General features: G+C 67.9%; 51 protein-coding genes (2 of these 51 running past the window's edge). 30 read left to right on the top strand and 21 right to left on the bottom strand.

All coding sequences use genetic code 11. The features are described 5' to 3' along the window. The 4 genes in view from RD110_RS24575 to RD110_RS24560 are tightly spaced (at most 32 nt apart) and all read left to right on the top strand, a layout consistent with a single transcriptional unit that may run on beyond the window. Positions 1-283, top strand: the 3' portion of a protein-coding gene (locus RD110_RS24575; protein WP_076203049.1) for a DUF4126 domain-containing protein. Its footprint begins 185 nt before the window's first position; the window shows 283 of its 468 coding nt (coding positions 186-468); its start codon lies beyond the left edge, outside the window; it ends in the stop codon at positions 281-283. Then, positions 280-1644: an FAD-containing oxidoreductase gene (locus RD110_RS24570; RefSeq protein ID WP_076203047.1), complete on the top strand. Its 1365-nt coding sequence runs from the start codon at positions 280-282 to the stop codon at positions 1642-1644. The genes RD110_RS24575 and RD110_RS24570 overlap by 4 nt, the downstream gene beginning before the upstream one ends. A 32-nt stretch (positions 1645-1676) precedes the next feature. Next, the gene (locus RD110_RS24565) at positions 1677-2252 is read left to right on the top strand and encodes a GFA family protein (RefSeq protein ID WP_076203044.1); all 576 of its coding nucleotides are present in this window, start codon (positions 1677-1679) and stop codon (positions 2250-2252) included. A gap of 6 nt (positions 2253-2258) precedes the next feature. Beyond that, positions 2259-3116: an alpha/beta hydrolase gene (locus RD110_RS24560; protein WP_076203041.1), complete on the top strand. Its 858-nt coding sequence runs from the start codon at positions 2259-2261 to the stop codon at positions 3114-3116. Here the strand turns inward: RD110_RS24560 and RD110_RS24555 are convergent. Beyond that, the gene (locus RD110_RS24555) at positions 3088-3483 is read right to left on the bottom strand and encodes an RcnB family protein (protein WP_076203038.1); all 396 of its coding nucleotides are present in this window, start codon (positions 3481-3483) and stop codon (positions 3088-3090) included. The two genes, RD110_RS24560 and RD110_RS24555, sit on opposite strands and share 29 nt — an antisense overlap. Positions 3484-3575: 92 nt before the next feature. Beyond that, complete coding sequence (locus tag RD110_RS24550) at positions 3576-4754, bottom strand: citrate/2-methylcitrate synthase (protein ID WP_076203035.1); 1179 nt, start codon at positions 4752-4754, stop codon at positions 3576-3578. 102 nt (positions 4755-4856) lie between these two features. Here RD110_RS24550 and RD110_RS24545 point away from each other — a divergent pair, with 102 nt between their 5' ends. From RD110_RS24545 to RD110_RS24525, 5 genes are read left to right on the top strand one after another with little or no spacing between them, the layout of a single operon-like run. After that, positions 4857-5810: a 2-hydroxyacid dehydrogenase gene (locus tag RD110_RS24545; RefSeq protein WP_076203033.1), complete on the top strand. Its 954-nt coding sequence runs from the start codon at positions 4857-4859 to the stop codon at positions 5808-5810. A 60-nt stretch (positions 5811-5870) separates the two neighbouring features. Continuing rightward, positions 5871-6866, top strand: coding sequence for a tripartite tricarboxylate transporter substrate binding protein (locus RD110_RS24540; RefSeq protein WP_083686549.1), 996 nt, complete (start codon positions 5871-5873; stop codon positions 6864-6866). Positions 6867-6874: 8 nt separating this feature from the next. Continuing rightward, positions 6875-7621: a fumarylacetoacetate hydrolase family protein gene (locus RD110_RS24535; RefSeq protein WP_076205616.1), complete on the top strand. Its 747-nt coding sequence runs from the start codon at positions 6875-6877 to the stop codon at positions 7619-7621. Positions 7622-7637: 16 nt separating this feature from the next. Next, positions 7638-8399 carry an SDR family oxidoreductase gene (locus RD110_RS24530; RefSeq protein WP_076203030.1) on the top strand — a complete coding sequence of 254 codons (762 nt, stop codon included), beginning with the start codon at positions 7638-7640 and terminating at the stop codon, positions 8397-8399. A 42-nt stretch (positions 8400-8441) separates the two neighbouring features. Beyond that, positions 8442-9416, top strand: coding sequence for a Bug family tripartite tricarboxylate transporter substrate binding protein (locus RD110_RS24525; RefSeq protein WP_076203028.1), 975 nt, complete (start codon positions 8442-8444; stop codon positions 9414-9416). 7 nt (positions 9417-9423) lie between these two features. Here RD110_RS24525 and RD110_RS24520 read toward each other — a convergent pair whose 3' ends face one another. Continuing rightward, the gene (locus RD110_RS24520) at positions 9424-10320 is read right to left on the bottom strand and encodes a LysR family transcriptional regulator (protein WP_076203025.1); all 897 of its coding nucleotides are present in this window, start codon (positions 10318-10320) and stop codon (positions 9424-9426) included. 113 nt (positions 10321-10433) lie between these two features. Here RD110_RS24520 and RD110_RS24515 point away from each other — a divergent pair, with 113 nt between their 5' ends. Next, the gene (locus tag RD110_RS24515) at positions 10434-11186 is read left to right on the top strand and encodes an SDR family oxidoreductase (protein ID WP_076203023.1); all 753 of its coding nucleotides are present in this window, start codon (positions 10434-10436) and stop codon (positions 11184-11186) included. 12 nt (positions 11187-11198) lie between these two features. Here RD110_RS24515 and RD110_RS24510 read toward each other — a convergent pair whose 3' ends face one another. From RD110_RS24510 to RD110_RS24495, 4 genes are all read right to left on the bottom strand, one after another. After that, the gene (locus RD110_RS24510; RefSeq protein WP_076203020.1) at positions 11199-12635 is read right to left on the bottom strand and encodes an efflux transporter outer membrane subunit; all 1437 of its coding nucleotides are present in this window, start codon (positions 12633-12635) and stop codon (positions 11199-11201) included. Further along, positions 12635-15802 (bottom strand): efflux RND transporter permease subunit, encoded by a 3168-nt coding sequence (locus RD110_RS24505; protein ID WP_076203018.1) that lies wholly within the window; start codon positions 15800-15802, stop codon positions 12635-12637. The genes RD110_RS24510 and RD110_RS24505 overlap by 1 nt, the downstream gene beginning before the upstream one ends. Positions 15803-15814: 12 nt before the next feature. After that, on the bottom strand, positions 15815-17137 hold the full coding sequence (locus tag RD110_RS24500; RefSeq protein WP_083686547.1) for an efflux RND transporter periplasmic adaptor subunit: 1323 nt from the start codon (positions 17135-17137) through the stop codon (positions 15815-15817). A gap of 379 nt (positions 17138-17516) precedes the next feature. Further along, complete coding sequence (locus tag RD110_RS24495) at positions 17517-19247, bottom strand: amidase (RefSeq protein ID WP_083686545.1); 1731 nt, start codon at positions 19245-19247, stop codon at positions 17517-17519. A gap of 202 nt (positions 19248-19449) precedes the next feature. Here RD110_RS24495 and RD110_RS24490 point away from each other — a divergent pair, with 202 nt between their 5' ends. Both RD110_RS24490 and RD110_RS24485 read left to right on the top strand, forming a co-directional pair. After that, on the top strand, positions 19450-19797 hold the full coding sequence (locus RD110_RS24490; protein WP_157900317.1) for an ankyrin repeat domain-containing protein: 348 nt from the start codon (positions 19450-19452) through the stop codon (positions 19795-19797). Positions 19798-19895: 98 nt separating this feature from the next. Continuing rightward, positions 19896-21116 (top strand): YXWGXW repeat-containing protein, encoded by a 1221-nt coding sequence (locus RD110_RS24485; protein ID WP_076203012.1) that lies wholly within the window; start codon positions 19896-19898, stop codon positions 21114-21116. 38 nt (positions 21117-21154) lie between these two features. On the opposite strand, the gene RD110_RS24480 is transcribed toward RD110_RS24485, so the two are convergent. Then, positions 21155-22471: an Nramp family divalent metal transporter gene (locus tag RD110_RS24480; RefSeq protein ID WP_076203010.1), complete on the bottom strand. Its 1317-nt coding sequence runs from the start codon at positions 22469-22471 to the stop codon at positions 21155-21157. 120 nt (positions 22472-22591) lie between these two features. Then, on the bottom strand, positions 22592-23497 hold the full coding sequence (locus tag RD110_RS24475; RefSeq protein ID WP_076203008.1) for an aminotransferase class IV: 906 nt from the start codon (positions 23495-23497) through the stop codon (positions 22592-22594). A 123-nt stretch (positions 23498-23620) separates the two neighbouring features. Here RD110_RS24475 and RD110_RS24470 point away from each other — a divergent pair, with 123 nt between their 5' ends. From RD110_RS24470 to RD110_RS24440, 7 genes are all read left to right on the top strand, one after another. Next, entirely contained in the window at positions 23621-24394 is a 774-nt protein-coding gene (locus RD110_RS24470) for a TetR/AcrR family transcriptional regulator (RefSeq protein ID WP_083686543.1), read from the top strand. A 211-nt stretch (positions 24395-24605) separates the two neighbouring features. Continuing rightward, on the top strand, positions 24606-25319 hold the full coding sequence (locus RD110_RS24465; RefSeq protein ID WP_076203002.1) for an HAD-IA family hydrolase: 714 nt from the start codon (positions 24606-24608) through the stop codon (positions 25317-25319). Further along, entirely contained in the window at positions 25319-26521 is a 1203-nt protein-coding gene (locus RD110_RS24460) for a M20 aminoacylase family protein (protein WP_076202999.1), read from the top strand. Before RD110_RS24465 ends, RD110_RS24460 begins: the two co-directional genes overlap by 1 nt. 176 nt (positions 26522-26697) lie before the next feature. Then, positions 26698-27363, top strand: coding sequence for a haloacid dehalogenase type II (locus RD110_RS24455; protein WP_076202996.1), 666 nt, complete (start codon positions 26698-26700; stop codon positions 27361-27363). A 38-nt stretch (positions 27364-27401) separates the two neighbouring features. Next, positions 27402-28466: a phosphotransferase gene (locus RD110_RS24450; protein WP_076202994.1), complete on the top strand. Its 1065-nt coding sequence runs from the start codon at positions 27402-27404 to the stop codon at positions 28464-28466. Continuing rightward, entirely contained in the window at positions 28463-29821 is a 1359-nt protein-coding gene (locus RD110_RS24445) for an aspartate aminotransferase family protein (RefSeq protein ID WP_076202992.1), read from the top strand. Before RD110_RS24450 ends, RD110_RS24445 begins: the two co-directional genes overlap by 4 nt. A gap of 23 nt (positions 29822-29844) precedes the next feature. After that, positions 29845-30345 (top strand): Lrp/AsnC family transcriptional regulator, encoded by a 501-nt coding sequence (locus tag RD110_RS24440; protein WP_076202989.1) that lies wholly within the window; start codon positions 29845-29847, stop codon positions 30343-30345. An 83-nt stretch (positions 30346-30428) separates the two neighbouring features. On the opposite strand, the gene RD110_RS24435 is transcribed toward RD110_RS24440, so the two are convergent. The 10 genes from RD110_RS24435 to RD110_RS24390 all read right to left on the bottom strand — a co-directional run bounded on the left by RD110_RS24435 (position 30429) and on the right by RD110_RS24390 (position 40869). After that, positions 30429-31586: an NAD(P)/FAD-dependent oxidoreductase gene (locus RD110_RS24435; RefSeq protein ID WP_076202986.1), complete on the bottom strand. Its 1158-nt coding sequence runs from the start codon at positions 31584-31586 to the stop codon at positions 30429-30431. Beyond that, complete coding sequence (locus RD110_RS24430; RefSeq protein ID WP_076202983.1) at positions 31583-32992, bottom strand: FAD/NAD(P)-dependent oxidoreductase; 1410 nt, start codon at positions 32990-32992, stop codon at positions 31583-31585. Before RD110_RS24430 ends, RD110_RS24435 begins: the two co-directional genes overlap by 4 nt. Beyond that, positions 32989-33369, bottom strand: a complete 381-nt coding sequence (locus RD110_RS24425; RefSeq protein ID WP_076202981.1) for a (2Fe-2S)-binding protein — start codon at positions 33367-33369, stop codon at positions 32989-32991. The genes RD110_RS24430 and RD110_RS24425 overlap by 4 nt, the downstream gene beginning before the upstream one ends. Before the next feature lie 17 nt (positions 33370-33386). Continuing rightward, positions 33387-33881 (bottom strand): Lrp/AsnC family transcriptional regulator, encoded by a 495-nt coding sequence (locus tag RD110_RS24420; protein WP_076202978.1) that lies wholly within the window; start codon positions 33879-33881, stop codon positions 33387-33389. Between the two features lie 53 nt (positions 33882-33934). Further along, positions 33935-35341 (bottom strand): aspartate aminotransferase family protein, encoded by a 1407-nt coding sequence (locus RD110_RS24415; RefSeq protein ID WP_076202976.1) that lies wholly within the window; start codon positions 35339-35341, stop codon positions 33935-33937. Positions 35342-35511: 170 nt separating this feature from the next. Beyond that, a complete protein-coding gene (locus RD110_RS24410) occupies positions 35512-36447 on the bottom strand; it encodes a 2-hydroxyacid dehydrogenase (RefSeq protein WP_076202973.1) in 936 nt (311 codons plus the stop codon). An 8-nt stretch (positions 36448-36455) separates the two neighbouring features. After that, positions 36456-37364 carry a GNAT family N-acetyltransferase gene (locus tag RD110_RS24405; protein WP_076202970.1) on the bottom strand — a complete coding sequence of 303 codons (909 nt, stop codon included), beginning with the start codon at positions 37362-37364 and terminating at the stop codon, positions 36456-36458. A 231-nt stretch (positions 37365-37595) separates the two neighbouring features. Then, positions 37596-38921 (bottom strand): NAD(P)/FAD-dependent oxidoreductase, encoded by a 1326-nt coding sequence (locus RD110_RS24400; RefSeq protein ID WP_076202967.1) that lies wholly within the window; start codon positions 38919-38921, stop codon positions 37596-37598. A gap of 96 nt (positions 38922-39017) precedes the next feature. Next, positions 39018-40457: an aldehyde dehydrogenase family protein gene (locus tag RD110_RS24395; RefSeq protein WP_076202964.1), complete on the bottom strand. Its 1440-nt coding sequence runs from the start codon at positions 40455-40457 to the stop codon at positions 39018-39020. A 58-nt stretch (positions 40458-40515) separates the two neighbouring features. Next, a complete protein-coding gene (locus tag RD110_RS24390) occupies positions 40516-40869 on the bottom strand; it encodes a cupin domain-containing protein (protein WP_076205611.1) in 354 nt (117 codons plus the stop codon). 484 nt (positions 40870-41353) lie between these two features. Here RD110_RS24390 and RD110_RS24385 point away from each other — a divergent pair, with 484 nt between their 5' ends. The 8 genes from RD110_RS24385 (at position 41354) to RD110_RS24350 (ending at position 51175) form a co-directional block, all read left to right on the top strand. Beyond that, positions 41354-42019 carry a haloacid dehalogenase type II gene (locus RD110_RS24385; RefSeq protein ID WP_076202961.1) on the top strand — a complete coding sequence of 222 codons (666 nt, stop codon included), beginning with the start codon at positions 41354-41356 and terminating at the stop codon, positions 42017-42019. Between the two features lie 27 nt (positions 42020-42046). Next, positions 42047-43339, top strand: a complete 1293-nt coding sequence (locus RD110_RS24380) for an NAD(P)/FAD-dependent oxidoreductase (RefSeq protein ID WP_076202958.1) — start codon at positions 42047-42049, stop codon at positions 43337-43339. Between the two features lie 72 nt (positions 43340-43411). After that, positions 43412-45031, top strand: a complete 1620-nt coding sequence (locus RD110_RS24375) for an ABC transporter substrate-binding protein (RefSeq protein WP_076202955.1) — start codon at positions 43412-43414, stop codon at positions 45029-45031. Positions 45032-45100: 69 nt separating this feature from the next. After that, positions 45101-46057, top strand: coding sequence for an ABC transporter permease (locus RD110_RS24370; protein WP_076202953.1), 957 nt, complete (start codon positions 45101-45103; stop codon positions 46055-46057). Between the two features lie 22 nt (positions 46058-46079). Continuing rightward, a complete protein-coding gene (locus tag RD110_RS24365; protein ID WP_076202950.1) occupies positions 46080-46964 on the top strand; it encodes an ABC transporter permease in 885 nt (294 codons plus the stop codon). Further along, entirely contained in the window at positions 46964-48604 is a 1641-nt protein-coding gene (locus RD110_RS24360; protein ID WP_076202947.1) for an ABC transporter ATP-binding protein, read from the top strand. Before RD110_RS24365 ends, RD110_RS24360 begins: the two co-directional genes overlap by 1 nt. Further along, positions 48601-49689 (top strand): tartrate dehydrogenase, encoded by a 1089-nt coding sequence (locus RD110_RS24355; RefSeq protein ID WP_076202944.1) that lies wholly within the window; start codon positions 48601-48603, stop codon positions 49687-49689. Before RD110_RS24360 ends, RD110_RS24355 begins: the two co-directional genes overlap by 4 nt. A 13-nt stretch (positions 49690-49702) precedes the next feature. Further along, positions 49703-51175 (top strand): NAD-dependent succinate-semialdehyde dehydrogenase, encoded by a 1473-nt coding sequence (locus tag RD110_RS24350; RefSeq protein WP_076202942.1) that lies wholly within the window; start codon positions 49703-49705, stop codon positions 51173-51175. 31 nt (positions 51176-51206) lie between these two features. Here RD110_RS24350 and RD110_RS24345 read toward each other — a convergent pair whose 3' ends face one another. After that, positions 51207-53630, bottom strand: coding sequence for a glucose/quinate/shikimate family membrane-bound PQQ-dependent dehydrogenase (locus RD110_RS24345; protein ID WP_239467314.1), 2424 nt, complete (start codon positions 53628-53630; stop codon positions 51207-51209). Between the two features lie 392 nt (positions 53631-54022). Between RD110_RS24345 and RD110_RS24340 the strand changes: the two genes are divergently transcribed. The 3 genes from RD110_RS24340 to RD110_RS24330 all read left to right on the top strand — a co-directional run bounded on the left by RD110_RS24340 (position 54023) and on the right by RD110_RS24330 (position 56192). Then, positions 54023-54439 (top strand): VOC family protein, encoded by a 417-nt coding sequence (locus tag RD110_RS24340; RefSeq protein ID WP_076202939.1) that lies wholly within the window; start codon positions 54023-54025, stop codon positions 54437-54439. Between the two features lie 144 nt (positions 54440-54583). After that, complete coding sequence (locus RD110_RS24335; protein WP_076202936.1) at positions 54584-55651, top strand: pirin family protein; 1068 nt, start codon at positions 54584-54586, stop codon at positions 55649-55651. A 64-nt stretch (positions 55652-55715) separates the two neighbouring features. After that, complete coding sequence (locus RD110_RS24330) at positions 55716-56192, top strand: FKBP-type peptidyl-prolyl cis-trans isomerase (protein ID WP_076202933.1); 477 nt, start codon at positions 55716-55718, stop codon at positions 56190-56192. A gap of 9 nt (positions 56193-56201) precedes the next feature. On the opposite strand, the gene RD110_RS24325 is transcribed toward RD110_RS24330, so the two are convergent. Then, on the bottom strand, positions 56202-56625 hold the final stretch of the coding sequence (locus RD110_RS24325; RefSeq protein WP_076205606.1) for a LysR family transcriptional regulator. Its footprint extends 491 nt past the window's final position; the window shows 424 of its 915 coding nt (coding positions 492-915); its start codon lies beyond the right edge, outside the window; it ends in the stop codon at positions 56202-56204.

The following is a 56625-nucleotide window of genomic DNA, read 5'->3' as shown; positions in this document are numbered from 1 at the left end:
CACCGACCAGTTGCCGCAGACGCCGAGTCGCAAGGTGCCGATGCAGTTCGGCGGCCGCCTCGCCAGCGGCGCCCTGTGTGGCGCGTGTTTCGGCGCGGCCGGCGGCAGTCTCGTTGGCGGGCTGGTGGCAGGTGTGGTGGGTGCGGTGATCGGCACGCTCGGCGGTGCGGCGGTGCGCGCAAAACTGGCCCAGGTCTTCGGCAAGGACTTGCCCGCGGCCCTCATCGAAGACGCGGTGGCCGTGGCCGGCGCCTTCCTCATCGTGTCGGCGGCACGCGCATGACCCGGACCTTCGACGCCATCATCGTCGGCGCCGGACAGGCCGGGCCGCCGCTCGCAGGGCGGCTCACGGCGGCCGGCCAGCGCGTGGCCATCGTCGAGCGCAAGCTGTTCGGCGGCACCTGCGTCAACACCGGCTGCATGCCCACCAAGACGCTGATCGCGAGCGCCCGCACCGCCCACGTGGTGCGGCACGCGGCCGATTTCGGGGTCGTGCCCGGCGCGGGTTTCGGCATCGACATGGCCGTGGTCAAGGCACGCAAGGACAAGGTGGCCGGCGATGCGCGCAATGGCGTGGAGCGCTGGCTCAAGGGCATGGACGGCTGCACCGTGTTCGAAGGCCATGCGCGCTTCGTCTCGCCTACCGGGATGGAGGTGGGCGGCCAGCGCATCGAAGCGAAGAACATCTTTCTCAACGTCGGCGGCCGCGCGGCGATCCCGGCGCTGCCGGGCATCGACAGCGTGCCCTACCTCACCAACGTTTCGGTGATGGAACTCACCGAATTGCCACGCCACCTGGTGATCGTCGGCGGCAGCTACATCGGCCTGGAGTTCGCGCAGATGATGCGGCGCTTCGGCAGCGAGGTCACCGTCGTCGAAAAGGGGCCGCGCCTGATCTCGCGCGAGGACGCGGACGTCTCGGCCGCGGTGCACGACATCCTTGCCGCGGAGGGCATCACCATCCACCTCGGTGCCGACCAGCTGCGCTTCGCGCCGCGCGGCCAGGACATCGCGGTGGGCGTGAAGGCCGGCGTGGAAGTGGTCGGCTCGCACCTGCTGATGGCCGTGGGCCGGCGGCCCAATACCGACGACCTGCAGCTCGACAAAGCCGGCGTGGTGCTCGATGCGCGGGGCTACATCGCGGTGGACGAAGAACTGCGCACCAACGTGCCCGGCATCTGGGCGCTCGGCGACTGCAACGGCCGCGGCGCGTTCACCCACACCTCGTACAACGACTTCGAGATCGTGGCGGCGAACCTGCTCGATGGGGCCACCCGGCGCGTCTCGGATCGCATCGACACCTATGCCCTGTTCATCGATCCGCCGCTGGCCCGCGTGGGCCTGAGCGAAGCCCAGGCGCGCCGTGCTGGCCACGACGTGCGGGTCGGCATGCGGCCGATGACCCGGGTCGGCCGCGCCGTGGAGAAGGGCGAGACCGCGGGTTTCATGAAGATCGTGGTCGATGCGAAGAGCCAGGCCGTGCTCGGCGCCACCATGCTCGGCGTGGGCGCCGACGAGGCCATCCACGGTATTCTCGATACCATGGCGGCCAAGGCGCCGTATCCGGTGCTGCAGCAGGCGATGCACATCCACCCCACGGTGGCGGAGCTGATCCCCACGCTGTTGGGCGAGTTGAAGACCTGAAGAACGATCGATCGAAATCGAACTGGAGACCCATGCAACTGGAAGGTTCCTGCCATTGCGGCAGCATCAAATTCTCTGTGGAATCGGCCGAGCCCGTGCCGTTCATGCGCTGCTATTGCAGCATCTGCCGCAAGACGGCCGGCGGCGGTGGTTATGCCATCAACCTCGGCGCCGACCACCGCACGCTCAAGATCACCGGCAAGCGGCACCTGCGCGTCTACAAGGCCACCATCGTCGAAGGCGACCATGTGCGCCACAGCAGTGGCCAGCGCCACTTCTGCGGGCTGTGCGGCAGCGCCCTGTGGCTTTACGATCCGAGCTGGCCGGACCTGGTGCATCCGCATGCGAGCGCCATCGACACCCCTTTGCCCAAGCCACCGGCCAGCGTGCACATCATGCTCGGCTCGAAGGCGCCGTGGGTGCGGGTGGAGGGCCGCAAGGGGGATGAACGCTTCGATGCCTATCCGGACTTCTCGCTGAAGGAATGGCACGTGAAGCGGGGGCTCGTGTCCAAACCGGAAAAGACCGGCAACACCGAAGCCGCCAAACCCGCGAAAACCCCGAAGGGCGCGAAAGCCCTGAAGAACGCCAAGCCGAATAAGAAGTAGGCGCCCATGTTGGACCAGTTCCAGTACGTCGAAGGGCAGGGCCGGCCCGGCTTCGCCACGCTGATCCCACGGTTCGAGGCACTCAGTGCGGCGGCCGCCACGAACGGCCGCCTCGACATCCGTTACGGCGAAGCCGCGCGCGAGTGTTTCGACTTCTTCGGCGCCGACCAGCCGCGGGCGACGCTCGTGTTCTTCCATGCGGGTTACTGGCAGTCGCGCGACAAGGCCACGTTCCGCTTCATCGCACCGGCCTTCACGCGGCACGGCGTGCAAGTGGCCTTGGTGAACTATCCGCTTTGCCCGCACGTGTCGATCGGCCATCTGGTGGAGGCAGCTCGCCGCGCGGTGACGGCGGTCAGAGCCCACGTGGCCAGCTTGGGTGGCGGTGGGCTGCCGCTGGTCGCGGCGGGCCATTCGGCAGGCGGCCACATCGCGGTGGAACTGGCCTTTACCCGCTGGGCGTCGCGCCAGCCACCGGCTCCGGCGATCGACGCCGTGGTGGCGCTCAGCGGCATCTACGATCTGGCCCCGTTGACGCGCACCACGCTCAACGCCAACCTCGGCCTCGACGCGGCGAGCGCGCTAAGGCATTCCCCCCTGTGGCGTGTGCCGCTGCTGGCGCCCCCGGCGCTGTTCGCGGTCGGCGCCAGCGAGACGCCAGCCTTCCTTTCGCAGACCAACGCGATGCACGCCGCCTGGCTGGCCGCCGGGCACACCAGCACGCAACACGTGGTGGCCGATGCCGACCACTTCACGCTGCTCAATGCCTTGGTCGATCCAGACAGCAGCCTGCAACAGGCCGTTGTGCGCCTGATCGACGGGCTGGCCCGCCCGGTCACTGACCCAGCAGGATCTGCGCGATGACGCCGGTGGCGATGGCCACCAGCACGTAGTCGCCACCGGTCTGCACCCAGTGGTAACCGCGCGGCGGTGCGCTCAGGTGATGGCCGCGCCAGTCGTTGACGACATATTGGCGGTTGCGGTATTCGCTCGGCAGGCGGCCACCCCGGCGGAAGTTGTGGTCGGGCCCGGCGCCGCGGTCGTCATGCCGCTCGGCCTGCTGGTACTGCGGCCCAGGGCGGCCCTGCGGCCCACGGTGGTCGTTGCGCTGTTGTGGACCAGATCGATGGTCTCTGCCTGGGCCACGGTCGGGGCCGTTCTGGGCAAAGACGCTGCCGCCGGTGGCCAAAGCCAGCGCGGTCAGGACGGTCGTGAGAAGTTTCTTGTGCATGGCGGCTCCGGTTTGAAAGACAGGTTGATTGTTGAGCCCCATCGATGTCATGGCTGTAGGTGAACCCGTCGTTTACGCGGGCTTTACGTCGTTCAGTTCCGGGCCCCCTGCGCCAGTTCCGGCACCGGTCCCACATACCGTCCCCGCGGCCGGATCACCTGCGCCACGCCCAGTTGCTCCAGGCTGTGCGCCAGCAGCCCGACGCTGCGCGCGGTGGCGAACAGGCCGAACGCCGCATCGGCTGGCAGCCGGTGGTGCGCCACCAGCGCGGCCAGGGCCACGTCGATGTTGGGCTGCAGGCCGGTGAGTTGCGTCGCCTGCTCGATGAAGCGCGCGATCACCTCTGGCGGTTCGAACAGCGCCAGCAGGGCCGCCGCGCGCGGGTCGCCGTCGGGGTAGAGGTGGTGTCCGAAGCCGGCCAGCGGCATGCCGGTGGACAGGTAATGGGCCAGCACCCTGTCTTCGCCGAGGCGTTCCACTTCGCTGAACAGCGCCTGCACCCGGCCGGAGGCATCGCCGTGCAGCGGTCCCGAGAGCGTGCTGAGCCCGGCCAGCAGGCAAGCCGGCAGCGAGGCGCCCGTCGAGGCCGTGATGCGAGCGACGAAGGCGGAACTCGTCAACTCATGGTCGACCAGCAGGACCATGGCCGTGCGCAGCAATTCGGCCACCTCGGGTTGCAGTTTCCAGCCTTGTGCAAAGCGCAGGTGCAGCGGTTCGCGCCCGGGCTGTGCGCCGAAGGCGTTGGCCAACTGGCCCACCAGGCCCTGCCCTTCGTTGTGCAGCACCCGGGTCAACCGGCCGCGTGTGGAATGCCCGTCGGCCGCCAGTCCGGCCAGGGCCGTGAATGCGGCGACCCGGCCCGGGCCAGGCCGGGCAGGACGCGTGGATCTGGCGGAGGGCGGGGCGGCGAAGTCGATGGGTTGACCCGCATCCCACAGCAATTGGGCCACTTCTTCCACGTTGGCCGAACGGGCCAGGCCGATGGCGTCCTGGCCGCGGTAATAAGGGCGTCCACGGAAGAACGCGCACAGCGCCGTCGGGATGCTCGGCTCCGAGCCGAACAGCGTGTTCGCAGCGAGGGTCTCGTGTTTGCGGCCAGCCTGCTTGCGCTTGGCGAGATTGGTCACGTCTTCCGCGCGGTACAGGCTGCGGCGGGTGTCGGTCGGGTCGGGCGTGACTTCGAGCTTGCCGCGGCTCACGTAGGCGTAGATCGTCTGCGGCCTCACACCCAGTTGCTCGCACGCCTCGTTCATCGAAATCCAGGAAGCCATGATGGAACTCAAAAATATATATATTGATTTTATACGTCAAGATTGACCAATTAATCAATACATTCATACCATGCGTCCATCTCCGAACGCCTCCCTTACGCCATGAAACCCCAGGTCCTCCAACTCAATCCGATCCTGATCCCCGCGGTCAACGACAAACTCGCCGAGCGCTACACCGTTCATAAATTCTTCGAGGTGGCGGACCAGGCCGCCTGGCTGCGCGAACATGGCGCCTCCATCGTGGCGGTGACCACCGGCGGGCACACCGGCATCTCGCGCGCTGTGCTCGAGCAGTTGCCCAAGCTGAAGGTCGTGGCGGTCAACGGCGTGGGCACCGACGCGGTGGACCTGGCCTATTGCCGCGAGCGCGGCCTGCCTGTCACCGCCACCTTGGGTGCGCTGACCGAAGACGTGGCCGATCTGGCCATCGGCCTGCTCATCGCGGCCTGCCGCAACCTGTGTGCCGGCGACCGCTTCGTGCGCGGCGGCCAGTGGGAGCTGTACCCGCAGCCCAGCGCCATTCCGCTGGCGCGTCGCTTCAGCGGCATGCGCATCGGCATCGTCGGCATGGGCCGCGTGGGCCGGGCCGTCGCCGTGCGCGCGGCCGCTTTCGGCTGCACGATCAGCTACACCGATCTGCGTCCGATGGAAGACGTGGCGCACCGCTTCGTGACGGATTTGCTGGACCTGGCGCGGGACGCCGATGCGCTGGTCTTGTGCGCCGCGGCCGACAAGGCCGAGGGCATCGTCAATGCGGCCGTGCTCGACGCACTCGGGCCGCGCGGCTTCCTGGTCAACGTGGCCCGTGGCCGCTTGGTCAACGAGACCGACCTGACCGCGGCGCTGGTCGCTGGCCGCATCGCCGGCGCAGGTCTGGACGTGTTCGTCGACGAGCCGCGCGTGCCGCTGGCGCTGCGCCAGTCCGATAGCGTGACCCTGCAGGCCCACCGCGCCAGCGCTACCTGGGAGACGCGCACGGCGATGGCCGAGATGGTGCTCGCAAGCATCACGCAGGCGCTCGCCGGGGAGCGCCCGGCGATGAGTCTGACCACCTGAAGCGCGGGCCGGCACCGGCCCGGTACATCGGCCACCCATCCAAAAAAAAGGAGACACACCATGTTGACGCGAGCTTTCGCCATCACCCTGGCCACCACGGCCATCAGCCTTGGCGTACTGGCCCAGGCCCCCGCCCAGGCCCAGGCCCAGGCCCAGGCTTATCCTTCCCGGCCGGTGACCCTGGTGGTGCCGTTTCCGCCAGGCGGCGGCACCGACACGGGCGGGCGGATCATTGCCGAGCAGCTGGGCCGGCGCTGGAACCAGACCGTCATCGTCGACAACAAGGGTGGCGCGGCGGGGCTGATCGGGGCGGATGTCGTCGCCAAGGCCAAGCCGGACGGCTACACCCTGCTGCTGGGCAACATTGGTACGCAGGCCATCAATCCATCGCTCTACGCCAAGCTGCCGTACGACCCGGACAAGGCCTTCACTCCGATCTCTCTGCTGGCCGAGTTGCCGTTGGCGATGATGGTCAATCCCGCGGTCCCCGCGAAGACCGCAGCCGAATTCGTCGCCCTGGCCAAGTCCGAGCCGGGCAAGCTCAGCTACAGCAGCGCGGGGGCCGGCGGAGCGCCGCACCTGGTCGCCGAGATGTTCAAGGACCAGACCGGCACCTTCGTCCTGCACGTGCCTTACCGCGGCGGCGGTCCGGCCATCGCCGACCTCATCGCCGGCCATGTGCAGTTGTCCTTCATGACGGTGCTGGAAGCGTCCGGGCACATCAAGGCCGGCAAGCTGCGCGCCCTGGCTGTGACCGGCGACAAACGCGTGCCGGCCTTCCCCGACGTGCCCACGCTCTCGGAGACCGTGCTTCCGGGCTTCAACGCGATCTCATGGCTGGGCTTGCTGGCGCCGGCAGGCACGCCGCAGGACATCGTGGACAAGATCGCCGCCGACGTGCGTGCCGTGCTGGCCGATGAAGCGGTCAAGGCGCGGATCGCATCCTTGGGCGGCGTGCCCCGCGCAACCTCGCCGCAGGAGTTCACCAGGCTGATCGCGGACGACCGTCGACGTTACGCCCAGATCATCCGCAGCCGCAAGATCAGCGCCGAATGAGCACGGCCATGTGCGAGCGCCCCGCCGAAGCCATCCCAGCCAGGGCGAACTTCATCTTTCCCGCGCTTGAGCCAACCGCCTTGGCCATCGCTGGCGCCACTGCGTCATTCCCCGTCGGCCGCGTGTATTGCATCGGCCGCAATTACCGCTGGAGCCCGGACGAGCCGGCGCCCGCCGAGATGCCGGCCTGGTTCATGAAGCCTGCCAATGCGGTGGTGCCGGCGCACGGCGTGTTGCCATATCCGCCGGGCACGGGGGAGTTCTGCCACGAGATCGAGCTGGTCGTGGCCGTTGGCCTGGGGGGCCGTGACATCGATCCGGCCCAAGTGGAGGCGCATCACATCTGGGGCTATGCGGCAGGCCTGGACCTCACGCGTCGCGACCTGCAGCAGCGGGCCAAACGGGCCGGCGGCCCATGGGAGCCCGCCAAGGCCTTCGACCACTCGGCCCCGTGCACGCCGCTGGTGCCGGCGACGGCCTGCGGCCATCCGCGGCGCGGCGCCGTGTGGCTCAGCGTCAATGGCATCGCGCGCCAGCGCGCCGATGTGGCCGAACTGCTGTGGCCGGTACCGGCGCTGGTGGCGATGCTGTCGCGCTCCGTCACGCTGATGCCCGGCGACCTGGTGTACACCGGCACCCCCGTTGGTGTCGGGGTGCTGCACCCCGGCGACTCCGTCGAAGGTGGCGTCGCCGGCATCGGCCAGTTTTCCATGACCGTGGGTGGCCGGCCCGCCGCGGTCTCCAGCCCACCATGACAGGAGACTTACCCTGATGACAAACCACCCCCCCAAGATCGCGCTGGTCACCGGCGCCGGCAGCGGCATCGGCCGGGCCGCGACCCTCGGCTTGCTGGAAGACGGCTTCAGCGTCGTGCTGGCCGGCCGTCGCGCCGAACCCCTGCAAGCCCTTGCGGCCGAAGCCGAGGCGCGCGGCCAGACCGCGCTCGCGGTGCCCACCGACGTGACCGACCCGGCCAGCGTGGAAGCGCTGTTCGCCGCCATCGAACAACGCTTCGGCCGGCTCGACGTGTTGTTCAACAATGCCGGCGTGAACGCCCCGGCGCTGCCGATGGACGAGTTGCCGCTGGAGAAATGGTTCGGTGTCCTGAACACCAATGTGTCGGGCGTCTTCCTGTGCGCGCGCGCGGCGTTCGGGCTGATGCGCCGGCAGACCCCGCAGGGCGGGCGCATCATCAACAACGGCTCGATCTCGGCGCATGTGCCGCGACCCTTCACCGCGCCCTACACCATGAGCAAACACGCGGTGACGGGGCTGACCAAGGCACTCGCGCTCGACGGTCGTGCCTTCGGCATCGTCGCCAGCCAGATCGACATCGGCAATGCGCTGACCGAACTGTCCGAACGCATGACGCGCGGCGTGCTGCAGGCCAACGGTACGACCGCGCCCGAACCCATGATGGACGCACGCCACGTGGCCGACGCCGTGCGCCACATCGCCGCCATGCCGCTTTCGGCCAACGTGTTGAACATGACGGTCATGGCCAGTGCCATGCCCTTCGTCGGGCGTGGATGACCGCGCCGCCCATTCATCAAAACCACCTGAAGGAGACAAGACATGCAACTGAGATCCCTGTTCAAGGCCCTGGCCGTTTCTGCGGCCTGCGCCATGGTGCCGGCCCTGGCATCGGCCCAGGCCTACCCCACGCACCCCATCAAGATCATCGTGCCTGCCCCGCCGGGCGGTGCGATCGACATCATCGCGCGCATCGTCGGCGACAAGATCGGCGCGGCCATGGGGCAGCCCGTGATCGTTGACAACCGCCCCGGTGCGTCCAACAACCTCGGCACCGCGGTGCTCGCCAAGTCGGAGCCGGATGGCTACACCATCGGCATCGTCGGCGGCAGTCACAACATCAATAAGTTCCTGTTCAAGAACCTGGGCTGGGACCCGGAAAAAAGCTTCGAGCCGATCGTCTACACCCACGAGGTGCCGCTGGTCTTCGCCATCGCGCCGCAGATTCCCGCCAAGACACTGCCCGAGTTCATCGCCTGGATGAAGGCCAATCCGAACGATGCCAAGGTGGCTACCTCAGGCCGTGGCAGCGCCCAGGAGATGGCGGCCGAGATGTTCCGCATGGCCAGCGGCGTGCCGATGCTGCTCGTGCCCTACAAAGGCTCGTCCGCCGCGCATCCCGACCTGCTGGCCGGGCGCACCGCACTCTACATCGATACCATCAGCGCCATCCAGTCGCAGGTGAAGGCCGGCAACGTGCGCGCTGTCGCCGTGACGACCAGGAAGCGGGCCCTGTCGCTGCCCGACGTGCCGACCGCGGACGAACAAGGCCTCAAGGGTTACGACGCCAACACCAACGGCGGCTTCCTCGCGCCGGCCGGCACGCCCAAGGCCATCATCGCCAAGCTGAATGCCGAGATCAATGCCGCCCTGAAGCTGCCCGATGTGCGGACCAAGCTGGAAGCGGCCGGCATCGAGATCCAGGGCGGCACGCCGCAGGAATACGCCGCGCTGATCAAGTCCGACCTGGTCAAGTGGGGCAAGGTGGTCAAGGAGGCGGGTATCCAGCCGGATTGACAGCCACCTAGCTCGCCCGTTCCATCACCTCGGCCAGCCAATCCACGAAGACCCGCACACGCGGCGAGAGTTGCCGGTTGTGGGGGTATAGGACCGAGACCGTCATCGGCTCGGGCCGGAAGTCGGCCAGCACTTCGCACAGCCGGCCATCGGCGAGCATCGGTGCGATGTGGTACCTCGGCAACTGGATGAGTCCCAGGTGCGCCGCGCAGCAAGCGTGGTAGGCGTCGGCGTCGCTGACCGCCACCACGCCCCTGAGCTGAACGCTTTTGGTGGCACCCTCGACGATGAAATCGAACGGCATCGGCTTGCCGGTGCGCTGCGACAGGAAGCTCACCGCCCGGTGGCCGCGCAGCGCCTCTACCGTGTCGGGCGTGCCGTGCCGGGCGAGGTATTCACGGCTGGCGCAGGTGACCTGCTGCAGCGATGCCACGCGCCGCGCCACCAGGCTGGAGTCGCGCAGCTGGCCGGCACGCAGCACACAGTCCACCGCCTCGCGCACCAGGTCCACATCGCGGTCGCCCAGGCCGATCTCGAGTTCGATCGCGGGGTAGCGCGCGAAGAAGTCGCCGATCACCGGCAGCACGAAATGTTTGGCCAGCGTGCCCTGCAGGTTCACGCGCAGCTTGCCGCGCGGTGGACCGCCGGCCTTGTCGAAGACAGCCTCGGTTTCCTCCAGGTCGCTCAGCAGGCGTTGACACCGCTCGTAGTAAGCCTCGCCATCGGGCGTGGTGCTGACATGGCGGGTGGTGCGATGCAGCAGCCGCGTGCCCAGACGTCGTTCGAGTTCCTGCATGCCCAGCGTGACGGTCGCGCGTGGCAATTGCAGATCGTCGGCGGCCTTGGTGAAGCTGCCGAGTTCGACGATGCGGGTGAACAGCCGCATGGCCTGGAAACGCTCCATGACAGTCGGTTATTGTTTAGATTAATTGAATAGTACAGCCAATTACACGTATTTATTTCTGTCTGAATAACCAGAACAATTCATCCCATCGACGCATCAACTGGAGTTTCAACATGCACAAGGTCACTTCTTCCAATCAAGTCGCCATCGTCACCGGCGCCTCGCGCGGCATCGGCGCGGCCATCGCGCAGCGCCTGGCACGCGACGGCTTCCACGTGGTCGTGAACTATGCGGGCAAGGCCGAAGAAGCCGCCGCGGTGGTTCGAACGATCGAAGCCACCGGTCGCAAGGCCGTGGCCGTGCAGGCGGATGTGGCCGACGCGGACGCCGTCAAGCGCCTGTTCGACAGCGCCGTGCAGGCCTTTGGCCGCATCGACGTGCTGGTCAACAACGCGGGCATCATGCCCTCCACGCTGCCGATGCTCGCCGACACCGACGACGCCACCTTCGACCGGCTGTTCGCCGTGAACGTGAAGGGCACGTTCAACACGTTGCGCGAAGCCGCCGGCCGGCTGGAACAAGGTGGCCGCATCGTCAACTTCTCAAGCAGCCTGGTCGGGACGGCCTTGCCCGGTTACGCGGTCTATGCCGCGACCAAGAGTGCGGTCGAGACCTTGACCAACATCATGGCCAAGGAGTTGCGCGGCAGGAACATCACCGTCAACGCCGTGGCGCCTGGCCCGACGGCCACGGCCTTGTTCCTCGACGGCAAGACGCCCGAGCTCATCGAGCGCCTGTCCAAGGCCAATCCGATGGAACGCCTGGGCACGCCGGACGACATTGCGAATGCGGTGTCGTTCCTGGCGGGCCAGGATGGGGCCTGGGTCAATGGCCAGACGCTGCGCGCCAATGGCGGAATGGTCTGAAGGCCCGGGGGCTCAGCCGTCGATGCTCGCTTCGCTCCAGCCGCCACCGAGCACCTTGTACAGCGTCAACCGGTTCGACTGCTCGGTGAGCAGCAGACCGATCAGCGACTGTTGCGAGGTGTACAACGAACGCTGCGCATCCAGCACGTCGAGGTAGCTGCCGCCGCCGCTGCGGAAGAGCGCCTGCGACAGTTCGTAGCTGCGCGTGGTGGCGGCCACCAGCGCCTGCTGCGCGGCCAGCCGCTCGGCCAGGGTGCGGCGCTCGGCCAGGACGTCGGCCACCTCGCGGAACGCGGTCTGCAGTGTCTTTTCGTAGGTGGCGATCTGGATGTCGCGCTGCACCTCGGCCACGCGCAGGTTGGCGCGGTTCACACCGCCGTCGAACAGCGGGATGCTGATCGATGGCGCGAAGTTCCAGGCCTTGTTTGTGCCCTCGAAGAGCGTGGACAGCGAACTGCTCGAGAAGCCCGCCGCCGCCGTCAGCGTGATGCGTGGATAGAAGGCCGCACGTGCCGCGCCGATGTTCACGTTGCTGGCCTGCAGCGCATGTTCGGCGGCCAGCACGTCGGGCCGCTGCTGCAGCACGCTGGAGGGCAGATCGGCTGGCGGTGCGAGCAATTGCGCCGAGGGCTGGGCGGACATCAGCGTCTCGGTCGACGGCAGCAGTTCGGGCGGCGGCATGGCGCCGACCAGCAAGGCCAGCGCATTGCGGTTCTGCTCGACCACGCTGTCGAAGTTGGCGGCGTCGGCCCGCGCCGTCTCCACCGTGCTGCGGGCCTGGGCCAGCGCCAGGCCGGACTGGGCCCCGAGCGCATGGGCTTTCTCCACCAGGTCGTAGGAGCTTTGCTGGCTGGCCAGCGTGCCGCGCGCGAGTTGCAGGCGCTGCATGTTCGCCGCCAGTTGCAGCCAGGCGCCGGCCACCGAGGCCACCAGGCTGATCTGCGTGCTGCGCTGGGTTTCCTGGGTGGCGAAAAAAGTCTGCAGCGCGGCGTCGCTCAGGTTGCGCACCCGGCCGAACAGGTCGATCTCGTAGCTGGTGAGCGCCAAGTTGGCGTTGTATTGCGTGGCGATGCGCGACTGTCCGCTGGCCGCCGTGCTGCCCGGTGTGCGGGTGCGGCTGCCGCCCACGCCCCCGTTGACGGTCGGCAACCAGGCCGACTGCGCGATGCCGTACTGCGCCTGTGCGCGGTCGATGTTGAGCGCGGCCACGCGCAGGTCGCGGTTGTTGGCCAGCGCCAGCGCCACCACGCCGCGCAGCCGTTCGTCGATGAAGAAATCGCGCCAGCCGGTCTGCAGCGGCGAAGCGGTGCCGGTCGGCGGGAGAGGCGAAGTCCAGGCCGCGGGCACGGGTGCCGCGGGCTGCTGGTAGCTCGGCGCGAGGTTCATGCAGCCGGACAGCATGGCCAGCGGCATGGCCGCCAGGGCAAAGGATCGTGTCAGGCGGAGCATCAATGCGCTCCCTGTTCCGCAAGCGTCGCCGGACTCGCTGGACTGGCCTTGCGTTTTTCGAGGAAGCCGCGGATCAGCGCGAAGAACAGCGGCACGAAGAAGATGCCGAGCGCCGTGCCGACCACCATGCCGCCCAGCACCGCGGTGCCGATGGACTGTCGGCCACCAGCGCCCGCGCCGGTGCCGATAGCCAGCGGCAGCACGCCGAAGCCGAAGGCCAGCGAGGTCATCAGGATCGGCCGCAGCCGCAGCCGCACCGCCATGAGCGTGGCGTCGAGCACACTCCTGCCCTGTTCCTGCAGCTGCTTGGCGAACTCCACGATCAGGATCGCGTTCTTCGATGACAGCCCCACCGTGGTCAGGAGGCCGACCTGGAAGTAGACGTCGTTGGACAGCCCGCGCAGCCCGGTGAACAGCAGCGCGCCCACCACCCCCAGCGGCACCACCAGGATCACCGAGAACGGCACCGACCAGCTTTCGTACAGCGCGGCCAGGCACAGGAAGACGAACAGGATCGAGATCGCGTAGAGGGCCGGGGCTTGCGCACCGGACAGCCGCTCCTGGAACGAGGCGCCGGTCCATTCGTAGCCGATGCCCGGCGGCATCTGTTTCATGACGTCATCCACCGCGGCCATCGCCACGCCCGAGCTCACGCCGGCCGCCGCGTCGCCCACGAACTCATAGGCCGGGCTGCCGTTGTAACGCTGCAGTTGCGGCGAGCCGTAGCTCCATCGCGTGCTGGAGAAGGCCGAGAACGGCACCATCTGGCCCAGCGTATTGCGCACGCTCCAGCGGTCGATGTCCGAGGGCAGCATGCGGAACTCGGTGTCGCCCTGCATGTACACGCGTTTCACCCGGCCCTGGTTCAGGAAGTCGTTCACGTAGGTGCCGCCCATGGCCGTGGACAGGGTGGTGTCGATGGCATTGGTCGTCAGGCTCAGCGCGCCGGCGCGTGCGTCGTCGATGTTGACCGCGAATTCGGGCGTGTCCTCCAGGTTGTTGCTGCGCACGCCCGTCACTTCCTTGCGTTCGGCGAGCAGCTTGATGGCCTGGTCGCGCGCCTGCACCAGCGCTGCGTGGCCGAGGCCGTTGATGTCCTTCAGGAAGAAGTTGAAGCCAGCGTTCGCGCCCAGGCCACGCACGGCAGGCGGTAACTGCACGAAGACACGCGCATCGCGGATGGCGGCCAGGTCCTTGCTGGAGCGCCGCGCGATGGCGGCGGCCGAATGCTCCTTGCCGGGGCGCTCTTCCCAGGGTTTGAGCTTGACGAAGGCCCGCGCGGAGCTCTGGTCGCCGTTCTGGCCGGTGAGCACGTTGATGGCGATCACCTCGGACTGCTTGGCGAAGTAGTCCTGCACCTGGCTCACCACAGGCTGCAGCCGTGCGTTCGACGAGCCTGGCGGCAGCGTGATCTGCACCGAGACGAAGCCCTGGTCTTCGTCCGGCAGGAACGAGGTCGGCAGGCGCAGGAACATCACCGCCATCGCCACGCACACCGCTGCGTAGACCAGCAGGCTGCGCTTGCCGCGATGGATGATGCCGCGTACCGCACCCTGGTAGCGGTCGGCGCTGCGGTCGAAGCCGCGGTTGAACTTCACGAAGAAGCGGTCCACGTAACCGAACAGGCCGCGGCGTGGCGTATGGTGCGGCGAGTGGTCGCCCTTGGCCACGGGCTTGAGCAAGGTGGCGCACAGCGCGGGGGTGAGCGTCAGCGCCACGAACACCGACAGCACCATGGCCGAGACGATGGTGATCGAGAACTGGCGGTAAATCACGCCGGTCGAGCCGCCGAAGAACGCCATCGGAATGAACACCGCCGACAGCACCAGCGCGATGCCGACCAGCGCGGGGGTGATCTCGGCCATCGACTTCTGCGTGGCCTCCTTGGGCGACAGGCCTTCCTCGCTCATCACGCGTTCCACGTTTTCCACCACCACGATGGCGTCGTCCACCAGCAGGCCGATGGCCAGCACCATGCCGAACATGGTGAGGGTGTTGATCGAGTAACCGGCCGCCGACAACACGCCGAAGGTGCCCAGCAGCACCACCGGCACGGCGATGGCCGGGATCAGCGTGGCGCGCAGGTTTTGCAGGAAGATGTACATCACCAGCACCACCAGCAGCATGGCCTCGACCAGCGCCTTCACCACTTCCTCGATAGAGGCGCTCACGAAGGGCGTGGTGTCGTAGCTCACGAAGGTTTGCAGTTGGTTGGGGAAGAACGGCCGCAGCTCGTCGAGCTTGGCGTTCACGGCCTCGGCCACTGCCACGGCATTGGCGCCGTCGGCCGGGACGATGCCCATGCCGGCCCCGGGCTTGCCGCTGAGGATGGAGCGCACGGTCAGGTTTTCGGCGCCGAGCTCGACGCGCGCCACGTCGCGCAGCCGCACCACCGCGCCCTCGGGCGTGGCCTTGAGCACCACGTTTTCAAACTGTTCCACCGTCTGTAGCTTGCTGCGCGCGGTGATGGTGGCGTTGAGTTGCTGGCCGCTGGTGGCCGGCAGGGCGCCGAGCTGGCCGGCAGAGACCTGGGCGTTCTGCGCGGTGAGCGCGGTGTTCACGTCATTCGGGATCAGCGCGTACTTGCGCAGCTTGTCCGGGTCGAGCCAGATGCGCATGGCATAGCCGGTGCCCAGGGTCTGCACCTCGCCCACGCCGTCGATGCGGCTGATCACGTCCACCAGGTTGCTGGTGATGTAGTCGCCCACGTCCACCGCCGAGGCACTGCCGTCGGCCGAGAACATCGACACCACCATCAGGAAGTCGTTGCCGCCTTTGGTCACGGTGACGCCGCGGCTCTGCACCGCCTGCGGCAGCCGCGACATCGCCTGCTGCAGCTTGTTCTGCACCTGCATCTGCGCCACGTCGATGTTGGTGCCGGCGTTGAAGGTGATGGAGATGCGCGAGATGCCCGAGGAATTGCTCGTGCCCTGCATGTAGAGCAGGTTGTCCAGGCCCTTCAACTGCTGCTCGATGACCTGCGTGACGGAGTCTTCCACCGTCTGCGCCGAGGCGCCGGTATAGGTGGCGTTGATGGACACGCGCGGCGGCGCGATGTTGGGGTACTGCTCCAGCGGCAGCTTGAAGATCGACGCCAGCCCGGCCAGCATGACGATGATGGACAGCACCCACGCGAAGATGGGTCGGTTGATGAAGAACTGGGCCATGGCGCGGCTCCTTCAACGCACGGTCTTGGCGGTCGCGTCGGCCGGATCGAGCGGCCCCGCGCTGGCCACCGGGCCGGGCGAGCCGAACTGCACCTTGGCGTCGCTCGGGCTGCCATTGCTTCCCTTGCCGCCCCCGTTTCCGTTGGTTCCGCCCTTGCCGCCCGAGGCGGGTGGCGCCACTTCGGAGGCCTTCACCGTGTCGCCCACGCGGGCGCGCTGCGAACCTTCGACCATCACGCGGTCGCCCGCGGCCAATCCGCTCAGCACCTGCCAGCGGTTGCCCACCGCACGGCCCACGGTGATGGCGCGCTTGGCCAGCTTGTTGTCCTCTCCGACCACGATGGTCGAGGCGCTGCCGTCGGGCGCGCGCGTCACCGCCTGCTGCGGCACGAGCAAGGCGTCGTCGTTTTCGCCGACCTGGAGCACGGCACGCACATACATGCCGGGCATCAGCATGCGGTCGGGGTTGGGCACCACGGCGCGCAGTGTCACGCTGCCGGTGCCGGCGTCCACCGTCACACCGCTGACGGTGAGCTTGCCCGGATGCGGGTAACTGGTTCCGTCCTCCAGCAGCAGCTTGATCGGTGCCTCGTTGGCGTTGCCGCGCTGAAGCCGGCCGCTGGCCAGTTCACGCTTGAGCCGCAGCAACTCGCTGCTGGACTGGGTCACGTGCACGTACACCGGGTCGAGCTGCTGTACGGTGGTCAGCGGCGTGGCCTGGTCGGCCGTGACCAGCGCCCCCTCGGTAACGCTGGAGAGTTCGGCCCAGCCGGAGATCGGCGAGACGATGCGGGTGCGGTCCAGGTTGATGCGCGCGGTCTGCTCCGCGGCCTTGGCCACGGCCACGTCGGCTTCGGCCTGGGCCGCGGCGGCCTGGGTCTGGTCGTTCACCTGCTGGCTGATGGCGTCGATCTTCACCAGTTCGGCATTGCGCTTGGCCACGGTGCGCGCCGTGGCCGCGTTCGATTCGGCCTTGCGCACGCCGGCCTGTGCGCTTGCATGGGTGGCCTGGAAACTCGCGGGGTCGATCTGGTAGAGCACCTGGCCCGCCTTGACCATGGAGCCTTCGGTAAACAGCCGCTTTTGCAGGATGCCGCCGACCTGCGGCCGGATCTGCGCCACCACCGGCGCCACGGTGCGGCCCGACAGCTCGGTGCTGAAGCCCACGCGCTCGGCTTTCAGCGTGACCACGCCGATCTCCTTGACGGCGGGCGCCGCCGGCTTGGCGTCGGCCTTGTCGCTGCGCGAGCAGCCGGCCAGAAAGAGGCTGGCCACCAGGCCGATGCCCCACAAGGCGGCAGATGCTGAATAGCGGGAACGTTCGAAGTCAGGCATGGCGTCGTGGTTTCAAGGCGAAAGGGCAGGATGGCCAGTTCTTCGCGCGTTGTAGCAGACAGATGGAGCGACCGGGTCGCCGTAGGTTCCTGCGCCGAGCCGAAATAACGCGCCACGCACACGCAATCGCCAAAACACAATCTGTTTCACTAGCAAACAACGCGCCAGACACAAGATTCAGACCGCGAATCTAACCTGATTCGTTGGTTTTTTGTGCAGTTGCTTAGAAGGATTTGCTTCTTCTTTACCTGGCATCGTTGTCAAAGTTGACATCGGCGTGGTTTGTCGGGCGGTTGGTGGCCAAGAAAACCGTGCTGCCGAACTAGAAAAACCACCCCGCTGGGTCAAGGCGGCGGGGTGGCTTGCGACGTCGGCCGGTCTACTTTGCCAATTCCGGCGCAAGCGGACTGGGCACGCGGGCGGTGGTCACCGATTGCCAGCCATAGCCGAGCTTGAACAGCGTGGGCTCGGCGAAGGCACGGCCGATCATCTCCAGCGTGACCGGCTCCACCGACGGCGACGCGTTCGTGGCCTTGACGAAGCCGGCCGGGAACGCCAACGCTGGAAAACCGGTGAAGGGGCTCAGGCGGTTGTTGCTGCCCGAATTCACGCTGGTGCTGTTGAAGCCCTGCAGCACCGGGTAGACCAGCACGTCGTAGGCTGCGCCCTTGCTGGTGCCGGTGGTGAAGTCCTTGTTGTCCAGCGCCGCCTGCACCCGCGGGATCACGTATTCGTCGCGTGGCTTCAGGTTGTTCTGGTAGATCGGATTGGCTTCCTTGTTGGTGCCCAGCGTCACATAGGTGTTGAAGTTGGCCACGCGCGTGGGCTCGAGCGTGATCAGCGCCGCCGCCACCTCCTCCGTGGTGCGCAGATGGCCGTCGCCGCTGGACGCCCAACTGCCGAGGTAGGCGGTAAGGTCGTCGCGGAACTCGTAACTCGACAGGCTGGCGTAGCCGGTGAGGATGGTCGTGCGGTTGGCGATGTCCACGTCTTCCACCGTGGCGCCGGCGGCGCGCATCTTGTCCAGCGCGGCGTTCAGTGTGTCGATGAACAGCTGGTTGGCCGCGGTGGCGGTGGGGAACATGCCGCGCACCACGCCGATGCGGGCGCCCTTGAGACCGTCCGCCGACAGCGTGGTCGTGTAGGACGCGGGGCGTGAGGTCTGGGCGTCGTAGGCGGCGGCGCTGGCGACGAGCGGCGCGTCCCAGGCCTTGGCCGTGCGTTGGCCGCTGTATTTGCTGGTGTCGAAGCCGACCATGGCGTCCATGGTGAGGGCGCAGTCGGGCAGCGAGCGGCAAAGGGGGCCGCCCGTGTCCTGGCCGTGGGCCAGCGGCACGATGCCGTCCTGGCTGACCAGTCGCAGCGTGGGCCGCAGGCCATACAGCCCTTCCACCGCGGCCGGCACGCGCACCGAGCCACCGGTGTCCGTGCCCAGGCCGACCATGGCCAGGCTGGCCGCGATCGAGGTGCCGGTGCCGGAAGAGGAGCCGCCTGCGCTGTTGGTCGGCACATAGGCGTTCTTGGTCTTGCCGCCGACCGAGGAACTGCCGGTGAAGCCGAAGGCGAACTCGTCCATGTTGGCCTTGCCGATGATGATGCCGCCGGCCGCGCGGATCTTCTGCACGGTGTAGGCGTCGTCCGGTGGCTGGTTGTTCTGCAGCGCCAGCGAACCGGCGGTGGTCTTCATGTCGAAGGTGTCGTAGTTGTCCTTGGCCAGCACGGTCACGCAATGCATCGGGCCGACCATCGTGCCGGTGGCGAAGAAGCTGCGATCGAGTTCGTCGGCGCGGGCCAGCGCGGCCGAATTCACCGTGATCACGCTGTGCAGGCCCGGGCTGTTCGGGAAGGCCGCGGTGGCGTCGGCGTCGTAGGCGGCGATGCGGTCCAGATAACCTTGCACCACGTCGCGGCAGGACACGTCGCCATTGCGCATGGCGGCATGAAAGCCGCTCACAGTGGCCTCGACCAGAGGGAAGGGCTTGCGGTCCGGCTTGAGCGTGATGCTGCCATCACCGCCGCCGCAGGCGACGAGCACCGCGCTGGCGATGACGGTGGCGGAGATGTGCAGAACGCGGCGGCGCGACGCGAGGAAGGCGTGTGGAGACGGCATGAAGAAGTGTGTCCGGTGGCTGTAGAGATGTGTGCAAAAGCAAATCCCGCGCCATGAAAAAATGCGCCGCGCAGCGCCGCCTTGGTGCGTGCCTGCTTGATGTGTAAAGCTTCTGGCTGGGATCGTTCTTGCGGCGTTTTGGTATGTGTCTTGCTTCGTTCGCTGCACCATGAATCCAGTCCTCGCCACCCAAGGAAATACCGTGAAAAAACTGCTTCTCCGTACCGCGCTGAGCCTGGCCTGTGTCTTTTCGGTGGCGGCCGTCGCCCAGGGCGCGAACACCGCCCCCCTCATGCAGGCCGCGGGGGCGGGCGAAGCCGACAAGGTCAGCGCGCTGCTGGCCAAGGGGGCGGATCCCGATGCGCGAGACGCCAACGGCCAGACCGCGTTGATGCTGGCCGCCAGTGCCGGGCATTACGAAACCGTGCGCCGCCTGCTCATCGGCGGCGCCAACAAGCAGCTGCAAGACCCCAGCGGCAAGACCGCGCTCGACCTCGCCACGGAACACCACCATGTCGACCTGATCGCGCTGATGCGCGAGGCTTCCTGAGTGCGGGCGCCAACGTAAAGCTCACTGTTACACGCCCGCCATGTCGGCGTGCCCTGATCGGGCTGCGTTGTCCACGCAAGCCGGAACAGGAAGCCCTCATGAAAAGACTCACCCTCGCGCCCAGGACGGCGCTGTTGCTCGTGCTGGTCGCGATGGTCGGTTGCACCAAGCAGCCGACCCAGCAGGTCGGTGCCCCGGTCGCCGCCCCGGTGCCAGCACCAGCGCCTACACCCTCACCGGCGCGCGTGGCCGCGCCTGCCATCGCGCCGGCACCCATGCCCGCACCTGCGGTGAGTTACGCGGCACCACCTGTGGCGCATGCCGTGTCCGTCTATATCGACCCGCCGCTGCGTCAGCCGCCGCCGGTGGTCGTGGGCTGGGCGCCGCCGCCGATGCGGGTCGAAGCGCCCCCGCCCAGGCCTTTCGACGACGCCGTCTGGACCGGCGGCTACTGGGCCTGGCAGGGCGACTGGGTGTGGGCCGCAGGGCGCTGGGCAGCGCCGCCGAAGCCCCAGTACCGCTGGGTCCATCCCTACTATGAAAACCGCGCGGGCGTGGTGGTGTTCATCGCCGGCCATTGGTCCCCGCCGGGTGCGGTGTTCGTGCCACCTCCGCCGGGCCTTCGCCTGGGCTTGGCCACCGTGCTGCCCGGCGTCGTCCCTGGTCCGCGGCCGCTGGGTCCATCGGGGGTGTTCGTGCCGGCGCCACCCGGGTCTCGCGCCGGGCTGATCGTTCCCGCGCCCATTGGCACGCCGCCGGCGGTGGTGATCGGTGCGCCGCCAGTCACCAACATCGGCATGCACATCCAGAACCGGGTGGAAAACAACAGCGGCAACCGCACGACGGTCAACAACACGGTCAACAACACACGCGTCACCGAGGTCACGAATGTCACCAACGTGAAAAACGTGACCATCGTCGCCCCCGCCGCGGCCACCACCTCGGGCCGTGCCTTCGCATCGAAGGCGCCCGCCCAGGCGCACCTGGCGGCGGCGCAAACGCCGGTGACCCACGTGCCCGCGCCCGTGGCGGAGAAACCGCCGACGCCCACGCCTCCGCCCCTTCCGCCTCATGCGGCAAACACCGCCAAGCCGGCGCCACAGGCACAGGCACAGGCACGCGCGCTGCAACATCAGCACGCGGAAGCCCAGGTTCAAGCGGAAAAGGCCGAGGCCGCCGAAAAGGCCAAGGCTGCGCAGCCAATGACCAGGCACCTGCCCGAAGCGGAGAAACACGCGGAACCGCCACCCGCCAAAGCCGCCGTCAAGGAAGACGGGAGAGAGAAAAGACCGCCCGAGGCCGGAAGGAAAGTGGAGTAGGTGGAGTCGCTGGCCTAAGGGTGTCGCAGGGCCGGGCCTCAGGAGAACACCGAGGCCACCAGCCACACATTGGCCGCGCTGATCACCACGAACAGCAGCCAGGCCAGCGCCTTCAGCACCGGCCCGTTGGCGAATTCGCCCATCATCTGCCGGTTGCTGGTGAAGCGGATCAGCGGCCACATCGCGAACGGCAACTGGAAACTCAGCACCACCTGGCTCAGCACCAGCATCCTGCCGATGGCGTCGTCGCCGAACCACCACACGCCGATGAAGGCCGGCACCAGGGCCAGAGCCCGCGTGAGCAGCCGGCGTTGCCAGCAGGGGATCTTCAAGTCGAGAAAACCTTCCATCACGATCTGGCCGGCAATGGTGCCAGTGAAGGTCGAGCTTTGGCCGGAGGCCAGCAGCGCAATCGCAAACAGGCTGGCCGCGAGTGCGCTGCCGACCACCGGCTCTATCAGCCGGTAGGCGTCGCCGATGTCGGTGACTTCACGATGGCCGCTGCTGTTGAAGGCGCTGGCCGCGAGGATCATGATCGCGGCATTCACCAGCAGCGCCAGCGACAGCGACACCAGCGCGTCGAACGTGCCGAAGCGCAGCGCCTCGCGCCGGCCGGCCGGCGTGGGCACCACCTGCCGCGTCTGCACGACGCTCGAATGCAGGTAGAGGTTGTGCGGCATCACTGTGGCGCCGACGATGCCGATGGCCAGGTACAAGGCGCCGGGCTGCTGCAGCCGCTCCAGGCTGGGCACGAAGCCCATGGCCACGCCGAACCAGTTGGGTTGGCTCATGGCCAGCTCGACGATGAAACAGCCCGCGATCGTCATCACCAGGCCGAGCACGATGGCCTCGACGCGGCGGAAACCCGCGCCCTGCAGGCCCAGCACGAGCAAGGTGTCGAAAGCCGTGATGGCGATGCCCACCGGCACCGAGACGCCGAACAGCAGGTGCAGCGCCAGCGCGCTGCCCAGCACCTCGGCCAGGTCGCAGGCCACGATGGCGAGTTCGGCGCCGAGCCACAGGAAGCGGTTGACCGCCGGCGAATAGTGTTCGCGGCAGGCGCGCGCCAGATCCTTCTGTGCGATCAGGCCCAGGCGCACGCACAGCGTCTGCAGCAGCATCGCCGCCAGGCTGGCCAGCAGCACCACGAACAGCAGGCCGTAGCCGAAACGCGAGCCCGATTCGATGTCGGTCGCCCAGTTGCCGGGGTCCATGTAGCCGACGGAGACCAGCAGCCCCGGGCCCGCAAAACGCAGCAGCTTCTTGTGCAGCGGCATCTCGGCCGGAACGGCGACGCTGCCTTTGACTTCGGACGGACAGAACGGCGCGGTGGCGATGCGGGGCAGTGAATACATGCGCCGAGTATAGAAATCCCAGGGGCCGGCGAGCGTAGAAAATTGCTATTCTTGTGATAGCTAATGCCGCAGATTTCGCCTGCGGAAAATGCCAATCTGGCTTGAAATTTCTTGCAAACGTCAGTAGGCCACCGGGTCGCGGTACTGCGCTTCTTCGTGGATCGCCCAATAGGCGTCGTACAGCCTGCCAGCGACCGGGCCGGGGAAATCCGGCAGTGCCACGCCGTCGAGCCTTGCGATGGGCAGGATGCCGCCGCCGGACGAAGTCAGGAACACCTCGTCGGCAGCGCGCAGCGCGGCCGACGGCACAGGCGCGATGTGCACGGGAATCTGCAGCCGTTCGCACAGTTCGATGGCGGTGCGGCGCGAGATGCCCTCCAGCACGCCGCTGTCGGCGGTGTGGACCACGCCGTTCTTCACCATGAACACGTTGAAGCCCGGGCCTTCGGTGATGTTACCGGCGGCGTCCACCACGCAGCTCGTGTCGCGGCCCTGGTCGTAGGCGTCGTAGAGCGACTGCACCAGGTCCATCCAGTGGTAGTTCTTGACCGTCGGGTCCACCGAGGTGGCGGGAATGCGCTGGCGTTCGCTGATGTGCAGGTCCAGGCCGGCGAGTTGCTTCTCGCGCGAGGCGATCCACACGTAGGGCAGGGCGTAGGCATAGAAGCGGTTCTGCGCCAGGCGCGGATCGCGGGCGCCGCGCGGCGGCACGCCGCGGGTGCAGACCATGGCCACATACGCATCCTGCAGGCCACCGGCGCGCACCACGCCGTGCAGGATCTCGCGCAGCTCGGCACGGCTGTACGGAATCGCCAGGCGCATCTTCTGCAGGCTGGCGAAGAAACGGTCCATGTGGGCGTCGAGCCGGAAGAACGCGCCCTGCCAGGTGGTGGCCACGTCGTAGGTGACGTCGGAGCGGGTGAAGCCCCAGTCGAACATCGAAATCTTGGCTTCGGACAAGGGGACGAATTCGCCATCGACGAAGGCCGAGCCGCCTTCGAATTGACCGGTTTGGACTGCACGCATCTGAAAGCTCCTGAAGAGGCTGGGAAGTTCTTGAATAATTGTACGGCGTTCAATTAAAATTGAACAGCGGTCAATTATCGCGGCGACGCCCTAGAATCGGCGTTCCGCTCCCACGAGGACGCCGTGTCCAGAAAACCGAACCCTGTCCGCTCCAGCCGTCCCGGCCGCCCGCGCAAGCAGCCCGCGGCGCGTGGCCTACCCGCCGCGCCGGTGCTCGGGCGCGAACGCATCCTCGAAGCCGCGCTGGCGCTCATCGACACCCACGGCCCGCAGGCCTTCAACATCCGTGAACTCGCGCGTGTCCTGGGCGTGGCGCCGGCCGCGATCTACTGGCATGTGCCCAGCCGCAACGAACTGGTGTCGGGAGCCGCGGCCCTGGTGCTGCACGGTGTGGCCGACGACATCGCCCCCGGACGCTGGCAAGACCGGCTGCGCACCCTGTTGCAGCGCTACCGCGAGGTGCTGCAGCGCCATCCCAGGCTGGCGCCGCTGGTGGCCAGCGAGATGCTGTGCAACGCGGCCTTCGACGCGGTGTTGCTCGACCACGTGGTGCATCTGCTCGAGGACGCCGGTTTCGGCGGCGCCGATCTGGTCGACGCCTACAACGTGGTCATCGCCGCGATGTGCGGATTCGCCACGCTGGAGTTGTCGGCCGCGCCGGACGAAGACATCGAGGGCTGGGAGGCGGCCTGCCGTTCGCAGATCGCCGGTGTGGACGCGCTGCGCCAGCCTGCGCTGGCGCGCCACCTCGTTGCCCTGGAAGACCGCGCCTTCATCCTGCGCTGGTCAAGCGGCACCGACCGGCCGCTGGCCAGCGGCTTCGCGGCCTGGACCGATGTGATCGTGCGCGGGCTGGAGTCGCGCGCGCGGGCGTTGCGCCGGGCCGCTGCGCCATAGCCGGGCCGCACTGCGCCATGGCCAACGCGATGCGGCTTTCGCCGGCAGGCAAGGCATGGCAGCAGCGCTGCGAAAAGTCCGACCGAAGAATCTGCGCAGGCTGGCCGTAAAACACAATTTGCTGTCGGCCGTGGGCACCGAATCGGCCACATCGACGGTCGGATCTCCGTAAGCTTGAAGGCATCGTTCCTTCCATCTTCCAGGAGTCTCCATGAACCTCAAGGCCTACAAAGTCCTGACCTTCGACGTCGTCGGCACGCTGATCGATTTCGAGAGCGGCATGCTCGCCTACCTGCGCCGGGTCGCGCCAGACGCCAGGCTGTCCGACGAGGATTTCCTCGCCGCCTACCGCAAGGAGCGCAAGAGCCCGGACGTGAGCTGGTACCCCGACGACCTGGAACGTGTGTGGCACGCGCTCGCACCCGTGCTCGGCCTGCCCGACAGCGACGCCATCGCCAAGGGCTTTCGCGATTCGGTGTCCGAGTGGCCGGCCTTCCCGGATTCGGTGGAAGCGCTCAAGCGCCTGCGCCGGCATTTCAAGCTGGTGACCATGACCAATGCCCAGGCCTGGGCGTTGAAGCACTTCGCCGGGACGCTCGACCACCCTTTCGACCTGGAACTGAGTTGCGACGACGCCTTGTGCGAGAAGCCCGACGCGCGTTACTTCGCCTATGCGCGCGGCCGTTTCGAAGGCGCATGGGGCTACAAGCAGGCCGACAACCTGCACGTCGCGCAAAGCCAGTACCACGACATCGGCATCTCCAAACAACTCGGCATCGCCACCTGCTGGATCGAACGCCGGCACGGCCTGGCGGGCTCGGGCGGCACCATCGAATCGGCACGGACCACGCCCGACTACCACTTCCACACGCTGGCCGAACTGGCCGATGCCGTCGAGGCCGCGCAGGCCGGGCAAAGCCTGTGATGCTCGCGGACATCGCGGCGCCGGTGGCCGACCTGCTGCCCGAACTCGTGGCCCTGCGCCGCGACCTGCATGCCCATCCCGAGCTGGCCTTCGCGGAGCGCCGCACGGCCGGCATCGTGGCGCAAAGCCTGCGGCTCCTCGGCCTGGAGGTGCACGAAGGCCTGGGCGGCACCGGCGTGGTCGGCTCGCTGCGCTGCGGCGATGGGGCGCGTAGCGTGGGCCTGCGCGCCGACATGGATGCGCTGCCGATGGTCGAGCTGGGCTGTACCGCCTACGCGAGCCGCACGCCCGGCGTGCACCATGGCTGCGGCCATGACGGCCATACCAGCATGCTGATCGGCGCGGCGCGCCAACTGAGCCGTACGGCCCGCGCGAAGGGCTTCGACGGCACGGTGCACTTCATCTTCCAGCCGGCCGAGGAGGGCAAGGGCGGCGCGCGGGCGATGATCGAAAACGGCCTGTTCGAACGCTTCCCCTGCGACAGCGTCTACGCGCTGCACAACTGGCCCGACCTGCCGCTGGTCCAGGCCCAGACGCGGCCCGGGCCGATCATGGCCGCGGCCGACCGCTTCGACATCGTGCTGCGCGGCCGTGGCGGCCATGCCGCGCAGCCGCAGCACACGCCGGACGCCATCCTCGCCGCGAGCCAGTTGGTCACCCAGCTCAACACCATCGTCTCGCGCCGCATCGACCCCGGCGAGTCGGCGGTGTTGTCGGTCACGCGCATCGAGGGTGGCCACAGCCACAACGTGCTGCCGGCCGAGGTGTCGATCACCGGCACCGTGCGCAGCTTCGACCCTGCCACACAGGACCGCATCGAGGCCGCGCTGCGCGCCTGCGTCGAGGGCGTGGCCCTGGCCAGCGGCGTGCAGGCCGAGCTGAACTACCTGCGTTATTACCCCGCGACCATCAATACCCCGGCCGAGGCATTGCTCGCGCTCGAGGCGGCCAATGCCATCGGCCTGCAGGCAACCGTGGCGCCGCGTGCGGCCTTCACCTCGGAAGACTTCGCCTTCATGCTGCAGCGCAACCCCGGCGCGTACCTCTGGCTCGGCCAGGGCCGCGCGGATACCGGACCCGATGGCGAGCGCGCGCTGCACCATCCCTGCTACGACTTCAACGACGACGCGCTGCCGCTGGGCGTGCGCTGGTTCTGCGAGGTGGCCGAACGCGCACTCGCGCAGCGGGCTTCTCCGGCCTGATTCACCGCTTCACCGGGTCGGCCGCCAAGGGCGTTCAGCACCCGCGGACGCCGCCGCCGGAAATGCCAGGGCTCCCCGGGATTGACAAAGAAACTGCTTGGTTGCGCTGCGATATGGCATCTCCTGCAAAGGGGTTAACCCTAGACTTGTTTCCATCTCAACGCAGCGAGCCCACCATGATATTCAAGCCCAAATTCATCAGCTTCGATTGCTACGGCACCCTCATCAACTTCGAGATGGGTCCGACGGCAAAAGTACTGTTCAACGACCGCGTGCCGGCCGACCGGATGCCGGCGTTCCTGGACAGTTTCCGGGCCTATCGGCTCGACGAGGTGCTCGGTGACTGGAAGCCATTTTTCGACGTCGTGGAGAACGCCATCCGGCGCGCCTGCAAGGCGCATGGCGTCGAATGCCTGGCCTCGGATGCGCTGGCCCTGTATGAAGCGGTGCCGACCTGGCAGCCGCATCCGAACGTGGTCGAGGTGCTGGAGGCCATCGCGCCGCACGTGCCGCTGGTGATCCTGTCGAATTCGATGGTGGACCTCATCCCGCACAGCGTGGCGCACTTGAAGGCCCCTTTCCACGCGGTCTACACCGCCGAGGCAGCGCGCGCCTACAAGCCGCGCATGCAGGCCTTCGAATACATGTTCGACCAGCTCGGCTGCGGGCCCGGTCAGATGATGCACGTCTCGTCGAGCTTCCGCTACGACCTGATGACGGCGTCCGACCTTGGCTTCATGGCCAAGGCCTTCATCGACCGTGGCCATGAGCCCACGTCGATTGAATACGGCGTGAGCCGCCTGACCGACGTCCGCCAACTTCCCGCATTGCTCGGACTCTGATGCACGGCCCGGATCCCCACCCCTGGGCGCAGGGGGCGATGCCCGAAGGGCGTCCGACCGAGGCTGCGGCGCTGAGCACCGCGGCGCCCGAGCTGACGGCAGCCGAGGTGCGGGCGCTGGTGGCGCGCCTGTACGGCATCGACGGCAGCGTGAAGCCGCTGGCCGGCGAGCGCGACCAGAACTGCGCCGTGGAATGCGTGGACGGCACGCGCTACGTGTTCAAGATCAGCAACCCCTCCGAGCCGGTTTCGCTGGTCGATTTCCAGATTGCCGCGCTGGAGCACATCGCCCGCGCATCGCCCGGCCAGCCCGTGCCCCGCGTCGTGCGAACGCTGGACGGCCGCACGCGTGACGTCGTGGCGTTGGCCGATGGCAGCCGGACCACCGTGCGCATGCTCACCTACCTGGATGGCATCCAGATCCGGGAGACACCGCGGACCAATGCGCAGCGTCTGGCCATGGGCAAGGGGCTGGCCGGACTGAACCTTGCGCTGCAAGGCTTCACGCATCCCGCGGCCAAGCACGACCTGCTGTGGAACGTGTCGGCGGCCCACCGGCTCACTGCCCAGCTCCACAGCCTGGTCGAAGGCCCCCGCCGTGCACTGGCCGAATCGTTCATGGCGCGTTTCACCGAGCATGTGCTGCCCCGCCTCGCCTCGTTGAGGGCGCAGGTGATCCACAACGACTACCACCTCTACAACGTGTTGGTCGCGCCGGACGACCAGGCGCGCATCACCGGCATCATCGACTTCGGCGACATGCTGCATGCGCCACTGGTCGGCGAGGTGGCGACGGCGGCCGCCTTTCACATGACCGGCAATGCGGACCCGTTCGAAGCCGCGGCGCAATTCGTCGGCGCCTACCAGGCCGTCCTGCCACTGACCGAGCCGGAGAAGGAGATCGTCGCCGACCTGATGGCGACGCGCCACCTCGTCACCGTGCTGATCTCGGAGTGGCGCGCTCTGCGCTACCCCGAAAACCGCGCCTACATCATGCGCCACAACCCCGCGGGCTGGGAGGCGCTGTCGCAGATGGCGGACATCTCGCGTCACGAAGCACGCGACCGCTTACTGAACCCAACGCAAAACGGAGCCTCCTCATGAAAACCACCGCCGACTTCAACATGGTCAACGCCTACATCCCCGGCCGCGCCAATGTCGGGCCTGCCACCGAGGCGATGATCGAACGGCGCAATGCCCTGCTCGGCCCGGCGTACCGGCTGATGTACGAGCATCCGCTGCATATCGTGCGCGGCGAAGGTGCCTGGCTGATGGACCCGCAAGGCCGCCGCTACCTTGACGCCTACAACAACGTCACCTCGCTCGGCCACTGCCATCCCGCGGTCACCGAGGCGATCTGCCGCCAGGTGCAGACGCTGGCGACCAACACACGCTATCTGCACGACACCATCCTGGAGCTGGCCGAGCGGCTGCTCGCCAGCGTGCCCGACACCGAGCTGGCCCACCTGATGCTGACCTGCACCGGCAGCGAGGCCAACGATCTGGCGTACCGCATTGCCAAGGTGCGCACGGGCGGCACGGGCATCATCGTCACCGACACGGCCTACCACGGCATCACCGACGCCGTGTCGCAGTTCTCGCCGTCGCTGGGCGTGACCGTCGACCTCGGCCCGCACGTGCGCCTGGTGCCGGCACCGCGCCTGTACCATGCCGAAGGCGCCGACCTGGGCGAGCGCTTCACGCGCGACGTCGAGGCGGCCATCGCCGACCTGCAGCGGCACGGCATCAAGCCGGCAGCCCTGATCGTTGATTCGCTCTTCACCAGCGACGGCATCCTGCCCGGGCCCGTGGGCTTCCTCAAGGGCGCGGTCGAGGCCATCAAGCGTGCTGGCGGCCTGTTCATCGCCGACGAGGTGCAGCCCGGCTTCGGCCGCACCGGCGAGCATCTGTGGGGCTTCCAGCGCCACGGCCTCGTTCCCGACATCGTCACCATCGGCAAGCCGATGGGCAATGGCCAGCCCATTGCCGGCCTGCTTGCGACAGCCGATGCCCTGGCGGACTTCGGCAAATACTCCCGCTACTTCAACACCTTCGCCGGCAATACCGTTTCGTGCGCGGCGGCCCTGGCGGTGCTGGAGACCATCGAGCGGGAGGGGCTGGTGCCGCACGCCGCCAAGGTCGGCAAGCTGCTGCTCGACGGCATTGCCGGGCTCGCCGCGAAGCATGAGGGCATTGGTGACGTGCGCGGGGCGGGACTCTTCGTCGGCGTCGAACTCGTGTCGGACCGAAGGACGCGGGCGCCGGACCGCAGCCTCACCAGCCAGGTGGTCAACCGCATGCGCGACAAGGGCGTGCTGCTCAGCGCCTGCGCCCAGGGACACAACGTGCTGAAGATCCGGCCGCCGCTGGTGTTGTCCGCGGAGCAGGCCGGCATGGTCATCGAGGCCCTCGACGCATCGCTCTCCGAGGTGCAGCGCAAGTCGCCGGGAGCGACCTGAGCGCCCGGCGGTACGATCGCGCCATGAGATCAACAGTTTCGCTGGACCGGTTCGATTTCAAGATACTCGTGCATCTCCAGCGCGACGGACGATGCTCGAACGTCGACCTGGCCGAGTCGGTGGGCCTCAGCCCCAGCCCGTGCCTGCTGCGTACCAAGCGGCTGCAGGAGCTCGGGTTGATCCGGGGCTACGGCGCGGACATTGCCCTGGAAAAGCTGGGGGAGCACGTGATCGTTTTCTCGGAGGTCACCATCAGCAGCCACCGGCCACATGATTTCCGCAAGTTCGAGCAGGGCGCCAGCAAGTACAAGGAGATCGTCGAGTGCTACAACGTCAGCGGTGGCTACGACTACCTGCTGAAGATCGTGGCGCCCGGCGTCGGCTATTTTCAGGCGCTGATGGAAAAGATGCTGGAAGACGACATCGGCATCGAGCGCTTCGCCAGCCGGATCGTCCTGCGCCAGCCGCTGGACCGGCGCGAGTATCCGCTGGGCATCATCGCGACGCAGAAAAGGTGGGGGTGATCCCCGCAGGATTCAGCCTGCCATAGGGCCCATGAACGCTCTGCGGCATTGACGCTTCGCGCCATGGCGGCCGCGCGACGCCCTCATGCGGCCTTCTGCGCATCCTGCCGTGCCGCGAACCGCCCGATGCCATAGGGCGCGAGCGGGATCGATGTGCTGCCCGTGGCCATCAGCTCGGCCATCGTTTCGCCCACCCCCGGGCTGATGGCGAAGCCTTCGCCGTTGAAGCCGAAGGCATAGTGCAGGCCCGGCACCTTGGCGCTCGGGCCGATCACGGGCTGCCAGTCGGCGGTGTAACCCTCGATGCCGCTCCACACGCGGATCAACTGCACGTTCGCGAAGGCCGGCACGAAGCGGCGCAGTTCGTGCAGTTGGCGCAGCACGTTGTCGGGCTTCACGTAGGCGCGGATCACATCGGTATGCGCGGGGCCCTTGAGCCCGCCGCCGAAGACAATGTTGCCGCGTGAGATCTGGCGGAAGTAAAGGCCTTCGGTCTCGATGGGGGACGACAGGCCGATCGATGGCCCGAGCGCATAGGGCAGCGGCTCCGTCACGCCCATCTGCGGGCCGCGCGCGTCCATGGGCACGCGCTCGCCGAACTGCTCGGCCATGCGGTTCGACCAGGCGCCGCAGGCCACCAGCATCTGCGGCGCACGGAAGCGCCGGCCGTCGGCGGTGTGGGCGGTGAAGCCCGCACCGTCGTGCTCGACCTGCATCACCTCGGCATGTTCGACGATGTTGGCGCCGGCGCGCTGCGCCGCGCGGGCGAAGGCCGGGCCGGCCAGGCGCGGGTTGGCGTGGCCGTCCCGCGGCGAGTACGAGCCCGCCACCACGCCGGGCGCGAAGATGCCCCAGCGCTGGCGCAGCTGCTCGGCGGTGAAGAGCTGCAGGTCCAGGCCCAGCGGCTTCACGTCGTGCGCGTGTTTTTCAAGCACCGCGGCCTGCTTCTCGGTGTAGCAGACGCGCAGGTGGCCATAGGGCACGAACTCGGCGTCTTCACCGAGCAGCGACTTCACGCGGCCCCAGACGGCGCGCGCGCGGTTGGCCAGCGGCATCTGGTGCAGTTCACGGCCCTGCCGCCGCACGTTGCCGAAGTTGGTGCCGCTGGCCTGGCGGCCCACCAGCTCGCGTTCGAGCAGCGTGACCGACTTGCCATGCTGGCGCAGGAAGAAGGCCGTGGTGGTGCCCATCAGGCCACCGCCCAGCACCAGCACATCGGTGTCGTAGGTTGTGGCGCTCATTGCCCGGCCTCCATCGTATTCATGACCAGCGGCTTCACCGGTGCCTGCGAGCGCAGCCGTCCCACCTGTTCCACCGGAACGGCGCAGGCATGCGCCACGATTTCCGCTGCGGCATGGCCGCAGAAGCGGCCCTGGCAACGGCCCATGCCGACGCGGCTGAAAGCCTTGGCGCGGTTGACTTCCTGGCTGCCGAGTTCGTTCACCGAGCGGCGTAGTTCGCCGGCCGTGACGGCTTCGCAGCGGCAGACCACCGTTTCGTCGGATACGGCCGCAGCCTGCTTGTGCGGCCAGGGAAAGGCGCGGGCCAGGCCCAGCCGGAAACGGTCCATCTGCGCCAGCGTACGGTGCAGCGTGGCCGATTCCTTCTCGTAGAGGGTACGGCCCGGGGTGTGACCGAGATCCCGCAATGCGGCCAGCGCGGCCAGGCGGCCGGCGGCCTCGGCGCCGTCGGCACCGAGGATGCGCACGCCGTCGCCCGCGAGGTACACGCCCGGCGTGCTGCTGCGGCCATCGGCATCGATGCGCGGCAGCCACTGGCGGCTCACGGGCTCGAAAACGAATTCGCAACGTGCGAGGTCGGCGAGCTGGGTCTCGGCGCGCAGGTGCCAGCCGAGGCCGACCGCATCACATTCGAAGCGCTGGGTACGGCCCTGTGTGTCGCGCACCTGCACCGCTTGCACACCGAGGCGGTCGTCGCCTTCGATGAGCAGCGGCTGCACACCTTGCAGCACCGGTACGCCCGCATGGCGCAGCCCGCGGATCAGGCCGAGCCCGCGCAGCGCCAGCCTGGGCCGGGCCAGCAGGCCGGTGACGGCGCCCCAGGACTTGGCCGCGGGCGCGGTGTCGAGCACCGCTGCCACCTGGGCGCCCGCCTGCAGGTATTGCGAGGCGACCAGGTACAGCAATGGGCCGCTGCCCATGAAGACCACGCGCTGGCCAATGGCACAGGCCTGGGCCTTCAAGGCGATCTGCGAAGCGCCCAGGCTGTAGCAGCCGGCGCGGTGCCAGCCATCCACCGGCATCAGCCGGTCGGTGGCGCCCGCGCACACCAGCAGCGCGTCGAACGGCTGGGTCTGTGCCTGGCCCCCATGGACGAGGTGCAGCGTCCCTTCGCTGAGGTTCCACGCCAGGGTGTCGCCGCGGTAGTCGATGTGGGGGCGCAACGCGTCGAAGTCGCGGTGCAGGGCCTGGGCCTTGTCGGCTTCCGTGCCGTAGAGCTTGGTGTAGGAGCGCTTGAAGCCTTCGGGCTGGCGCCGGTAGATCTGGCCGCCATCGCGCCGGCCTTCGTCGACCACGATGGGCCGCAGGCCGGCCTCGACCAGGGCCTGCGCGGCACGCACGCCGGCCGGGCCGGTGCCGACGACCACGATACGAGGGGCCGGCGGATGGGAAGCGGTGGCGTTCAACGGTTTAGCTCCCCGGCGTGGCGTGCCAGCGATTGCTGCAGATCGGGTGTGGAGGGCCAGTACTGCGGTGGCGGACGGGTCAACACCGCCATGCCAGCCTCGGCAGGTGTGCTGCAGGCGCGCAGGCGTTCGCCCGCGGGCGTCCACACCCAGCAATCCTGGCAGGCGCCCATCAGGCAGAAGCCCGCGCGCGGGCCGTCGCCGAATTCGCTGTCGCGCACGCGGCGGCCGTGGCTCAGCAGGGCGACGAGCAGCGTGTCGCCGGCCAGCGCGGTCGCCGGTTCGCCATCGATCGACATCGACAGGGTGGGACGGTCGGTCTCGGCCAGCCGGACGAAACGTCCGGGCTGGCGAGGGCGGGAGGGTGTGACGGGCATGGGCAGGCGCGCGCGGTTCAGCGCTGATGGGGAAACAATTTCTCGACGGGGCAGTGCGTCTTGATGAACGGCGACTTGATGACGATGTAGCTGAAGTACTTCACGATGCCGATGTTGCGTTCGAGCAGTTCCTCGACCACTTCCTGGTAGTGGTTCACGCCGCGGGTCAGGAAGCGCAGCAGATAGTCGTAGCCGCCGCTGACCAGGTGGCATTCGAGCACTTCGTCGACTTCGCGGATGGCCGCCTCGAAGCGGGCGAAGTCTTCGCGGCGGTGATCGGAGAGCGTGACCTCGGTGAAGACGGTCAGCGTGTCGCCGAGCTTTTCCAGCCGCAGTTGCGCGCCGTAGCCGGCGATGTAGCCGGACTGCTCCAGCCGCTTCACACGGATCAGGCAGGGGCTGGGCGACAGGCCCACCGCGTCGGCCAGATCCACATTGGTCATGCGCCCGTTTTTCTGCAACTGGGCCAGGATGCGCAGGTCGAGTCGATCGATCTTGAAGGCTTCGTTCATGGCGGGCTCTGTGGCTTGTAAAACTCCGATTCTGCTACCTCGGTGGAACGGTCTCAGCCGACGAGTGCGGCGCGCACGTCGGGCGCTGCCAGCACCTCGTCCAGGGTCTTCTTCACCCGTGCGAACAGTTCCACGAATTCGCCTTCACTGAAAATCAGCGCCGGTGCAAAGCCGAGGATGTTGTCGGCGAAGGCGCGGAACACCACGCCGTTGCGGTAGGCGGCGGCGGCGATGCGGTCGGCCAGGCCCAGCGCCGGATCGAAACCGGCCTTGCTCGCCTTGTCGCTGACCAGCTCCAGCGCGCCGAGCAGGCCGCGGTGGCGCGCGTCGCCCACCAGCGGATGGCTGCGCAGGGCGTCCAGCCCGGCGGCGAAATGCAGCGCACCGCGTTGGCCCTGGGCCAGCACGCCGCCTTCCTGGTAGAGCCGCAGCACTTCGAGTGCCACGGCCGCGCCGACCGGGTGCGCCGAGTAGGTGGCGCCGTGGCCGACCGATACGCCGGGCGGGGCGCCGTCGGCGATGCCGGCGTAGACCTTCTCGCTCAGCATCGTCGCGCCCATGGGCACGTAGCCCGAGGTCAGGCCCTTGGCCATGGTCATCAGGTCGGGCTCCACGCCTTCGGCCTCGCAGGCGAACATCGGGCCGGTGCGGCCGAAACCGGTGATGACTTCGTCGACGACGAACAGGATGTCGAGTTCGCGCGCGGCCTCGCGCATGGCCTTGAGCCAGCCCTTGGGCGGCACGATGACGCCGCCCGAACCCTGGATCGGCTCGCAGAAGAAGGCCGCCACCGAGTCCGCGCCGAGCTCGGCCACCTTGGCGCGCAGTGCGGCCACCGACGCATCGATGACGGCCTGCGGATTCGTGGCGCCTTCGGCATGGCGGTAGGGGTTGGGCGAAGGGATGTAGTGCTGCGTGGGCAACGGCAGGTCGAAGCCGCGGTGGAAGGCGGGCAGGGCGGTCAGGCCCGCGCCGGTGGACGACGAGCCGTGGTAGCCGCGCTCCAGCGCGATGAAGTGCTTCTTGGCCGGCTTGCCGATGGCGTTGTAATACTGGACGATGAAGCGCACGGCCGCGTCCACGGCCTCGGAGCCGCCCAGCGTGAGGTATACGCGCGTCAGCGAGGCCGGGGTGATCTGCACCAGCTTCTCGGCCAGGCGGATCGCCGGCTCGCTGCTGTAGTGGAAGTAACCGGTGGCATAGGGTAACTGGCGCATCTGTTCGGCGGCGGCCTGCACCACGCTCTCCTGGCCGTAGCCCACGTTTACGCACCACAGGCCGGCAAAGCCGTCCAGCAGTTCGCGGCCTTCGCCATCGGTCAGCCAGGCGCCGCGGCCCGAAGACAGCACGGTCGGCCCGCGCTGCTCGTGCGTGCGCCAGGCCGAGACAGGGTGGATCAGGTGAGCCCGGTCGATCGCGCCGAGCGCGGCGATGTTGGGCAGGTCGGAGATTGGGTTCATGGCGGTGTCCGTTGGTGCTGAAACGATGGGCCGTTTCGATGCCGAAAGCTTAGGCCGTGCGGGCTCTCATCGGGTGCTGCATTGAGGGGCTTGCATGGTGCAGGCTGCGGTTGTGCGCGGCTTTGCAGCAGATCGTGCGGCGCGGGCCGTGCGTCGATTCCAGCAGCCTGTCAGTAACCGCGTTGGCGGTCCACCAGCCCGGTCATCGGCTCGCCGGCGTGGAAGCGACGCAGGTTGTCGATCACCACTTCGGCAGCGCTCTTCGGCTGCGTCATGCTGGCGATGTGCGGCGTGAGGCGGATGCGCGGATGGCGCCAGAAGGCATGCTGCGCGGGCAGTGGCTCGGGGTCGGTCACGTCGAGCGCGGCGTCGGCGAGCTGGCCCGTCGACAGGGCATCGAGCAGATCGGCCTCGACCAGATGCGGGCCGCGGCCCACGTGCACCAGGCTGGCACCGTGGGGCAGGTGGGCGAAGAGCTCGCGGTTTAGCACGCCGCGGGTTTCGTCGGTCAGCGGCAGCAGGCAGACCAGGATGTCGGTGCGTGCGAGGAAGGCGGCCAGTCCGTCGCTGCCCCCATGGCAGTGCACGCCGTCGATCCGGTGCTGCGACCGGCTCCAGCCCGCCAGGTCGAAGCCGAAGCCGGCCAGCTGCGCCAGCACGGCCTGGCCCAGCGAGCCCAGGCCGAGCACGCCGATGCGCCGTTCTCCGGCAGGGCGGACCGGCAGCGCACGCCATTCGCCGAGTTGCTGCTGGCGGCGGTACTGTGGCATGTCGCGGTGCAGGTCGAGCACGGCATGGGTCACGTATTCGACCATGCCGCGCACGATGCCCGGCTCCACCATGCGCACCACCGGCAGCCCGGGCGGCAGCGCGTCGAAGTCGAACTGGTCCACCCCGGCACCGGAGGAGAACAGCACTTCGAGATGGGGGAAACGCGTGGCCAGGTCGTCCGGCGGAACCCAGGCCGCGAGGAAGCGTACCTCGGCCGGATCGCCGATGTCGGGCCAGATGCGAAAGTCGACCTCGGGCGCGGCGCGCCTGAAGACCTCGGCCCATTGGCGCCCACGCAGCGGGTCGGATTTGTAGAGGAAGGCGGTCTTGGTCATGGCGCGCCTCAGCACAGGGCCTGGGTGGTGATGGCGAACAGCCGTGGCCCGTTCGGCGCGCCGGGTCCATCGGCCAGCGGCGCGCCGCGCAGCATGGTGGTCGGCGCATCCACCGACGGCAGGCCGATGCCTTCCAGCCAGTCGCTGAGGCCGCTGGCGAAGTCGATGTCAATGCGGGTGAAGCGGCCGGCGTTCTGGCCCGCGAGATGGGCGATCAGCACCTTGGCGCTTTCGGCGTCGGGCGCCACCACCGGCCCGATGATGTGGCCGCGGCCGAAGCGGCGCAGCATGGCGAAGCCGCGCGGCGCGGAGTCGTGGTCGACGAGCACCACGCAACTGTCGGCGATGGCCAGCAGGTCCTCGATCAGCGCGTCGCGCGGCATGCCCCGGGCGGCGGTGTCCAGCCGCTTCAGCGCGGCGGCCTCGTTGGCCCCGGCCGGGCGCAGGCGCCAGCCCGGCGGCAGGCCGATCAAGGCCGTCGGCTTGGCCATGCCCTGGTGTTGCCGCAGCTCGCCGGTCTGCACGAAACCCAGGCGCTCGTACAGGCCCCGGCCCTCGGCGGTGGCCTGCAGCAGCACGCTGCGCCCGTCCAGCCCTTCGAGCATGGTGTTCATCAGGCGGCGGCCGAGGCCGTGGCCCTGGCTCGCCGGCGAGACGATCACCAGCCCGATGGTGGCGTGGCGATCGCCCCAGCACCAACGCTGCGCGGTGGCAATGATGCGCCCGTCCTGCTCGGCGACCACGCCCTCTGCATGGGCGAAGACCTGCTCCCAATCGGCAGGACGGTGCGGCCAGCGCAGGTCTTCCGAAAGCGCCTGGCAGCCAGGCAGATCGAGGGCGGTCATGGGCCGGAAAACGATGCCGCCGTCGGCTGGCGTGGACGGGTTCGGCGGCGTGGAGGAGGGGGATTCGGACATCAGGGAAATCTCGCTTGCAAAAGGCATATGGCGTGCATCTTGGCCCACAACCGGGTGGAGCGCCATAGCGCATCGTCGTCAGTCGGCAACTCGCAAGCTTCCGCTGTATGGCCACCGAATTTTGAAATTCGCTGCGGCGACGTGCCGGCTGACGGACACAAATGCTGCGCGCTGTTGCTGGCCATCCAGTGCGATTTCCCGTCTCGGGTCCTGCTCTGAGACGGCATGCGCTTAGAACTCTGCAACCTTGCCCCAGGCCGACGACTGGAAGCGGTCGGGGTGGTAGGGTCTGGCATCGACAAGCGGTGTCGCACCGCTGACGATGTCGGCAATCAGATGACCGGCGCCGGGACCGATGCCGAACCCGTGTCCGCTGAAGCCTGCGGCCAGGACCAGGCCCGGCACGCTGGCCATCTCGCCGATGCCCGGCACCCCGTCAGGCGTGCTGTCGACATAGCCGGCCCATGCGGCCGTGACCTCGCGGTCTTTCAGTGCGGGGACCAGGTCCAATGCGCGGCGGTACGTCAAGCGAACGGCCGTCTTGTCAACCGCTGGATCGAGGATGCGCATGCGCTCCATCGGTGTCGGCTGGTCCAGCCGCCAGCGCGACATTCCTTCGTGGCCCGACCGTATGCCTTCCAGGCCGCCCGGAGCCAGGTTGCGCCAGCGGCGCTGGAACATGGGCAGAAACTGGGCGGAGAAGCGCAGCAACTGCGGCGTGGGATCGACCCGCCCGCGACCGCTGATGGCCACCGTGTAGCCGCCATTGCTGCGCCGGGTCATGGACACGGCGGCGGTATGGAGCGCGGGCGGCAGTTCACTGGCCCCCGGCGACACCGCCAGCACCGTCTGTCGTATGGCCGCCTGCGGAAACCGGATGCCGTACTGCCGGCAGAAAGAGGAAGCCCATGCGCCGCCCGCCAGCACGGCGATCTTGGTGCGCACCGTGCCTTTCTCCGTGACGACGCCGGATAGGCTGCCGCCTTCCATCTCGACGCCGCGCGCAGCGCATGCCTGGTGCACGCTGCCGCCGAGCTTCATGATGGCGCGAGCCACAGCCGGGGCCGCACGTGAAGGGTCGGCCGTGCCGTCGGTGGGCGAGAAGACGCCGCCTTTCCACGGCCTGCCGGTGATGCGTCCGCGCTGGGCAGCCTCTTCGGCCGTCAACATCTGTGTTTTCACGTTGACGGTGCGGGCGAATTCGCCCCAGCGTGCCCAGCCGGCCAGTTCCGCCTCGCTGTTGCTGAGGTAGAGCAGCCCACAGCGCTTGAAGCCCGTGTCTTCGCCGGATTCGGCGCTGAACAGCTCCCACAGGTCCAGGCTCTTGGTGGCCATGGGCAATTCACGGGCATCGCGATTCTGCTGGCGGCACCAGCCCCAGTTGCGGCTCGACTGTTCCGCGCCAATGCGGCCCTTCTCGACCAGCGCAACCTTGAGTCCGCGTCTGCTCAGGTAATAGGCGGTGAAGCACCCGATGATGCCGCCACCGATGACGACCACGTCGGCGTGGGTCGGCAGGTCTGGCGTGGTGTCTATGGCGGTCAGAGGTGCTGGCATGGTCTGGAGGTCGGGTCAGAGTGAATGAAGATCAAAAGAAGGAATTCGCGATCACCAGCCGCCGAACCTTGGCCACCCGGTTCGTCGGCGGCGCCATCAGTAACCAATGATGGCCTTGGTCTCCAGGTATTCCTCCAGACCGTGGACGCCATATTCGCGTCCGTTGCCAGAGCGCTTGTAACCCCCGAAAGGCGCGTGCCCGTTCCATGTGGGGTAGTTGATGTTCACCTGCCCGGCACGGATGCGGCCGGCCACGCGCCGTGCGCGATCGAGGTCGCTCGACTGCAGGTGGGCACCCAGGCCGTAGACCGTGTCGTTGGCCATGGCGATCGCTTCTGCCTCGTCCCTGTACGGCATGATCACCAGTACCGGGCCGAAAATTTCCTCCTGTGCGATCCGCATTCCGGGCGTCACATTCGAGAACACCGTTGGCTGAGCGAAGAAGCCGTGCGTCAGTCCGGCCGGTCGGCCCAGCCCGCCACACAGCAGCTTGGCGCCTTCTTCCATGCCGGCCGCAATCATGGCCTGCACCCGGGCGAATTGCGCGGCGTTGGCGATCGGGCCCATGGCGGTCTTTTCGTCGCTCGGGTCGCCCACTGCGATGCTGGCCGCGGCTGCCAGTGCCAAGGCTTCCACCTCGGCCAGGCGCGACGCTGGCACCAGCATCCGGGTCGGGGCGCTGCACGACTGGCCCACGTTGCGCATGCCTGCCAGCACACCCTTGGCAACGCCGTTCTCGAAGTCGGCATCGTCAAGAAACACATTGGGCGACTTGCCGCCGAGTTCCTGCACCACCCGTTTGACCGTCACGGCGGCCGCCTGGGCCACCAGCACACCCGCGCGCGTCGACCCGGTGATGGAAATCATGTCGACATCCGGGTGCGACGCCAGCGCCGCACCGACGACTTCACCGGTGCCACCGACCAGGTTGAACACGCCGGCCGGCACGCCGGCGTCGTGCATCACCTGCGCGAACAGCTGCGCGCTGTAGGGCGAAAGTTCGCTGGGCTTGAGCACCACGGTGCAGCCGGCGGCGATGGCGGGTGCCACCTTGGCGGTGATCTGGTAGAGCGGCCAATTCCAGGGCGTGATGAGTGCACAGACGCCGATCGGCTCCTTGGCCAAGGCAGTGCCGTCCTCGTTGTTGAGAAAGGTGTAGCGCTGCAGCACCTCCATCTGCACGCGCACATGGGCGATGGCATAAGGCACGTGGGACGCCCGGGCGAAGCTGACGGCCGCGCCCATTTCGGTCACGATGGCCTGTGCGAACAGTTCCGCGCGTTCCTCCAGCAGCGCCAGGATGCGGCCCAGCAGGGCCAGTCGCTCCTCGACCGTGCTGTTGGAGAAAGTCTCGAACGCGCGGCGGGCCGCGGCCACGGCGAGATCGACATCGGCCGATGAGCCGGCGGCGACATGCCCCGCGACCTGTTCCGTGGATGGGTTGACGACGGCGATCTGCGCAGCGCTGGAGCGGTCGAGCCACTGGCCATCGATGTAGAGCCGCGCGTCGTCGAGGGTGAGTTTGGAATCTGCCATGATCTGGTTTTATGTGCTGGTGGGGTGGTCCATGCTGTCCGGGCGCTGCATCCTTGTTTCAGGCCATGACCCATACCTTGCGCACGGTTTCAATCGTGCGCCAGGTGCCGACGTAGCCAGGCTTCATGATGAAACAGTCGCCGGCCTTGTAGGTCACCGGCGCCTGACCGGCTTCGGTGATCTCCACCACGCCGGAAAGGATCAGGCAAAACTCCCAGGTCTCGCCCTTCATGGAGTGATTCAAACCGACCGTCGATTCGAACACGCCGGCACGCACCTGGCCATCCTTGGCAGTGTCGATGTCCCAATTGCGGCAGACGATGTCGCCCTCGATGACGCGCTCCGCCGGTGGCCGGTATTCGCGTGGTTCGCCGAGCTGGTCGAGGTTGAAGGAGACGAGAAGTTTTGACATGAAGTTGGCCTTGTCCAAGGTGTGTTGCTGGATGCTTCTATGCTAGGGAACCCGTGTCCGCGCGGGTGCCGAAGCAGGTGCCGGCAACGGCGAAAAATGTGCGATTTGCGGCCTGTCACAGTGCAATCTGCCGGGCGTGTGAAGGACAGCGTCCAGGTGCTGCCACGCAGGGCAACAACACTGGCATGGCTGCTTCCCCGGGGCGACTGAAGCCGGTGACGACAGCCGGACAGGCGGCACTTGGAAGGCGCACGAAAGGGCGGAACCTCGAACACGGCGGTGCACGTTGCACGTATATGGTGCGAACCGCACGCCATGCCGCGCCCCCCATTTCAAACAGCAGCCAGGGGCCAAAACGCCGATCATTTCCATACAACCATTCTGAGGACGCGTGATTCAATCACCTCACATCAGAACGTCGCGAAAACCAGTTATATCGCCACCCGCTCCCGGTCGGAAACCGGTACATCAAGGATCAGAAACCATGGCCTTTCGTCCCAAGTACATCACCTTCGACTGCTACGGCACGCTCACCCGTTTCCGCATGGGCGAGATGACCAAGGTGATCTTTGCCGATCGCATTCCGGCTGACCGCATGGATGCCTTCATCACCGACTACACCGCCTACCGCTTCGACGAGGTGCTGGGTGATTGGCAGCCTTACGAAGTGGTGCTGAAGAACGCCGTGCGGCGGCTGTGCAAGAAGTGGAAGATCCAGTACCTCGACAGTGACGCCCAGCAGTATTACGACGCGGTGCCGACCTGGGGCCCGCACGAAGATGTGGCCGCCGGCCTGTCCAAGATCGCCCACGAGATTCCCCTGGTGATCCTGTCGAACGCCGCCGATGCGCAGATCCAGAAGAACGTGGCCATGCTCGGCGCGCCCTTCCACCGCGTCTACACCGCCCAGCAGGCCCAGGCCTACAAGCCACGCCTGAAGGCATTCGAATACATGATCGACTCGCTGGGCTGCAACCCCGAAGATGTGCTGCACGTCTCGTCGAGCCTGCGCTATGACCTGATGTCGGCCGACGACATGGGCATCGTCAACAAGGTCTTCGTCAACCGCGGCCACGGCCCGGGCAACCCCGCCTACCGCTACACCGAGATCCAGGACATCGGCGGCTTGCCGGCCGTGGTCGGCCTCTGATCTGTACCGGACGATCCCATCCACGCCATGAAGCTCGACTCCTACTGGACCCATTCGGCACCGGCCTTCACGCCGGCCCGGCGCGATCTGCCGGCACGGGTGGACGTGGCCATCGTCGGCGGCGGCTTCACCGGGCTGTCGGCGGCGCTGGCGTTGGCCAAGCGCGGCGCCTCGGTAGCCGTATTCGAAGCCGGTGACCGCGTGGCCGCGGAAGCCTCCGGCCGCAATGGCGGCCATGTCAACAACGGCCTGGCCGTGGACTATGCGGAGGTGGCGGCCAAGGTCGGCGTGCCCACGGCGCGCGCCTGGTACCAGGCCTACGATGCCTCTGTGGACACGGTGGCCCGCCTGGTGCGCGAGGAGGCCATCGACTGCGACTTCCTGCGCCACGGCAAGCTCAAGCTCGCCACCCGGGCGAACCAGATGGACGCACTGCAGCGCAGCGCCGATCGGCTGATCGCCGACGGTGTGGACACGGACGTCGAGATCCTCGACGCCGCGCGGGTGAATGCCGAGGTCCAAAGCGAACGTTTCCACGGCGGCTTGCTCTACAAGCGCAGCGGCCAGATGCACATGGGTCGTTTCGCGGCCGGCCTGGCCGGCGCCGCCGAACGCCAGGGCGCGCAGATCCACACCGGCGCCAGCGTTCAGCGCCTGCAACGCGTCGGCCGAGGCCAGGCCCACGTGCTGCAGACGGCGCGCGGCAGCGTGGCGGCAGACCAGGTGCTGCTGGCCACGGGCGCCTCGCGCCATGGCGGCTACGGCAGCTTCGGCTGGCTGCGCCGGCGCATCGTGCCGATCGGCAGTTTCATCGTGGTGACGCAGCCCCTGGGCGAAGAACGGGCCCGGGCGCTGCTGGCGGAGCGCCGCACCTACACCACCGTGGCCAACATCCACCACTACTTCAGGCTCACGCCCGACCACCGGCTGGTGTTCGGCGGCCGCGCGCGCTTCGCCATCTCGAGCCCGCAGTCGGATGCGGCCAGCGGCGAGATCCTGCGTGCGGGCATGGCCGAAACCTTCCCTCAGCTCGGCCAGGTGCGCATCGACTACTGCTGGGGCGGGCTGGTCGACATGACGCAGGACCGGCTGCCGCACGCGGGTGAACGCGACGGCCTGTTCTATGCCATGGGCTACAGCGGGCACGGCACGCAGATGTCGGTGCACATGGGCGAACGCATGGCGGCCGTGATGGCCGGCGACGCGAGCGCCAATCCCTGGCGCGGCCGCGACTGGCCGGCGATTCCGGGGCACTTCGGGCCGCCCTGGTTCCTGCCGGCCGTGGGACTTTATTACCGCCTCAAGGACCGGCTGGCCTGAAGGCTGCCAGCGTTTCCCTTCAATCGTTTTTCGAGTCAGTTTTTCAACTTTGGTCAACAGGAGCACCCCACCATGAGCGACAGCAAAAACAAGTTCGACAGCTTCGTCGGTCCCGCCGAGAGCACCCGTGTGATGGATTCGCTGCGACGCGGCGCCACGCGGCGGGATATCCTGTCGATGCTGCTGGCCGGCGGCATGCAGGCCACGCTCGCGGGTGGGCTGGCCACGGCGGCCATCTCGGCGCATGCCGACACACCGCGCAAAGGAGGCCGCATTCGCGTGGCCGGTGCCACGGCCGCGGCGAATGACACACTCGATCCGGCCAAGCAGTCGAACCAGACCGACTACTCGCGCGGCACCATGCTCTACAACGGCCTGACCTCGCTCGACAGCAGCCTCACGCCGCAGCCGGCGCTGGCCGAGTCCTTCAGCACCACCGACGCGAAGACCTGGGTGTTCACCCTGCGCAAGGGCGTGGTCTTCCATGACGGGAAGGCGCTGGCGCCGGCCGACGTGGTGTATTCGCTGATGCGCCACAAGGACCCGGCGACCGCCTCCAAGGCCAAGGTGCTGGCCGACCAGATCGACAGCGTGAAGGCCACCGGCCCGAACGAGGTCACCGTGGTGCTCAGCGCGCCCAACGCCGACCTGCCGGTCATCGTCGGCACCTTCCATTTCCACATCGTCAAGGACGGCACCACGGATTTCAACGCCGGCATCGGCACCGGCCCCTACAAGCTCAAGGAGTTCAAGCCCGGCGTGCGTTCTCTGGTGGTGCGCAACGAGGCCTACTGGAAGCCGGGCAAGCCCTATCTCGACGAGATCGAGTTCGTGGGCATCGGTGACGAAAGCGCACGTGTCAACGCCCTGCTGTCGGGCGGCATGGACCTGGTGGCCTCGGTCAACCCGCGCTCGGTGGCGCGTGTCAAGGGCACGCCGGGTTATGCGATCTTCACCACGCAATCGGGCCAGTATTCGGACCTGATCATGCGCCGCGACGTCGGCCCTGGCATGAACCCCGACTTTGCGATGGCGATGAAGTACCTGTTCGACCGGGAACAGATGAAGAAGACCATCGCGCTCGACTACGCCGTCATTGCCAACGATCAGCCGATCGACCCGACCAACCGCTTCTACTTTGCCGGCCTGCCCCAGCGCACCATGGACCTGGACAAGGCCAAGTTCCACCTGCAGAAATCGGGCGTGACCGGCAAGGTGCCGATGGTGACCTCGCCCGCCGCGATGTATTCCGTGGAGATCGCGCTGCTGCTGCAGCAGACCGGCCAGCGCATCGGCCTGGACATCGACTTGAAGCGCATGCCGGCCGACGGCTACTGGTCCAACCACTGGCTCAACAGCCCGGTGGGCTTCGGCAACGTGAACCCGCGCCCCAGCGCCGACACGCTGCTCACCCAGTTCTTCCAGTCCGATGCCGCCTGGAACGAGTCGCGCTGGAAGAACCCGAAGTTCGACCAGTTGCTGCTCGCCTCCCGCGCCGAGACCGACCAGGCCAAGCGCAAGCAGCAGTATGCCGACATGCAGACCATGATCCACCAGGAAGCCGGTATCGGCATCCCGATGTTCCTGGCCAGCATCGACGGACACAGCAGCAAGCTCAAGGGCCTGTCGCCGATTCCACTGGGCGGGCTGATGGGGTACTCGTTCGCCGAAAACGTCTGGCTGGACGCATGAATTCCTCCCACTCCCTGAAGTGCAGGGCCGGGCAGGGCGTGCGAGAAACCTTGCCGCGGGGCCGCTGAGATGAACCGCCTGATCCTTGGCCTGCTGGTCCGCCGCGTGGCGATTTCGCTGCTGTCGCTGCTGGCGGTGTCGGTGTTGGTGTTCGCCATCACCGCGGTGCTGCCCGGCGATGCGGCGGAGGAGCAACTCGGCCAGGATGCCACGCCGACGGCGCTGGCCGCGCTGCGCGCGCAGATGGGGCTGGACGTGCCCGCGCCGCTGCGCTACCTGAAGTGGCTCGGCGGCATCGCGCGTGGCGATCTCGGTACTTCGGCCACCACGCAGTTGCCGGTGGGCGAGCTCGTGGCCAGCCGGCTGCCGAACTCGCTGCTGCTGGCCGCGGTGACCGCGTTGTTCTCCGTGCCGATCGCGCTCACGCTGGGCATTGCTTCCGCGGTGTGGCGCGGCTCGTGGTTCGACCGCGTGGCCTCCACCGGTGCGGTGGCCGTGGTGTCCGTGCCCGAGTTCCTGGTGGCCACGCTGGCCGTGCTGGTCTTCGCCGTCAAGCTGCGCTGGCTGCCGGCGCTCTCCTATGTGAGCGACATCGAGTCCGTCGGCCAGGTGCTGCGGGCCTTCGCCATGCCGGTGCTGAGCCTGTGCTGCGTGATCATCGCCCAGATGATGCGCATGACCCGCGCCGCGGTGATTGACCAGCTCGAAGCGCCCTACATCGAGATGGTCCGGCTCAAAGGGGCTTCGCCGTTGCGCATGGTGATGTTCCATGCGCTGCCCAACGCCATCGGCCCGATCGCCAACGCCGTGGCGCTGAGCCTGTCGTACCTGCTGGGCGGCGTGATCATCGTCGAGACCATCTTCAACTACCCGGGCATCGCCAAGCTGATGGTCGACGGCGTCTCGCAGCGCGACATGCCGCTGGTGCAGACCTGCGCCATGATCTTCTGCGCCGGCTACCTGATCCTGGTGACCGTGGCCGATGTCTGCGGCATCGTGGCCAACCCGCGTCTGCGCCACCGTTGAACAAAAAGAGAGAGACTGTCCCATGAAAAACACTGTTCAGCCCCTAGACGCGGGGACTGCGCCCGCAGCGCGGGGGCGGCTCTTTCGACGTTTCTCGGGCTTCGGCCTGTCCGGCATCGTCGGCCTGCTGCTGCTGGCCTTCTGGCTGCTGGCCGCACTGCTCGGCCCGGCGATGCTGTCGCGTGAATTGGCCGGTTCGGCGGCCGGCGAGGTGTTCGGGCCAATGAGCGCCGCGCACTGGCTCGGTACCGATTACCTTGGCCGCGACATGCTGGTGCGCGTGATCGATGGCGCGCGCTACACCGTCGGCGTGGCGTTGCTGGCCACGGTGCTCGCCAGTGGCACCGGAACGACACTCGCGCTTTTCGCCGTGGCCAGCAGCCCCGCGGTGGACGCCACGCTGAGCCGCCTGCTGGACACGCTCACGGCGATTCCGAGCAAGATGTTCGCGCTGATCATGGTGGCCGGCTTCGGCTCTTCGGTGGCGATGCTGGTGGCCACCGCGGCCGTGATCTACGTGCCCGGCGCCTTCCGCATCGCGCGCTCGCTGGCGGTGAACATCAACGCGCTGGACTACGTGACCGTGGCCCGCACGCGTGGCGAGGGCACGCTCTACATCATGCTGCGCGAAATCCTGCCCAACATCCTCGGCCCGATGCTGTCCGACCTCGGGCTGCGCTTTGTCTACGTGGTGCTGCTGCTGGCCGGCCTGAGCTTCCTCGGCCTCGGCATCCAGCCGCCGGCGGCCGACTGGGGTTCGCTGGTGCGCGAGAACATCGGTGCTTTGCCCGAGGCGGGTGCCTCGGTGATCGTGCCGTCGCTGGCGATTGCCAGCCTGACCATTGCCGTCAACCTCGTCATCGACAACCTGCCCGGCCGCGCCGCGCGGGAAAAGGGAGCACGCTGATGGGCGCTTCCGTCGTGGTTCAAGGCCTGCGCATCCAGGCCGGCGGGCAGACCCTGGTCGATGACCTGAGCTTTTCCATTGCACCCGGCGAGGTGCTGGCGCTGATCGGCGAATCCGGCTCGGGAAAGACCACCACCGCGCTGGCGCTGATGGGTTATGCGCGCGACGGCTGCCGCATCACCGCGGGCAGCGTGCGCATCGGAGAGGTCGACGTGTTGAACCTCTCATCCGTGCAGCAGCGTGCGCTGCGCGGGCGCAAGGTGGCCTACATCGCGCAGAGTGCGGCGGCTTCGTTCAACCCATCGCGGACCATCATGGACCAGGTGGTCGAGCCGGCGGCCATCCACCGGTTGATGACGCGTGCCGAGGCCGAGGCCAAGGCGGTGGACCTGTTCCGCGAACTGGCGCTACCCGAACCGGAAACCATCGGCTCGCGCTATCCGCACCAGGTCTCCGGCGGCCAGTTGCAGCGGCTGATGGCGGCGATGGCCTTGATTGCCGACCCCGACCTGGTGATCCTCGACGAGCCCACCACCGCGCTCGACGTGACGACGCAGATCGAGGTGTTGCGCGCCTTCCGCCGCGTGGTGCGCGAACGCCGCGCCACGGCCGTCTACGTGAGCCACGACCTTGCCGTGGTGGCCCAGATGGCCGACCACATCCTGGTGCTGCGCGGCGGCCAGATGCGGGAGATCAATCCCACGCCGCAGATCCTGGCCGCACCAAGCGACGACTACACCAAGAGCCTGCTGGCCGCAGCACGTCCCGTGCCGCGGGTGTCGCCGCCCACCGTGCGCGACAGCCAGTTGCTGCTCGACATCCACGACCTCAGTGCCGGCTACGGCCCGGTCGATGCCAAGGGCCAACCGGCCAAGATGGTGCTGGAGAACATCGACCTCCGGTTGTACCGGGGGCAGGCCATCGGGGTGATCGGCGAATCGGGGTCGGGCAAGACCACGCTGGCCCGCGCGGTGGCCGGGTTGATCAAGCCCTGCCACGGCACGATCCTGTTCAACAACCGCGAACTGAAGCCGCAACTGGCGCAGCGCAGCAAGGAAGAGCTGCGTCAGATCCAGATCGTGTTCCAGATGGCGGACACGGCGCTGAATCCGTCGCAGACCATCGAGTCCATCCTGGCGCGGCCCCTGGTGTTCTACAAGGGCCTGCGCGGCGAGCCGCTGCAGCGCCGCATTCGGCAACTGCTGGACCTGGTGAAGCTGCCCGCCACCGTGGCCGGGCGCCTGCCCGGCGGCCTGTCGGGCGGACAGAAGCAGCGCGTGAACCTGGCGCGCGCGCTGGCTGCGGAGCCCGACCTGATCCTGTGCGACGAGGTCACCTCGGCACTGGACACCGTGGTCGGCGCGGCCGTGCTCGACCTGATCGCCGAATTGCGGCGCGAGCTCGGCGTGTCCTACCTGTTCATCAGCCACGACCTGCACACCGTGCGCGCCGTGTGCGACGAGATCGTGGTGATGCAGCACGGCCGCAAGCTGGCCCAGGTGGCGCGGGCCGACTACGACCGCGGCCCGCACCATCCCTATTACGAACTGCTGGCACGTTCGGTGCCCGAACTCCGCTGCGGCTGGCTCGACGAAATGGACAGCGCCCGGCACACCACTCCACTGGAACCACAGACATGACACCTACATTCCGCATCGCATTGATCGCCGGCGACGGCATTGGCAAGGAAGTGCTGCCCGAGGGCCTGCGCGTGGTGCAGGCCGCGGCGGAGCGCTTCGGCTTCGAACTCGAATGCCGCACCATGGACTGGGCCAGCTGCGACTACTACCTGGCCCACGGCCAGATGATGCCCGACGACTGGAAGGAACAGCTCAAGGGTGTCGACGCGATCTACTTCGGCGCGGTGGGCTGGCCGGCCACCGTGCCCGACCACGTGTCGCTCTGGGGTTCGCTGCTGAAGTTTCGCCGCGAGTTCGACCAGTACATCAACCTGCGCCCCGTGCGCCTGTTCGAAGGCGTGCCTTGCCCGCTGGCCGGCCGCAAGCCCGGCGACATCGACTACTACGTGGTGCGCGAGAACACGGAGGGCGAATACACCTCGCTCGGCGGCATCATGTACGAGGGCACCGAGCGCGAGATCGTGATCCAGGAGTCGGTGTATTCGCGCCGCGGCACCGACCGCCTGCTACGTTTCGCCTTTGACCTGGCCCAGAGCCGGCCGCGCAAGCACGTCACGCTGGCCACCAAGTCCAATGGTATCGCCATCAGCATGCCCTGGTGGGACCAGCGCGCCGAAGCCGTGGCCAAGGACTACCCGGACGTGGCGCTGGACAAGCAGCACATCGACATCCTCACCGCGCGCTTCGTGTTGCAGCCCACGCGCTTCGACGTGGTGGCCGCCACGAACCTGTTCGGCGACATCCTGTCCGACCTGGGCCCGGCCACCACCGGCACGATCGGCCTGGCGCCATCGGCCAACCTCAACCCCGAGCGCTGCTTTCCCTCGCTGTTCGAGCCTGTGCACGGCTCGGCACCCGATATCTACGGCAAGAACATCGCCAATCCGATCGCCATGATCTGGTCCGGTGCGCTCATGCTCGACTTCATGACCCGCGGCGAAGGCCTGGGCCGCGCCGCGCACGACGCCATCGTGCGGGCCATCGAAGACGTGCTGCGCGAAGGCCCGCGCACGCCCGACCTCGGCGGCACGGCCTCGACCACCGAAGTCGGCGCGGCCATTGCCAAACTCGTTGCCGCAGCCTGAAACAGAACCGACCATGCCACTTTCTCTTCAACGCCAAGACCTCCTGCCCGGCCGCCATTTCATCGGTGGCGAATGGTGCGAGGCCAGCGACGCCCGCCGCCTGGACGTGAGCGACCCCGCCAACAACCTCGTCTTCGCCAGCGTGCCCAACGGCACGGCCGCCGACGCCCGCGCCGCGGTGGATGCGGCCCATGCCGCCTTCGCCGGCTGGCGCAAGGTGCCGGCCAAGCAGCGCGCCCAGATCATCAAGCGCTGGAACGACCTGATCGTCGCGCACCAGGAAGACCTGGGGCGGCTGATCTCGCGCGAGCAAGGCAAGCCGCTGGCCGAAGGCAAGGGCGAAGTGCTCTACGCCGCCAGCTACGTGGAATGGTTCGCCGAGGAGGCCACGCGCGCCGGTGGCGACATCATTCCCGCGCCGGTGCCGGGTCGGCGCATGTTCGCCCTGAAGGAACCGGTGGGCGTGATCGCCGCCATCACGCCCTGGAATTTCCCGGCCGCCATGATCGCGCGCAAGATCGCGCCGGCACTGGCCGCCGGCTGTACCGTGGTCTGCAAGCCTGCGGAAGACACGCCGCTGACCTCTCTGGCGCTGGTCAAGCTGGCACAGGAGGCCGGCGTGCCCCCGGGCGTGCTCAACATCGTCACGGCCTCACGCGAGCGCACGCCCGAAGTGGTGGATGTGTGGCTCGACGATCCACGCGTGCGCAAGATCACCTTCACGGGGTCCACGCCGGTGGGCAAACACCTGGCCCGACGTTCGGCCGACACGCTGAAGAAGCTCTCGCTCGAACTCGGCGGCAACGCGCCCTTCATCGTGTTCGACGATGCCGACGTGGACGCGGCGGTCGAAGGCCTGATGGTGTCCAAGTTCAGGAACGGGGGGCAGACCTGCGTCTGCCCGAACCGCATCTACGTGCAGGCCGGCGTGCATGGTGCTTTCGTGGAAAAGCTGGCCGCGCGCGTGGCCGCGCTGGTGGTCGGCCCGGCCACCGATCCGGCCTCGCAGATCGGCCCGATGATCAACGCCCGCGCCATCGAGAAAATCGAGCGCCACGTGCAGGACGCAGTGGCCGGCGGTGCCCGCGTGGTGGCCGGCGGTCTTCGCCTGCCCGCGCTGGGGGCGAACTACTTCGCACCGACGGTACTGGTCGATGCCACGGCCAGCATGGCCTGCTCCTGCGAGGAGACCTTCGGCCCGGTGGCACCCATCACCCGCTTCGAGACCGAGGCCGAAGTCGTCGCGGCCGCGAACGCCACGCCTTTCGGGCTGGCCGCGTATTTCTACTCGAACGACGTGCGCCGCATCTGGCGGCTGGCCGATGCGCTCGAATGCGGCATAGTCGGCATCAACGAAGGTGCCCTGGCGGCCGAAGCCGCACCATTCGGCGGCGTGAAGGATTCGGGCTACGGGCGCGAAGGCTCGGTGCACGGCATCGACGAGTACATGCACACCAAGTACCTCTGCCAAGGCACGCTGGACTGACGGCTGCCGGGCCTGGCTGGGCCGTGCCCGATCACTTCGGCAGCGCGTAGGCGATCACATAGTCCCCGGCCTTCGTGCCGAGCGAGCCATGGCCGCCGGCCACCACCAGCACATACTGGCGTCCGTCTGCTCCCAGATAGCTCATCGGTGTCGCCTGCCCGCCTGCGGGCAATCGGCTCTGCCACAGCTGCTGGCCCGTGCTCACGTCGTAGGCGCGCACGTAGTAGTCGATCGTGCCCGACAGGAACGCCACGCCGCCGGCCGTGACCACCGGCCCGCCGAGGTTGGGCACGCCCATCCTGAAAGGCAGGGGCAGCGGCGCCTGGTCGCGCACCGTGCCGTTCCTGTGCATCCACGCGACCTGGCCCGTGCGCAGGTCGGCACCGGCCACGTAGCCCCAGGGCGGCTGCTGGCAGGGCACACCGAGCGGCGACAGGAACGGCGCCAGCTTCACGGCGAAGGGTGCGCCGAAATTCTCGTTGAGCGCGGGCAGGTCGCCCTTGGGATCGCCGGGCGACTGCACCATCAGCTTCTTCGCGTCGGGCCGCGGCACGAGCCGCGAGGTGAACGCCAGGTAGGTGGGCGTGGCGAACACCATCTGGCGTTGCGGATCGATGGCCACACCGCCCCAGTTGAACACGCCGAAGTTGCCCGGGTAGATCAGCGAGCCCTGGGTCGAGGGCGGCGTGAAGCGGCCGTCGTAGCGCAGCCGGTGGAATGCGATGCGGCAGGCCAGCTGGTCGAACATCGTGGCGCCCCACATGGCGGCGCCGGTCAGCGGCGGCGGGTCGAACGACAGCGTGGAACGCGGCTGGGTCGGCGCGCTCCTGTCGCCCGCGGCCGCGCCTTGGGGTGCAGGGTGTTCGGCCACGGGCAGCACCGGCGCACCGGTGCGGCGGTCGAGCACGAACAGTTCGCCCTGCTTGGTCGGTTGCACGAGTGCGGGCACCATCGTCCCGTTGACGTTCAGGTCCACGAGGCTCGGCTGGGCCGGCACGTCGTAGTCCCACAGGTCGTGGTGCACGGTCTGGAAGTGCCAGCGCACCTTGCCGGTGGCCAGGTCGAGCGCCACGATCGCGCTGGAGAATTTCTCCACCGAGGCACTGCGGTCGCCGCCCCACTGGTCGGGCGGCTGGTTGCCCAGCGGCACGTAGACCAGGCCGAGCGCCTCGTCCACACTCGAGATCGACCAGCTGTTGGGCGAGTTCGGCGTGTAGCGCTGGCCCGGCGCGATGGGTTCGGTGGCGTCGGGGTTGCCCGAATCCCAGTTCCACACCAGTGCGCCGGTCTCGATGTCGTAGGCACGGATCACGCCCGACTGCTCGGTGGTCGACACGTTGTCGAGTACCGTGCCGCCGACGATGATGAGCTTCGCCGTCACCACCACCGGAGACGTCGAGTAGTAGGCGCCGGGCTTGAGGTTGGGCATGTGCGCCCACAGGTCGATCTGGCCGCGGCCGCCGCCGAAGTTGCTGCACACCGCGCCGGTGTCGGGGTTGAGCGCGATCACGCGGCCGTCCGCCGTCGGCATGAACAGCTTGGCCGGGCAACTCGCGGTGCTGCGTGCGGTGGAGGCGGCTTCGGGCAGCGTGGCCTGGTTGGAGACCGCCAGGCGCGCCGGTGCAGGGGCGGTCGGCTGGACGGCGATGGATGGTGCCGATGGCGCGGCCTGGTACGACAGGCCACGGCAGGTGAGATGCTGCAGCGCCAGCGGGCTCTGGATCTGAGGGTCGTAGCGCCAGAGTTCGGCGCCGGTGGTGGCGTTCAGCGCAATCACCGACTGATGCGGCGTGCAGAGGAACAGGCTGTTGCCGATCTTCAGCGGCGTGACCTGGAAGGTCGTCTCCACCGGATCGCCCGGCCGGCCGCGCATGTCGCCGGTGCGGTATTGCCACGCGGGCCGCAACTGGTCGACGTTCTGCGGTGTGATCTGCGAAATCGCCGCATAACGCTGGCCACCGGGCGCGCCGCCATAGGCGCGCCATTCCCCGGCGGGTTCCGAGGCGCCTGCGGTGGCTGCGCCGGGCGCCGAGGCGATCGGCGCCGGCAAGGTGCCGGTCACCTCGTGGGCGTCATGAAACCAGGAGGCGACCGATACCACCGCACACAGGCCCAATGCCGCGCCGAGCGCGCCCCGCCCGCCGCCCATGCCGAGTCTTTCCTGGGCCAGCGGGCGTGTCACCCAGGGCGTGAGCAGCAGCAGGCCGAGCACGAACAGCACGTCGTTGCGCGCAGCCAGCGGCCACCAGTCGAGCCCGGACTCCCACAGCGACCATGCCAGCGTGAGTGTGACCAACAGCGCGTAGATCCACAGGGCCGTACGCCGGCGCTGGGCCAGCAGCACGCCGCTGGCCACGAAGCCCAGCGCGGCGAGCACGTAGTACCAGGAGCCGCCCAACGCGAGCAACCACGCACCGGCCGCCCCAAGGCCGATGCCGATGGCGACCAGCAGCACGCCGAACCCGACCGGTGCGCGTGATTTGCGCGGCGGCTTGGCGATGCGCTGGATGGGCACGGGCCGCGAAGGACGCGACGTACCCTGGCGCAGGCTGCCTGGCGAAGAGGCGGGGCGCGACAGGCTGGGCTGGCTGGAGGCGCGAGGATCGCGGTCATGGATCGGCACAAAATCTCCCGAAGATCAAATGCTGCATCGGCGGCGGGACCGCCGCCGTGCCAAAAGTGCACGCTAACCGCCCTGGCCGGGCCTGTCTGTAGGACCAGTTCCCTGCACGCCCTCACGCCCGCGTGGCCGACCGGCGGCAACGTCCGTCACATCCGGTCACAACGGGGCACCGCAACCGACGCATCATCGGCATCCCATCCATCCAGGCCCCAAGGAGGAGCACCATGCCTGTCCAACCCTATCTGTTCTTCGAAGGTCGCACCGAAGAGGCGCTGCAGTTCTACACCCAGGCGGTCGGCGCCGAGATCACCATGCTGTTGCGCTACACCGAAAGCCCCGATCCCGCGAGCTGCCCGCCGGGCTCGGCCCACAAGGTGATGCATGCCAACCTGCGCATCGGCGAGGGCATGGTGATGGCCTCCGACGGGCGCTGCTCGGGCCAGTCCAATTTCCAGGGCTTTGCACTGTCGCTGCCGACCCGGGACCCGGCCGAGGCGGAGAAGTTCTTCAACGCGCTGTCCGAGGGCGGCCGTGTCGAGATGCCGCTGGCGAAGACCTTCTTTTCCGAAAGCTTCGGCATGCTGGTCGACCGCTTCGGCGTCATGTGGATGGTGATGGTCGAGCCAGCGCCTGCCGTGTGAAGTGGCCGCATTGGCCACGCTGGCGAGACGCACCGTCCCGCCGGCGCCGTGCCGCGGTCGCTTGATCGACGGGCTTTCACCCCGATATGCTTGGCTCATGCCGCCGGTGCCAGCTTGCCGGCCCCACGCACAGAAAGCCAAACCATGTCCAACCCAGCGAACCCAGCCATTCTTCAGATCAAAGCCCTCGGTTTCCCGTGGGCCACGATCGACCCCTTCCTGTTCTGCGCCTACCACGACGACGCCTATCCCGTGGCCAATGCCGAGCTGGGCCCGGCCGCCTCGCTCGCCGGGCGCGACATCGGCCAGGACTTCAGCCGCAAGGACGGTTGGAGCATGTACCACGGCGAACAGGTGCCGGGCTTCCCGCCGCATCCGCACCGCGGCTTCGAAACCGTGACCATCGTGCGCAAGGGGCTGATCGACCACGCCGATTCGCTGGGTGCGACGGCGCGATTCGGCCAGGGCGATGTGCAGTGGCTCACCGCCGGCCGGGGCGTGGTCCATTCCGAGATGTTCCCGTTGCTCGACCAGACGGCGCCGAACCCGCTGGAGCTGTTCCAGATCTGGCTGAACCTGCCCGCGCGCAACAAGATGGCCGACCCGCACTTCACCATGTTCTGGTCGCACGACATCCCGCGCCATGTCGCCGTGGACGCCGCCGGTCGGCGCACCGAGGTGGCGGTCATCGCCGGGCGGCTGCAGGCTTCGGTCGAGGCGGTGCAGCCGCTCGCGCCGCCGCCCGATTCCTGGGCCGCGCAGGCCGAATCCGACGTCGCCATCTGGACGCTGCGCCTCGAGCCCGGCGCACGCTGGACGCTGCCCGCCGCCGCGGGCGAGGCCACGCGCCGCAACCTGTATTTCTTCAAGGGAGATGCGGTCAGCGTTGCCGGTGAAGCCGTGGACCGGCATGCCGCCATCGAGGTTCGCGCGCAGGTGGACGTCGGCATCGTCAACACCGGTGCCGAAGTCGCCGAGTTCCTGATGCTGCAGGGGCGGCCGATCGCCGAGCCGGTGGCGCAGTACGGCCCGTTCGTCATGAACACCCAGGCCGAGATCGCGCAGACCATGGCCGATTACCGCCGCACGCAGTTCGGCGGCTGGTCCTTCGACGAGGCCGCCCCGGTGCACGGCCGCGACCCGGCGCGGTTCGCGCGGCACCCGGGCGGGCGCGAGGAGCGGCCCGAGGCCGCGCCCGCCCTCCCGGTGTGATGCGCAAGCTGGGCGACAATCGCGCCCAGCCCGGCGGTGGCGCCGGAGAAAACCGAACCTCAACATGAAAATCACCAAAGACACCGTCGTCACCTTGCGCTACAAGGTGGCCAATGCCCAGGGCCAACTCGTCGAGGAAAGCAAGGCGCCGATGGTCTACCTGCACGGTGGCTACGACAACACCTTCCCCAAGATCGAAGCGGCGCTCGACGGCCAGGAGCCGGGCTTCTCGACCACGGTGCTGCTGCAGCCCGCCGACGCCTTCGGCCAACGCGACGAAAGCCTGACCACCACCATTCCGCGCAGCCAGTTCCCCGCCGGTGTCAAGGTCGGCGGGACGCTGCGCGGCACCGGCGACGACGGCCAGGAACGCGCGTTCCGCGTGGTCAAGATCAAGGGCCCGGTGGTGCTGCTCGACGCCAACCATCCTTATGCCGGCCAGGCGTTGAAGTTCTCATTGACCGTGACGGACGTGCGCGAAGCCTCGGCGGAAGAGATCACGCACCGTCACGTGCATGGCGAGCACGGGCATCACCACTGACGAGGTCTTTCACACCGACTGCGTGGCTGGTGCGTCTGCCGCGCAGGCCTCGCGCACGCAGCCGCGCAGCCATCGATGCGCGGGATCGGCGTCCAGCCGCGGGTGCCACAGCATCGATACGGTGATTTCCGGCATGTCGAAGGGCAGGGCAAAACTGTGCAGGCCGGTGCGCAGGCTGCCGGTGTGCCTCTCTGGCACGCTGGCGACGAGATCGGAGGCGCGCACGAGTGCCAGCGCGGTGGCGAAGCCGCCGACGAGCGTGACGACGTCGCGTGCCAGGCCCAGCGGCAGCAGGGCTTGATCGACCGGCCCCTTGTCCAATCCACGCCGCGTGATCCCGATGTGCCGCCCGGCCGCATAACGCGCGGGCGTGAGCTCGCCTTCGACGAGCGGGTGGCCCGCACGAACCACGCCGATGAAGCGGTCGCGGAAC

The sequence above is a fragment of the Rhodoferax koreense genome (assembly GCF_001955695.1).
GTDB classification, from domain to species: Bacteria; Pseudomonadota; Gammaproteobacteria; order Burkholderiales; family Burkholderiaceae_C; genus Rhodoferax_B; species Rhodoferax_B koreensis.
Note: the sequence above shows the minus strand (reverse complement) of the source record. Positions and strands in the feature narration are given on the sequence as shown.

What these genes read in the sequence shown, in the direction of transcription:
- RD110_RS24335 (WP_076202936.1), top strand. Translation starts at nt 54,584, where the DNA reads ATGTCCAACCCAGCGAACCCAGCCATTCTTCAGATCAAAGCCCTCGGT.
- RD110_RS24450 (WP_076202994.1), top strand. Translation starts at nt 27,402, where the DNA reads ATGCCCGAAGGGCGTCCGACCGAGGCTGCGGCGCTGAGCACCGCGGCG.
- RD110_RS24440 (WP_076202989.1), top strand. Translation starts at nt 29,845, where the DNA reads ATGAGATCAACAGTTTCGCTGGACCGGTTCGATTTCAAGATACTCGTG.
- RD110_RS24565 (WP_076203044.1), top strand. Translation starts at nt 1,677, where the DNA reads ATGCAACTGGAAGGTTCCTGCCATTGCGGCAGCATCAAATTCTCTGTG.
- RD110_RS24410 (WP_076202973.1), bottom strand. Translation starts at nt 36,447, where the DNA reads ATGACCAAGACCGCCTTCCTCTACAAATCCGACCCGCTGCGTGGGCGC.
- RD110_RS24385 (WP_076202961.1), top strand. Translation starts at nt 41,354, where the DNA reads ATGGCCTTTCGTCCCAAGTACATCACCTTCGACTGCTACGGCACGCTC.
- RD110_RS24520 (WP_076203025.1), bottom strand. Translation starts at nt 10,320, where the DNA reads ATGGAGCGTTTCCAGGCCATGCGGCTGTTCACCCGCATCGTCGAACTC.
- RD110_RS24375 (WP_076202955.1), top strand. Translation starts at nt 43,412, where the DNA reads ATGAGCGACAGCAAAAACAAGTTCGACAGCTTCGTCGGTCCCGCCGAG.
- RD110_RS24525 (WP_076203028.1), top strand. Translation starts at nt 8,442, where the DNA reads ATGCAACTGAGATCCCTGTTCAAGGCCCTGGCCGTTTCTGCGGCCTGC.
- RD110_RS24460 (WP_076202999.1), top strand. Translation starts at nt 25,319, where the DNA reads ATGCTCGCGGACATCGCGGCGCCGGTGGCCGACCTGCTGCCCGAACTC.
- RD110_RS24395 (WP_076202964.1), bottom strand. Translation starts at nt 40,457, where the DNA reads ATGGCAGATTCCAAACTCACCCTCGACGACGCGCGGCTCTACATCGAT.
- RD110_RS24415 (WP_076202976.1), bottom strand. Translation starts at nt 35,341, where the DNA reads ATGAACCCAATCTCCGACCTGCCCAACATCGCCGCGCTCGGCGCGATC.
- RD110_RS24465 (WP_076203002.1), top strand. Translation starts at nt 24,606, where the DNA reads ATGAACCTCAAGGCCTACAAAGTCCTGACCTTCGACGTCGTCGGCACG.
- RD110_RS24480 (WP_076203010.1), bottom strand. Translation starts at nt 22,471, where the DNA reads ATGTATTCACTGCCCCGCATCGCCACCGCGCCGTTCTGTCCGTCCGAA.
- RD110_RS24555 (WP_076203038.1), bottom strand. Translation starts at nt 3,483, where the DNA reads ATGCACAAGAAACTTCTCACGACCGTCCTGACCGCGCTGGCTTTGGCC.
- RD110_RS24400 (WP_076202967.1), bottom strand. Translation starts at nt 38,921, where the DNA reads ATGCCAGCACCTCTGACCGCCATAGACACCACGCCAGACCTGCCGACC.
- RD110_RS24425 (WP_076202981.1), bottom strand. Translation starts at nt 33,369, where the DNA reads ATGCCCGTCACACCCTCCCGCCCTCGCCAGCCCGGACGTTTCGTCCGG.
- RD110_RS24485 (WP_076203012.1), top strand. Translation starts at nt 19,896, where the DNA reads ATGAAAAGACTCACCCTCGCGCCCAGGACGGCGCTGTTGCTCGTGCTG.
- RD110_RS24350 (WP_076202942.1), top strand. Translation starts at nt 49,703, where the DNA reads ATGCCACTTTCTCTTCAACGCCAAGACCTCCTGCCCGGCCGCCATTTC.
- RD110_RS24435 (WP_076202986.1), bottom strand. Translation starts at nt 31,586, where the DNA reads ATGAGCGCCACAACCTACGACACCGATGTGCTGGTGCTGGGCGGTGGC.
- RD110_RS24500 (WP_083686547.1), bottom strand. Translation starts at nt 17,137, where the DNA reads ATGCCTGACTTCGAACGTTCCCGCTATTCAGCATCTGCCGCCTTGTGG.
- RD110_RS24340 (WP_076202939.1), top strand. Translation starts at nt 54,023, where the DNA reads ATGCCTGTCCAACCCTATCTGTTCTTCGAAGGTCGCACCGAAGAGGCG.
- RD110_RS24475 (WP_076203008.1), bottom strand. Translation starts at nt 23,497, where the DNA reads ATGCGTGCAGTCCAAACCGGTCAATTCGAAGGCGGCTCGGCCTTCGTC.
- RD110_RS24405 (WP_076202970.1), bottom strand. Translation starts at nt 37,364, where the DNA reads ATGTCCGAATCCCCCTCCTCCACGCCGCCGAACCCGTCCACGCCAGCC.
- RD110_RS24505 (WP_076203018.1), bottom strand. Translation starts at nt 15,802, where the DNA reads ATGGCCCAGTTCTTCATCAACCGACCCATCTTCGCGTGGGTGCTGTCC.
- RD110_RS24420 (WP_076202978.1), bottom strand. Translation starts at nt 33,881, where the DNA reads ATGAACGAAGCCTTCAAGATCGATCGACTCGACCTGCGCATCCTGGCC.
- RD110_RS24370 (WP_076202953.1), top strand. Translation starts at nt 45,101, where the DNA reads ATGAACCGCCTGATCCTTGGCCTGCTGGTCCGCCGCGTGGCGATTTCG.
- RD110_RS24535 (WP_076205616.1), top strand. Translation starts at nt 6,875, where the DNA reads ATGTGCGAGCGCCCCGCCGAAGCCATCCCAGCCAGGGCGAACTTCATC.
- RD110_RS24380 (WP_076202958.1), top strand. Translation starts at nt 42,047, where the DNA reads ATGAAGCTCGACTCCTACTGGACCCATTCGGCACCGGCCTTCACGCCG.
- RD110_RS24360 (WP_076202947.1), top strand. Translation starts at nt 46,964, where the DNA reads ATGGGCGCTTCCGTCGTGGTTCAAGGCCTGCGCATCCAGGCCGGCGGG.
- RD110_RS24330 (WP_076202933.1), top strand. Translation starts at nt 55,716, where the DNA reads ATGAAAATCACCAAAGACACCGTCGTCACCTTGCGCTACAAGGTGGCC.
- RD110_RS24550 (WP_076203035.1), bottom strand. Translation starts at nt 4,754, where the DNA reads ATGGCTTCCTGGATTTCGATGAACGAGGCGTGCGAGCAACTGGGTGTG.
- RD110_RS24515 (WP_076203023.1), top strand. Translation starts at nt 10,434, where the DNA reads ATGCACAAGGTCACTTCTTCCAATCAAGTCGCCATCGTCACCGGCGCC.
- RD110_RS24455 (WP_076202996.1), top strand. Translation starts at nt 26,698, where the DNA reads ATGATATTCAAGCCCAAATTCATCAGCTTCGATTGCTACGGCACCCTC.
- RD110_RS24540 (WP_083686549.1), top strand. Translation starts at nt 5,871, where the DNA reads ATGTTGACGCGAGCTTTCGCCATCACCCTGGCCACCACGGCCATCAGC.
- RD110_RS24365 (WP_076202950.1), top strand. Translation starts at nt 46,080, where the DNA reads ATGAAAAACACTGTTCAGCCCCTAGACGCGGGGACTGCGCCCGCAGCG.
- RD110_RS24495 (WP_083686545.1), bottom strand. Translation starts at nt 19,247, where the DNA reads ATGCCGTCTCCACACGCCTTCCTCGCGTCGCGCCGCCGCGTTCTGCAC.
- RD110_RS24445 (WP_076202992.1), top strand. Translation starts at nt 28,463, where the DNA reads ATGAAAACCACCGCCGACTTCAACATGGTCAACGCCTACATCCCCGGC.
- RD110_RS24355 (WP_076202944.1), top strand. Translation starts at nt 48,601, where the DNA reads ATGACACCTACATTCCGCATCGCATTGATCGCCGGCGACGGCATTGGC.
- RD110_RS24530 (WP_076203030.1), top strand. Translation starts at nt 7,638, where the DNA reads ATGACAAACCACCCCCCCAAGATCGCGCTGGTCACCGGCGCCGGCAGC.
- RD110_RS24545 (WP_076203033.1), top strand. Translation starts at nt 4,857, where the DNA reads ATGAAACCCCAGGTCCTCCAACTCAATCCGATCCTGATCCCCGCGGTC.
- RD110_RS24510 (WP_076203020.1), bottom strand. Translation starts at nt 12,635, where the DNA reads ATGCTCCGCCTGACACGATCCTTTGCCCTGGCGGCCATGCCGCTGGCC.
- RD110_RS24570 (WP_076203047.1), top strand. Translation starts at nt 280, where the DNA reads ATGACCCGGACCTTCGACGCCATCATCGTCGGCGCCGGACAGGCCGGG.
- RD110_RS24390 (WP_076205611.1), bottom strand. Translation starts at nt 40,869, where the DNA reads ATGTCAAAACTTCTCGTCTCCTTCAACCTCGACCAGCTCGGCGAACCA.
- RD110_RS24560 (WP_076203041.1), top strand. Translation starts at nt 2,259, where the DNA reads ATGTTGGACCAGTTCCAGTACGTCGAAGGGCAGGGCCGGCCCGGCTTC.